The organism is Mucilaginibacter sp., from assembly GCF_041663085.1.
In the GTDB taxonomy this organism is placed as follows: Bacteria; Bacteroidota; Bacteroidia; order Sphingobacteriales; family Sphingobacteriaceae; genus Mucilaginibacter.
Genome location: NZ_JBAZRC010000010.1, coordinates 1 through 57,671 on the forward strand (window position 1 = coordinate 1; position 57,671 = coordinate 57,671).

Here is a 57,671-nt window from a genome sequence, read left to right on the forward strand (position 1 = left end):
ATCAACTACGCCAAATACAAAGTCCTGCACTTTAGGGTTTGTCAGATCGAGCACCAGTTGGTTCCTGAAATATTTTTCGGGGCGGTTAGCTTCTTTGATCACCCAATCAGGGTGCGCTTTGTACAGGTCGCTGGCCGGGTTAACCATTTCGGGCTCAATCCAGATGCCAAATTTTACGCCATTTGCCTGCGCTTCTTTTACTAGCGAGCTTATGCCGTTTGGCAATTTCCGTTTGTTTTCCTGCCAGTCGCCCAGGCCTGCATTATCGCCATTACGGGGATGGTTATTACCAAACCACCCATCATCCAGCAAAAACATATCGGCGCCCAGTTTTTTGGTGTCTTTTATCAGCTGGGCCAGTTTAGGCTCATTAAAATCAAAGTAAGTAGATTCCCAGTTATTTAATAATCTTAGCCTTGATCCGTTGCCATCAACAATCTTGTATTGTCGCGCCCAACGGTGCAGCTGCCTGCTGGCATCGCCACGGCCATGGTCAGAGTAGGTGTACACCAATGCCGGGGTAGTAAACTCCTCGCCGGGTTTCAGGCGATATTCTGACGCGGCGTTATTGATACCGGCAATCAGCCTTAAGTTATCCGCCGGGTCGTACTCAAAATCGACCCTAAAATTGCCTGACCATTCTAACGAACCCAACAGTACTTTACCCTCATCCTCGGTAGCGGGTTTACCCATGGATATCATAAAGGTTGATGGTTCGTATAAATTGGCACGGGTACCCAGTTTGGTGTCGATGGTTTTAATACCATGGGTTAGCTTGCTTTCTTCGGGTTTCATTTCTGATGCCCAGTTGCCGTGATACTGTTTCAGCCAAAAACCCTCACCTTCTTTTTTAAAGTTAAGGTTGGCAGATGCATACTTGTTCAGCGTTATCACGCCTTTTTCGTTATTGGTAATTACCGACCATTGCTCGGTAACATCCTCTTTATAAAATGTTTTATAATACAGCTTCACTTCGAACGGATAAGCCGGGTCTTTAAGCGTTACAGTTAATAAGGAAACATTGTCATCAACCTTGGTTACGGTATGATTTACATATAATAAGTCCAATGATTTATTGCCATCGGCATGGGTAACGGTCAATGCAGGTTCTGCCAGGTTAGCCGAGCCTGATGGTGTATAAGCATCATCTAATATCCCCGAATCATCATTTGGTTTGTACAGGTTTTTGATGACAGCATATTCAACAGCATTGCCCAATTTGGCGCCAAAATAAACCATCTTCAGGTTTTTCTGAGCATCTGTTTGCAGCACAAGTGCATTGTGCATCGTTTCTACCGGGATGGTTACAACTTGTGCTTTGGCAAATGAGCATACTGTAATAAGGCAAACTATCGCTAAAGATAATCGACGGGTTCTTTTAAATCTCATGATTGGGTTATAAATGTATGGCAGACAATAATACGGTAAAAAAAAAACCTTAACAAAATGCTAATGGGTAATATTATTGGGGCGGGCGCTTATAATGATTCAACAAAACAGTAAATGTATCACCTCCGGTTTTCCAAGTGCTGTTTACCTGCATTTTTGTTGGCACTGTTTCACCGCCATGCCACATAATCACTTTCGCCGGGCTGTGTGCAGTAGGTGTAAATATTTTAATTGCATAGCCAGGGCTTGCCCGCAAATTTTAGTTAGGAACTGATCATAACCTCATACCAATTATTGGCGTAGGTTTTATAAATTGCAGGATACTTTTGGAAACAAGCCTCATGAAATACCTTATTATTACCCTGCTTACTTTTATAACGCTAACCAGCCATTCGCAAGGCTATAAAAGCCGGTTAGAAACGCATCGTAAACAGTATAAAGCAGATTTCCTGACGGATAAAAACTCCCCCTTAAAAGAAGCCGACCTTAAAAACCTGCATTTTTATGACGCGGATAGTACCTACCTGATAACTGCCGACGTAGAAATTTTGCCAACTGAGCCATCATTCATGATACCCACCTTTAATGGTGCGAAGCAGGAATATGTACGTTATGCACGTGTAAAATTTGTATTGAACGGTAAACCGCTTCACTTAACTATTTACAGCAATACGCTATTGGCCAAACGCCCCGGCTTTGCCGACTACCTGTTTATGCCTTTTACAGACCAAACCAACGGTCATGAAACTTACGGCGGCGGCCGATATCTTGATCTTAAAACCACCGACATCAAAAACGGCCATTTAGAAATTGATTTTAATAAGGCTTATAACCCCTATTGCGCTTACAGCGCGGTCTACCAGTGCCCTATGCCCCCGAAAGAGAACGACCTGGAGGTAAAAGTGCAGGCCGGCGAGAAACAATACACCGGCGAAAAAAAGCATTAAATATTTAATTATGAATACGTAAGCTATTTTGTAAATTGCATTAATTAAACCTTTATAAACCCCTTATCAATGCTAAACTCAAATAGATTATGGAGGGTATTATTTGCCTTATCCATTATTGGTATTGCCTTATTGCAAATTGTATTTTTAGTGTTTATGCCTGTCATTATCCCGTGGCCGGCTGATATTGCCGTTTCGCATTTTTCGGCATGGATAGGTAGTATTGTACTGGCGGCAATATGCTTGCCTGTATTGGTGAACAGTAAAGCCCGGCCTGCTGCCATTTATTTAGGGTTGCTTTTTTTACTATTACTGATCGTTTTTCATATCCCAAACCAATTTTTAACTACTCCCGATTTTTTAGGCAGTTGGGCCAATGCGTTTAAAATATTTGCATTAAGCGGCTGCGCTTTTATAGTGGCATCATCATTACCGCAGGTGGGAGAATTTACCACCGGGTTTGAAGGGGTACTGCCTGCAGGCAAATACTTCCTGGCTTTAACTATACTCATATTTGGCATTGAGCATTTTATTTACATTGGCTTTGTACCCGGCCTTGTACCAAAATGGATCCCCTTCCCGGTTTTTTGGACGTACTTTACAGGTGTTGCCCTCATAGCAGCCGGGCTTGGCATCTTATTGAATATACAACGCCAGCTGGCGGCAAAACTACTGGGTATAATGCTGTTGATATGGGTAATTATACTTCACATTCCACGCGCCTGGGCCAACCCAAAAGGTATGCACGGTAACGAAATAGTAAGTGTATTTGAGGCACTGGCTTTTAGCAGCGCGGCTTTTATATTATCTAACGTGCCAAAAAAGGTTGTTAAAACTACGGCTAAAACCAAAGGCAAAGCAAAAAAGCGTTAGCATATGCCAACGCTTTAGGTTAAAGCTTACCTTCCAATTCTTTCGCTTTGGCGTAATTAGATGTGCCTGGTGGTACATTTTTGAGCCACTTACGGGCGTTTGCCTTATCGTTCTGTTTAACATAGCTTAAAGCCATGTAATATGCCGCATCATACTTAAATGCCGATTCGCCCTGGTAAAGCTGTTGCAAAATGCCGCGTGCTTTGGCCTCCTGTTTATCCTGTATCAAAGTGATGCCGTAATAATAAGCCGCCATACTGTTATTAGGGTTAGCTGCATACTCCTTCGCCAGTAGCTTTTCGGCTGCTATGTAATCCTTTTTATTGTAGAATGCTGCTGCCTTTTCTAAATTGGTTTGCGCACCCTCGCCCCTTTCAGATACCGACATGTTGCTTGCTGTGCTGTATTCATCATACAAACTCTTTTTCCATGGGTTAAAAACAATGAGCCCCAGTATAAGCACCGCCGCTATGCCCGAGATCCACCTTGTGTATGATTTAAATGATACTACTTTGGCTTCGGCTTTAAAATGCGTTTTGTTTAGGTTACCAAGCGTTTGTTTTAAACCATCAAGGCTGGCATCAGGCTTAAACCGGGTTTTTAACGCGATGGTTGCCTCCCGGTATTGCTCCACATATTCGCGCAATTCGGCATCGCCCTGCATTTGCAGCTCAAAATCTTTTTGCTGCTGCAAATCCATTTCTCCATCTACATAATTTGATACCTGTAGAATGCTATCGTTATTCATCGCTGTTAAATATTAAGATTGAACCATTTTTACTAAAGATGCCATACACTCCGATTTTTTTTTACGCAGATACCCATAAGTAACACCCATAGCCTCGGCCACTTTTTCCTGTGCCTCGCCCTGCATGCTCCAACGGATGATTTCCTTGCATTTTTCGCCCAGTTTTTCAAAAGCAGCCATAAACCTGTTGTTCTGTTCTATTTGGTGCTCCAACTCTTCGGCAAGTGCAAAAGTATCCTCGCTGCTATCTAATACATCGTCGGGGTTATTTGTTACCTGTATTAATGATCTTTTTTTTAATTCGTTAAACCATTTGCGTTTGCATACCAAAAAAACAAAGGCATTAAAGGGGCAGGTGAGCTGCAGATCCTTGTTTTTGGCCTGGTGATATATATCTATTAAAGCTTCCTGGAAAATATCGGCGGCATCATCCTCATTACCATTATTAAAACAGATATATGATTTTACCTGCCGGGCGCAGCTTTTATATATCTCATCAATAAGCCCTGCATCATTATTTAATAAGGCCGTTACATAACGCTGATCGGGATGGGTTGCTTTTGCCATAAAATAGGTTGTGGGAAAGTACGAAAAATAATATTTAAAAAATATTTCAAAAAAGGGGGTAACAAATTTTAAGCACCGCTGATATAGATGCAAACAACGATAAATCACGGCGTAACGCTGAAAAGCCAAAATAGAGTAAGCGATAAAAAAAATTAAAACTACAATTATGAAAAAGTTCAATTTAACCTCAGTATCAGTAGCAGCATTATTGTTATTAGCAGTATCCTGCACAAAAGACAAAAACGATATGGGCTTCGTTCCAACAAACCCAGATGGCAACGCACAGCAATTTGTAGCAAGCAACGCGCCTAAAACACAAACCATGCAAATTGATGCATCAAACCTGCCGCAAAGCGTAACGTTAAAAGGCGGCACCAAAATCACCTTCCCGGCAGGCTCATTAACTGTAGGCGGTGTAGCGGTAACCGGTACAGTAACGGTAGAAGCTGTTGAAGTATTAAAAAGAAGCGACGTACTATTTTACGGTAGCAACACTAACCACATCAGCGGCGCCCCGCTTGCATCAGATGGTTTTATATATGTAAATGTTAAAGCAAACGGTACAAGTGTAGACAATATGATGCCTGTACCTATGCAAATTTCTATTCCGGCGAAACGAAGCGGTGTTACCCAACTTTGGGAGGGGGTCGACCAGGGTGGTAACCCGCTTGTAGCCGGAGCCGCGGCACAAATGGCCTGGGCCGCACCACGCAAAGGCGCTAACGGCCAGGATGGCGGCAAAGAGGTAGCTTCGGTTAACAATACCTTCACTTTTAACTTCGGCAGTACCGGTTGGATCAATACCGACGTGTTTTACAGCTATAGCAATCCAAAAACTACCGTGAATGTTGATCTGGTTGGTAATCCCGGCACGCTATCGTCGTTCCACTCATACAGCGGCGAAACTTATGTTTACTTCTGTGCAAAAGGCAGCAATGTTGCGGCACAACTGTACACTACAACAGGCCCAAACAGTGTTAAAAGTTATGACAATGTAATGCCGGTAGGTGTTGAAGGCAAATTCCTTACCTTTTCTATAAAAGATGGCAAATACTACTACGGCGAACTGGAAAGCACTATTACAGCAAACCAGCATGTAACCTTAACCCTTACAGAAACTACCGAAGCTGCAGTACAAACAGCTATAAACAGCCTGGATAGTTACTAATTCTACCTGTATTTTTTAATTAGTTAAGCGGCCCTGAGTTTCAGGGTCGCTTATTATCATTTTAAGTTTTTATATTTAATTGTTTTTTACCTAACCAGTTGCCCCCTGTCACACCATGAGAAAGCTCTTGTTACTTACCTTCATCTGCCTTGCTACTAAACTGAGCGCGCAGGTACTTCCCCCGGCGGTAATACCAACAGATACTATCCCGGCTATTATTAATTATACTGATGACAATGGCACGGTAAAATTTACCCCGCAGTTACGCGCCCTAAGGCCAATTGCAGGTGCCCCCACCCCATTCTTTACCTACTTTTGGGAGTTTGGCGATGGCACCTTCAGCTTTGAGAAAGAACCGGTGCATACCTATTTAGATTCTGCCCTTACTTACTATAGCGCGCGGCTTTATGCCACCAATAATTATGACGATGGCAAACGCCCGCCAACCCGGCCAAAAAAGGTGATCATTAAACGGTCGAAGGCTATGCTGGCCTCGGCACCTGTGCCCAGTAATATCTTCCAGCCCGGCAGCAGTATCACCCTGAAAAATAACTGTATGCCAAAACCCGGCGATGATATGATGCTGGTATTAGGCTATCGCAACAAGGCCGGCAACCTAACCAATAACCTGGGCGGCACTATTGCCATTTTATATAACGATAAGGAATTTAGCAATAACAATTTCGACCTGACCGAAACACGCACCTATCATAACGAGAAAACCGAAGACCTGCAAAAGTTGAACGTGTTTGCCTATTCGCCCGTTAAAAAACCAAAGGATAATTTATACTATGCATCTGTTAGCCCCGGCATTTCACAAGCGCAGATAGATGAGATATTGGCAAAAGAGGCTTTAGTATTACGCGACCAGGTAAAGAACTTTAAAAGCAGCAAGGCATGGCATTTTGAGAACCTGAAAGCCGGGCAGGAAAACTTTGTTTTTATGGATTTTAAAACCACGCCCGAGATGATCAAAGACACCAACGCCATAGTGCGCCTGAGTGGTGTTTTTATCCCTGATGACCCTAAAATAGAACGCGAGATATTTAGTGTGGAGTTGCAGATAGTAGCCTCGCACGACCCCAATAAAATGTCGTTACGCAGAACGCGGATGGATTACCGATTTACCGGTAAACACCGCGAATTGACTTATAGGGTAGATTTTCAGAACACAGGCAAAGGGCCTGCAAAAAAGGTAAATGTGGGGGTTAGCTTGTCGCCGGTATTTGATGCCAGCACCATCAAGGTAAACCGCACAAAACCCGAAGTAAAAAGCTGCGACAGCGCATACGCCAACCAAAGCTGCCTGAAGGTTGTACCGGGTACCGACAGCGTGAATTTTATTTTTAACAACATTTACCTGCCCGGCACACAGCAGGAAGGTGTGCACGATGCCGACTCCACCAAGGGCTTTGTAGAATACAAGATCAAATTTAAGGAGAAACCAAAAAAGCTGCCCATCTATACCCGGGCATCTATCATATTTGACAAGAACGAACCCATTGTAACCAACAAGGCTACCGGCAGGTTTAAACCGGGCTTATCGCCGGGGATTATACTGGGTTTTGGGTTTCCGTTACAATCAAAAGGCAGCGATTACCTTACACAAAAAAACATCACGATTGGTGCAAGCATCGCGCCGTATTCGTCTTATGGCAAATATTTACAGGCTGAGATCTACCTGAGCGACTTTAAGGAAGTTTCACAAACACGGACGGTAGCAGGCAACAGGGATACCACAATAGGTAAGGTACCGTACATTATTAGCAGCCGTACCCGAACCATATCTAACAAAGTAACCACGCTGAATGTGGTGCCTGTATCCTTACGGTATAGCTTTAACGATTATATAGGCGCAGGTGTGGGCGCGTTGGTTTCCATAGACCTGAACAATACCTTTAAGAACAATATAAACTACGCATTAAAAGGTGTAAATGGCGTTGCTGATGAAAACCTTGCAGTACTGGCCGACAGGGTAAAAAAGACATTTTCGGATGCCCGGGCTTCTGTTTTTGCAGATGTTGTTGTTGGCAAGGTGCGCGTAGGACCTGCTATTGGGTTCAGGTATTTTTACGACCCAAAATCTTCAGTATCACATGCAAGCACCTATGTAACCTGGAAATTCTAACTTAAAATAACCTATTTTAGTGGCACTAACCATTACCTATGCCGCTAAAGCCTGTACGATATATTGTACTTTTTTGCCTGATGCTTTTGCATGCGGCAGCTTATGCGCAGGATGCCCCTATCAGCAAAAAACTGGCCGACCTAAAAAGCAAGAACGACCTTACCGAGTGGCTTTACCAGCGGATAGATTATGTGACTGCTAATCCGCAGCAATTACCCTTTCTACTTGCTGCACAAAGAGACGTGTGGCGACAGCCTGCCACCCTTGAGGAGCGCATTGCCTGGCTTACCTTGCTTAGCACACAAGGGTATGACCAGCTGCAAGCCGGGGATATACTCAGCTCCATTAACTACTATGAGGATGCTTACGCATACTTCTATAAGTATAAAGTAGTACAGTTTGATGTGGTAGAATATGTGTTTAAACCACTTGGCAATAACTATACCCGCCTTGGCGATTATGAGCGGGCTATATTCATCCAGCAAAAGGCAATTGAACAATTGAACGCCTTTGAAAATACCGGGGATATGGCTTCGGCTTATTGCAACATGGCCATATCATATTACACCATGGGCAATTATACCGCCGCCCTTAATTGCATAACCAAAGGCCAAAAACTCACAAAAAATTCCGGGGTAAATTTTCGGCTTCAGAACGTCCTGGCTGACATTTTAAACGACCAAAGCCGCCCTTCGAATGCCCGGAAAATACTCCAAAAGAACATTAAATCGCAAAAAAGCGACAACAGCCAAAACGCCTATAGCTTGCTTGGCGCTTATACAACTTTGGGGAATATAGAATTAAAAAGCCATCACCTGAAATTTGCCGGGAACAATTATAATTCGGCCCTTAACATCATTAACATTTGGTACCCCGGCGACCGGCTGCGCGAAAAAGCAAACCTGGTTGCACAACTTGCCAAAGTTAAACGCTTAGAGAAGCAGCCACAAAAAGCACTTTTATTAGCCGATGAAGCTTTAAGAATATTACGTATAAACACATCGCAAAATAAAACCCTGGCGCAAAACATTTATGGCGAAATTAACCTGGTTGATATCTTCTCGGAAAAAGCGCTTACCTACCAACTACTAAAACAACCCGAAGCAGCCCTGCAAAATATACGTTACGCCCTGCTGGCAACTGATAAAATAAGGAAGGAATTTGCCGATAACAAAACCAAAGAGCGCCTGCAAAACAACGGCAAGGAACTGGCCGAAACCGCCATAGAAATGGCATTGGGCTTATACCAAACATCGCACGATGAAAAATACCTGAACCTGGTACTGGAAATTGCCGAGCAAACCAAAGCCCGCACCCTTGCCGACCAGATACAGCACAACAACCAGCAATTTGCAAGCAACCGGCATGATAGCACCTTGCGCAAACGTACAGATCTTGAACGTGCCATTGCCTATAACGAACGGTTAATTATGACCGAAAAAAACGGCGCAAAATATCAGGAAAAGGTTAACGCCTTAAAATACGACCTATCGCTGCTCAACAAAAAATACCGCGAACAATCAGCCGGAACGGTTTCAGCGGCGGCGGATATGTTATCGGCTTTACCAAAAGAGCTGCATGCCATTGAGTTCTTTTTTGGTACGCGCGGCGTATATATGATAGATATAAAAAACAGCGTTGTTAAAAAAGTTACAAGAATAGCCGGCGCGGATAGTTTACGCCGGCAGCTTACCCAATTCATCAACACCTATTACCGCAACGGGCCGGATGCCATGCTTAATTCGCCAAAGGAATTTTTCATGGCATCCAATAGCATATACTCTACCCTGTTTAAAAGCACAACCTTACAAGCAAACGAGCGCCTTTGTATTATTGCGGATGATGTACTGGGCTACCTGTCGTTCGATGGCTTAATTACCGGGGATAAGTATGACCCCGCCACATCGCAATGGCCGTTCCTGCTCAAGAAGCTGACAACCACCTATGCATTCTCATTGAATGCCCTGATCAAAAACAAAGCTAAAGATACCGGCAGGACAACCTTTAGCGGGTTGTTTGTTACGCACGAGGGCAACAGCAACACGCCTATCATCGCTGTAAAAAAAGAGGCTGATGCAATTAATAAATTGGTAAAGGGCAATTATCTGTACAATGAGGAGGTCAACACCCGGTCGTTCTTTAACAGTTTTGAAAACTCGGCTACGCTGCATATCAGTACCCATGCTTATCTGTCGGGCATCAACAAAGAGCCTACACTTGATTTTGGCAAAGAGAAACTTTTCCTGTTCGAGCTATTATCTAAAGCTAATAAACCCAACCTGGTAATATTAAGCGCCTGCCGCACGGGGGATGGGATGCTGGCAAACGGCGAGGGCATCATCAGCCTGTCGCGCGGGTTTACAGCCATTGGTACACCTGCAACTATTGCCGGTTTATGGAACGTAAATGATGAAGCTGTATCGCAAATAACCGCCAACGTATACAAACACCTGCTTACCGGTAAAAGCAGCGGTACTGCACTGCATCAAGCCAAACTTGCGTGGTTAAATACTGCCCAACCATCTGATGCCATGTACCTGCCTTACTATTGGGACAGCCTGGTACTGATGGGTGCCGACGAGCCGGTACATTTACAGGCAGCCATAAATTCTATTTATTGGTATGCCATAGGCGGCCTCATAGTAATTACGCTCGGCTTGCTTTATTGGAGAAAAAAGAAACGATAATTTTTACCTGCTTGCCGCATAAATAAACCAGGCATTCAGTAAAACATAACCTGCCAGCATCACCTGCGCGCATAAAAAGTCGAACTTTTTAGCCTCCTCAACCTTATCCCTTTTCACCAGGCGCAGGGAGTAAGCAGTGCTGATAATTATTGTAAGGATAAATAACAAGGTGATGCCGTGCAGGGTATCAACTAGGGTAAACGTGGTAGATTCGGGCAAGGACGAATCTACAATATACTTGTTACCAATTACCGCGAACAGGGCACCCACACTCAATCCAAACCGCGAATCGATGCTATCCGTATGGATGTAAAAACACATATAGGCTATCAGGAAAGCTACATACATGCCCAGAAACATCTTCCAGAACAAGCCCATGGCAGCCCTGTCTATCTGTAACTTTACTTTAAAATTGCTGTATTCGGTATGTGGTTTAGGCACACTCTCGTCACCAAAGGCTGTCTCGTAAACTTTTATCCCGGTAGATACATTCAGGCTATCTATTTGCCAGCCCCTCAGGGTAAAACGCGGATCGAAGTGCTTACCAAGTGTATCGGGCGCAAAAACCAACGATTTGGAATCGAACTGTGAATTCTCGATAGAGAACCGGAGCTTTTGCTTATCAAACGGAAAGTTTTCTGTCGCCCATGAATCTTTCATCACACACTGCAGCTTCATCAGGATGTAAACCTTGTTATCGCTGGAGTCGACAGTTGAATAGGATTGCGTAACCGTTTTTGCCTGCGGCACTTCCAGGTTATGCAAAAAGTCGAATTTTTTGTTCTTGTATTTTAACCACAGCCAAAGGTTTATGCTGTATTCTTTATCCTTAAAATTTATATCGTGGATGCTGGTGATATAAATACCGCTGTAAACCGTATCCGGTTTTTCGGCCTGTGCCTTAGCCTGTGGGGATGCAAAAACGGCCAGGATAAAAGCAATGGCTAAAATAACTTGTTTACGCAGGGGTATCGCTATCATAAATTAAAACTACATGCTAAAAATAGTTATTTTGTTTTGATCAGCAGCCTATTAACAGGTGTAAATGAAATTATCTTACATCTATCAAACGTTCCTATGGAACGTAATGCTTTTATAATTGAAACTACCAACCAAACGCCCCGATGGGGCGAACCTATATATTAGAGCAACGTTCGCCCCTTCGGGCTTAACGTGTACACACCTAATCGACAAGCGTATCTTCTATGCCCTTAGGGTCATTCTCTTTCTGCATTTAAAATTTGTGGGAGCACGTCGCCCCATCGGGGCGTTTGGTTGGTAAGATAAACAGTAACACCGGCGCGTTCCATCGGAACGCTTCGTGAAATGTGAAAGTTTAATCTGCCCTTATTAACTCAGCGCATCATGAAAGATAATACCCAGGCTATGCCTGTTACCGCTGTGCAGCGGACTAACCCCATGTTTCATATTTACCCGGTGATAACCCTTTGCACCTTTAGCAGGGCGGAAGTTTGTAGTGAAGATAACCATATCGCCCCTATCGGGCACCAGCACATTGGCTTTTGATTGCGCCCGTGGTATTTGTTCTGTTATAACAAATTCGCCGCCCGTAAAATCTTCATTGGCCTGGTTAAGCACAAACACTATTTGCATAGGGAAATATACCTCGCCGTACAGATCCTGGTGCATGGTATTAAACCCGCCCGGCCCGTATTTTAAAATAAGCGCGGTTGGTTTTAGCTGGCCGTTATCATGGCTCACTTGTTTCATCTCCGCATGTGTTAGCGGGAAGTTTTTGTTTATACCCAGTTCCTGCATCCATGCATTGGCAACCGGCGCTATGTTGGGGTAAATGCTTTCGCGCAATTCGTTTATTAAATGGGGTAGCGGGTAGTCGTAATATTTATATTCGCCGCTACCATACCGGTAACGATCCATATTAACCGTTTTACGGTAATTGCCGGTATGGTAATTAGCAATCAGGCTATCGCACTCCTGTTTGTTTAAAATGGCCTTTACAATTACAAATCCTTTGTCGTGCAGTGTATGGGTAATTTGCTCCCAGTTAATTGCGGCTATCCGGTCCGATATTTCAGGTGTTTCCATAAATTTAATTTATCCAAAACTGCAATGATCACCACGTAGTTGAAACCCGTTTCTTGCGGAATTAAACCCTTGCATTTAATAAAATTGCCCAGCAGGCACCTAAATCAGGAAACACTTTTAAAAAATCAATCCATCATCCAGCGGTTACGCACACATCTGTCGCATTTATATCTTTTAAGCGGCAGCCAAAACAGTAATGTTTTCATTAAAAAAGTTCGCCGGATCCTTTGCATATCCGTTTTAAGGCCTTTGCCACAGGCACAGGGGGGTACCCTTTTTATGGGTACAGATTGAGGGGTAGATGTCATTATTAGGGGTATTTATAAATAGACGAGAAACCTATAGTACCCCGCCTATTTGTATTACAGGCAAAAATACTGGTTGTTTATTAACATAATATTAAGATGCAGGCATAATATTATACCATATTCGGTTATAAACTCCCGGCTAATTATTTTACTGCCGGCGGCTCTGTTCTATCTCTGGCTCGGCGTAATAGTATACGTCCATATGTAATCATACTGCCGTTATCTTTGCTGATAACGGCATATAGTTACCCTTTAATTATTTTTAATTCTGCGAATCCAGATACAAAGCAGCAGCGCCTATAATACCGCTGTTGTGCAGTTCTGAAATTTCTATTTTAATCTTTTCGACAGATCCCGGGAAGGCAAATGTTTTTATCTCATCCCACATGGCGGTTTTAAAATATTCAAACCCGTGGCGCGCAGAACCACCCAGCACAATAAGCTGCGGATCGTAAGTGTACATCACCATTTTTATGGCGTACCCAACATGTTTACCAAACTCCTGATACAGACTCAGCGCTTCCGCATCTCCTTTTTGGGCGTTTTGGAAAACCTGCTGCCCGTTTACACCTTTTGTAATGGTAAAAAATGAGCCGCTTGCATGGTACTCTAAAAGGTTGGCTTCATAAGGTAAAAAGCCAAATTCGCCTGCGCCGCAGTTAGCCCCCGCATACAGGTGCCGATTTATAATTACACCGGCCCCAAGGCCGGTGCCCATGGTTAAACCTATTACAGATGAGTATCCTTTGCCCTTGCCGTAGTAGTATTCACCAACGGCAAAGCAATTGGCATCATTATTTACATAAACCGGCAGGTTGTATCGCTCCTGCAGTATTTTTTTCAGGTGTACTTCTTTCCACGAGGGGATGTTCAATACATTGTAAACTATCCCCTGCTCTACATCAACTATGCTTGGTACACCTATCCCTATGGCAAGGATATCGCCATGCATTAAAAGTTTATCAACTACCAGGTATATATCTGCAAGCACTTCATCAACGGTACCGTCGCTTTTTATTTGCAGTGCCTCGATAGCCGATACCTGCCCATCCTCAACTACCGCGCCCCTAACGTTTGTTGCCCCTAAATCTATCCCTATAATTTTAGTACCTGCCATGCTTTATATTGCTATCAATTTCTTTTAAAGATCTGTAATGCTTCGTTATTTCTTGCTACTAATATATACGTTCCTTTTACTGTTTTTATCTGTTTTTATATCCCTTACCTCGCCGGTTAAAAACAAGCCTGTATTTGCAGGTGCGGTAAAGGTAAAATTACGCGTGCCCATGTACATACCCAAAATACAAATCGGATATTTTTTATCTTCATGTAAAACCAAACATTTAATTATACCAGTACATAATTAAATAATGCTATTAACTTTAAAAAAAAGCAATTGGATCAGAATTTTATTTATTAGGTTACCATTTTACCCGACATTTGTGATAGTTAACCCAACACAACCATAACTTTTGGTTATTGAACATTAGCAATAATGATAAAAACACACTTCTTTTCGCCTGTACTTTTGATCTGTCAATTATCAATAAACAGATCAAATGGAAGACCAGGAGCAACAAAAGGAACTTATCAAAACATTAGTTAAAATGTCGCGATATACTATTTATATTGCCTGTATTGCTGTAGCTTGTATTGCCATAGTTATAGTATCAATGCTCAACACCGGGCTGGCCCGTAAGGATGCCATAGCGGTTACTGCATCAAATAATATCCCGGCCCCGGTTGCCGCTACCTCAGTTGTGAATCCGTCACTCAGCATTCCTAAAGATGCCTGGAAAGCACCCGATGATAATACGATCCCCACGGGAGAAACCGGTGATGCTATCCGTTATGGCCGCGAGCTGCTGGCACATACTGCTAAATATTTTGGGCCAAAAGGCAGTATAGCTACGATAACCAATGGTATGAATTGCCAAAATTGCCACCTGGCAGCCGGAACCAGGCTACTTGGGAACAATTTCGCTGGTTTTATATCGGGCTACCCCAAACTAAGCAATCGTAGCGGGAAATTTGAACAACCGGCAGAACGTATTGCCGAGTGCTTTGAGCGGAGCCTTGCAGGTAAGGTGCCGGATATTAAAGGTAAAGAAGTGCAGGCTATACTGGCTTATATGAAATGGGTAGGGAAAGGTGTGGAAAAAGGGCAGAAATTATTTGGCAACGCCACAGAGAAGCTGCCGTTTATGGATTATGCGGCCGACCCGGCAAAGGGAAAGATAGTTTTTGCAGCTAAATGCCAGAGTTGCCACGGCGCAAATGGAGAAGGAACACTTGCGGTAGATAAAATAAGCTACATATACCCACCATTATGGGGCAAACATAGTTATAACGATGGCGCAGGCATGTACCGGTTAACCAACTTTGCCGGATTTGTTAAAAATAATATGCCGTTTGGCGCTACTTACCAAAACCCGCAATTAACTGATGAGGAAGCCTGGAATGTAGCCGCTTTTGTAAACTCACAACCCCGCCCGCATAAAGACCAGCACCATGACTGGGCTGACCTTAAGAAAAAACCGATCGATCTTCCGTTTGGCCCTTATGCTGATAATTTTAGCGAAAAGCAGCATAAGTTTGGCCCTTTTAAACCGATCAAAGACGCACAAAAAAATTAACTAATTAAAAATTATAAACAAATACAATTATGAAAAAGTACATGTTCCTATTAGTGTTCGCTTTACCGTTTTTTGTAAAACCGGCCATCGCACAGCAAACAGACCCCGCCGCTTTCACCGGTGCAATGGCCAAACTCAAACATTACAACGCCTTGTACATCCTCAACTCAAACGACGAGAAAAAGATAAAAGGCACCCTGCGTAATATTAATAACGCCTTAGAGGACCCACGGCTTAAAGGTAAACTACATGTGGAATTAGTAGCTTTTGGCGATGGTGTTGCTGTTTTTATGAAAACCGGCATTTATGAGCAAACCCTAAAGGACCTGCAAGCTAAAGGCGTGGTATTAGCGCAATGCAACAATACCATCAAAGAGCGGAAGATAGACAAGAACGAACTGTTCCCCTTTATCTCTTTTGTGCCCAGTGGTAATGGCGAGATCATCATCCGCCAGTACGAAGGTTGGGCAACTGTGCATCCATAGTTAACATTCTGTTCTGTACATCAATTAAAATAAATCATGAAGCACCTTCAAAAAATAACATTTGCCATAGCCGGGCTTATTGCCTTGAGCAGTCAGGTTAAGGCACAGGCTCACCGGTTCGACCCGCCATGGAACACCCCGCCGGAAAGTAAGGTAATGTTTACCGTACCCGGTGTAGATAATGTGCCCGACCTGTTTGGTGATATTAACGACCCGCAATTGGTGGTATTCTTCGCCGGGAACCAGTTTATGTGTATAGATGACCTGATGGTGGCTTTTAAAAAGGAACACCCGCAATATCAGCGCATTTTTGCGGAAACACTGCCTCCGGGTATTTTAGCAAAACAGATCATGGGCGGCTCTATCACTATTGGTAATATGCGCATTACACTTAAACCGGATGTGTACACCGCGGGCAAAAGCCGTACAGACCAGATGCCCGAATATTTTAGCCGGACAGTGCCTTATGCGTATAACCGGCTGGCCATTATGGTGCGCAAAGGCAACCCTAAAAATGTAAAAGGATTAAAAGACCTGGGCCGTGCTGATGTAAGGGTGAGTATGCCTAACCCCGAATGGGAAGGAATAGGTAAGCGTATTGAAGAAGCTTATGTAAAGGCCGGTACCGAAACACTGCGTAAAACTATTATGGAAACCAAGGTTAAAGACAGCACTACTTACCTTACCCAGATCCATCACCGCCAAACGCCGATGCGCATTTTGTACAACCAGGCTGACGCGGCACCCGTATGGTATACCGAAGCTTACTATCAAATGATGATCGATCATCCAACCGATGTGATAGAAATTCCGGAAGCTGAAAACATCAGTGCTACGTATGTGGCCGGCCAAATGAAGATTGCACCACACATACAGGCGGCAAAAGATTTTATGGATTTTCTGATCAGCCCGGTGGCCAAAGCGATATATAGGAAATATGGATTTACAACCAGGTAAAACATTAATTAACCACAAGTGCCATGTTAGATTTTCGTTTACAGGTTTTTTATACCGTAGCCAAAAGGCTTAATTTCACCAAGGCCTCTGCCGAGTTATATATAAGCCAGCCCGCGGTAACCAAGCACATCAAGGAATTGGAAGCGGCTTACAAAACCACCCTGTTTGAACGGAGCGGTAATAAAAAAATAGTGCTTACCACAGCAGGCGAAATATTGCTGCAATATACAGATCAACTGTTAAGTATTTATCGCGAACTGGAGTTTGATATGAACCTGCTGGTGAAACAGCATACCGGTGTTTTACGACTGGGCGCAAGTACAACTGTAGCCCAATATGTGATTTCGCCGGTGCTGGCCTTATTTCATAAAAAATTTAAAGATATTCAGGTACAGCTTATTACCGGCAATACCGGTGAAATAGAACAGGCCCTGTTAAATAAAGAAATTGAAGTCGGCATCATTGAAGGTATCTCGCGCAACCCGCAAATAAGCTATGAAGAATACTTAAAAGATGAATTGGTATTAGTAAGCGCCGTAAACAACCCAACGTTAAAGAAAGATATTATTAAACCCGAAGAGCTTAAAAACTACCCCTTGCTAATGCGCGAACCCGGTTCCGGAACGCTTGAGGTGATTGCCCATGCACTTAAACCACATCATATTAAATTAGCCGACCTGCAAATTGAAATGCAGTTAGGGAGTACCGAAAGTATAAAATCGTATTTGCTGCACAGCAATTGCCTGGCCTTTTTATCGGTTCATTCTATATTAAAAGCACTGAAAAAAAACGAATTACGCATTATTGATGTAAAGGGATTGTCTATTGATCGCCCGTTTCACTTCACCCGTCTTCACGGGCAGCCGTCGTCGTTAGCAGAATTATTTATCCGCTTTGCGAGGAATTACAAACCGAATTAACATGTAGTTAGAAGATATATTTTGTTTTTTGTTGGTATTATAGGCGGTGCCAAACTTGCTGCCGCCATCTTTATTGCAGTTGGCACCCCGGGCTTGCTCCTTACTATTATTGGCGCCAACTAATCATGGGTCGGCTTCTCGAATTTCTTATTGAGAAAGGTGATTATTGTTTTTGCTTTGATCAGTGTAAAGAGTGTCAGCAAAGAAAGAATTATCAAAGACCCAATAACAAACCAGAAGCGATAGTCGCCAGGTAATATTGGTGAATGAATACCCGGGAGATCGATATAAACAACCTGCCTTACAAAACCCGATTCGCCTTTATAGGGGTCATTATCCTCCACTGTCACAGTTGGTGCCGGTAGTTGTACTACAGCGTTTTTGCTTTCCGCCCTGATATATCCGATAATATTTTTAATGTCCTGATCGCTCAGGTTGGGGTGATCAGGCATCACGGTTTGATTAAATGCAGTGAACAGCCTTACAGCAGCGGTATCACCGCTTTTAATTACCGATTGTGAAGAATGAACAAATTTGATGATCCATGCTTCACTGTGGCGATCGAAAACATTGCGCAGCGCCGGGCCAACGATCTGGTTTTGAATAGAATGGCAGGAATTGCAGTTTTTCTGAAATATAGTCTTGCCCTGTAAAGGGTCGGGGTCGGCAGCGCTAACCGTCCCGGTAAGCGAAAGCCACATAAATGCACATAAAAGGATCTTTTTCATAACAATGTTTCTAGTAGGTTAAGGTTGCGCTTTTAATCTGCTTATATCTTTGATCAATCGGGAGATCTCATCGCTGTCCGTACCATCGTAATAACCCCGGATGTGACTTTGCCGGTCAATAAGTACGATCTTGTCGCTGTGAATAAAATCACCCTCCCCGCCATCACCATCTGTAGCCGTAATGAATAAACCATTACGCGCAAAAAGGTATAGTTCGGGCTTACTACCTGTACCCAACTGCCATTGCAGCAAGTTAATCCCTTTTTTAGCAGCATACTTTTTTAACTTGGCGGGAGTATCGTGATAGGGATCTACGGATAGCGAAACCAGGCGTACTTGTTGATCACCAGCGTAGGCTTGCTGGATTTGCCGCATGCCGGCCATCATTTTTGGACAGATAGTTGGGCAGGAAGTGAAAAAGTAATTTACCACCCAAACCTTGCCCCGAACAAAGTTGCCCTTTAACCTACTGCTGTCCGTATTTAAAAATGCAAAGTCAGGAACAGCAAAATGCTTCACGTCGCGGCTTTCGATGGAAGTTCCGTTATGATAATAGGGTAATGGCTCTATGTTGTTCTCATACCACCGCATTACAGTAAATGCCAGCAGCGGCACCGTAATTATCACGGAAAAGAATATAATGATCGCTTTATTTTTAACCGGTTTCATTTGCTATTGATTGATCGCCTGTTGTGCATGATGACTTTATTTGTGTAAATTTTGGGGACTATCCGGCTGGAACTTATTGGGTACCGCCTTGGAATATTTAAAAACACTGATCAGCGCCGGCACATAAGTGGTCATCACCAAAATAATCATCAGGATAAGCCACGGCTTCATGGTCAGCAAAAGGGGCATGTCTTTTTCCTCATGCAGTTCTTCAGATTCGGGCAAGATCAGTTGCGATTCATTCACCCGTTTTCCCATAGCTGTTGCAAAGAATACCACAAAATAAAGTATCGCGGCAACGCCCATGATTAGTCCGCCAATTAAAGTGGTGGTAGTGGTGGGCACAAAATGATGATTATATAAGGGACTGTCCGGGTTGGTGTAGGATAATCCCAGGTTAGTTCTGCGGGGTTCGCCCATCAAACCACCTGACATTAAACCATGAGACAAAAACGCTATGCCTACCATCCATACGTATGGAACCATAACTGCAAATGTTTTGAATTTTAAAGCTTTGCCGGAAACGGTGCTGTACATGTATAAACTCATACCCAGTATAACCAGGATCACCGGCCCGGCAACGGTCATATGGAAATGCCCGGGAACCCAGTCGGTATTATGCACCAGCTGGTTCAATGTGTAAGAAGCATTGACTATACCGGATAGGCCACCGAAAATAAACAGGATCAAGCCACAGATAAAGTAACCAAACAGGTAATTGTCTACCTCAAAATACGGCAGTTTCCACATCCAGCTAAAAACCCCTTTTGCACCTCGTTTCCGCGCGCCGTATTCCAGTGATGCGGCTACCGTGAAAGCAGTCATAAAACTGGGAATGGCTACCGCGTAAGTTAACAGGCTCGCCCAAAGCTTAGTGCCCGGCGTGAAAACCGGTTCGCTGAACTGGTGATGGACGCCAACCGGCATCGATAAGATGAGGAATAACAAAAAGGCAAGCCGCCCGGCATTCCCGGAGTAGAGTTTACCGCCTGCCACCTTGGGTAAAATGGTGTAATAAGCCACGTATGCGGGCAACAACCAGAAGTAAACTAACGGATGGCCGAACATCCAGAACAGCATACGGGTTAACGGCACATGGATACTATCTGTCCAGCCTAACGACCATGGCGTCAAAATAACCAGTGTTTCGTAAGCTACCGGAAGCGTACTAATCAGCCAGATGGAGAAATTAACAAAAGTACCGAGTACTGCTAAAGGCATTTTCGATTTCGGGTTCTCTTTTTTCCAGCTATACCATATTTTGATCCAGCCGAAAAAGGCGATCCAGCTGCCAACAATCAGCAAAGCGGTACCAACGTAAAAAAATGGCGAGGCTTTTAAAGGTGCATAAAAAGTATATAAAGCCTGGGCCTTTCCGGTTGCCATGGCAATCAGGTCCATTAGGGTACCGATCACCATCAGGACCATTGAAATTTGATAGGATAACCTGGGTGGCTCCCGCTTAAGATAATAGGATACGGTTACATGCCCAAAAACCACCGCGAAAAAAGTGGTCAACACGATGGCATTGATCACCCCGTGCATGGTAAGGCCCTGGTAATAATTAATGCCTGCTACCGACGATTGGTGAATAACGCCTGCCCGGTAAATGGTTTGCATAACGCCGTTATAACAGCCCAGGATAAAGAGTGTCATGGGCATTAATAACCCGGTAAGTATAACTGTCCGGTAAGTTTTGCTAATGTTCATTAGTAATATTTTTTAGGAGTGATCGTAATTTTACCCATCATATACTGATGACCGGCACCACAGTATTCATGGCAGAGAATTCTATAAACACCGGCTTGCTCAAAAGTGACTGTCGTCTTGGTGATCGCGCCGGGTACTGCCATGACGTTAACCCCCTTCTTTACAATATTAAACCCATGGACCACATCGTCTGATGTTAGATACAGGTCAACGGTACTCCCTTCCGGAAAGGTGAGGTCATCCGGCATAAAAGCCCACATCTTCGCAACACCGTAAACTTCATAGGTTGTTCTGTCCAGTTTTTTTACATGCGGCACTTTGTAAGTACCGGAGTAGGTCACGCAGGCGGGCACGTCGATGTTCCGGCTGAAATCATTGTAAAGAATGGCAAAGAAAAAAACTGATAGCAAAAGGCCCGCAAGCACAATTACCCTGATCTCGTATTTATTCATAGCTATAGATTAATAGTGCCTTTCTAACTGAAGATTGTAGAGACTGAACCAGATCAGCGCGGTAAGCGCCAATAAAAGCGTGATAAAAACAATGGTACCTACCGGCACGAAATGTTCTTCTTTTTCTTGTAAATGTTTTTCGGCCATATATTTGTTTTTAGAAGGAGAATTGGCCCGTTCCGGGGCCTATAGGTGGTAGTAAATGTTTTTGAAATAAAAACATTTTGATTATCGCAGGTCAATGATCAAAATGATCGGCGCAATAATTTGAAAAATTGATTGAATTAGTTTTCGTTAGGTTACGATATTCTGTGATAGCCTATTATTTATAAACTTTACCCAATCCAAACAATAAATACTACACAAATCAAATACCAGGTAATACTTATTAATCATACATTAATCGTCTATTCCGTTTTTTGTAATCCTACCGATCAGTTCCCTGCATCAACTTTCTTTGTGCTAATATTAAAAGGATAATACAAGGGGCAAAAGCTGATAAAACTGGTTAAAATAAATACGCCCGCTAAAACAAGCAATATAATGGCCAATGTGCCGGATAGCACACCTGTGTAGTATAATACGGCGATTCCGACAGCGGCAAAAATCCGTAAACCACGGTCAAGGCCCCCCATGTTCTTTTTCATAGCTGTTAATTTTTTTATTAAAATTAATAGTTATCTATGCCGCTGCCGGTAACATACGTCACATAAAATAGTGATCTTCGTCTCATTTTGGTCAGGAAGACCGGATCAAAGACTTCAATTGAGCGTTCAGTGTCTCGGGATGAAAGTGATTAGTACCGAAGCGCCTGTCGTTTAAATTTAAAGAGCAATATCAACCAGGTTTGATTGCATCTTAAAAAGCGTTGCATAGAAATGATCAAGATGCGTCTTATCCAGTTGCTGATTGATCATATGATTGACCTGCTCTATCGCTTCATGTATCTTGGGCACACTTTCTTTGCCTTTACTGGTCAGATAAATAAAATGAGCTCTTCTGTCGGCGGCATTTTGTTCGGTATAAACAAAGCCGTCCCTGGTCATTCCTTCGATGAGCACCGCAATGCGTGACTTATCAACCTGGAATAATTCAGCCAGTTCCTTGTGTGTTGGGGTCTGTTCCGCGGAGGCCAGTAAAAGGATGATCTCTGCGTAATGTTCAAGGCGGAGATCGGGCAGGACTTTAACGATAGCACGGCTATACAGCCTGCTTAAACGCCGCAAGCTTTTGGATAATAGGATTTGCATAATAAAATTCTTTAAGAAAAACAGGAATGAAACAAGCCCGCAACGGGCGGTTTGCCAAACAGTTAATAACTAAAAGAATCAAATACGCAGGGAGAGCCGGAAAGGTGAAAAGGGCGCAAAGTAATGCGGTATGAGGGTACGCCACATCATTTTCCGGGTAATATGGGGAATAAAAAATAAGATCAAAAAGGAACCGGCCAGTTTAACAAAAAGATCTTGCGCGTCTTTATCTTTGTTTAAAACAGACTTATCCGTACGGTGTATGATACTGAAGGCCTGAGCACTGGAGTTATCCAGTTTCCTTTTGAAGATAGAATTATAGCGTGCGTGAGATTTGGTGGAGACAATGTGATGGTTGGGCAGCAACAGGATATGGGTAAGCACGACAAATAGGTAGGCCGCGGTCAGCAGCAGTACACTTGTTTTTTTATCATTGTGCAGCCTCATAGACAAATGTAAGTATTTTGGTTTGTTTAATTCAAATGATCAGGGCCGCAAGCATCAGGGCCATTAACTGGGCCAACGTATGGATAGCTTAAATTCGAGCGCCTACAGGATACTGATTAATAATCATTAAACAATAAAAAAAATGTTATTGCAACAATACTTTTGCAAAAAAACCATTTTATTTTTTAGATGTTTGCAGTGAAATATTAAAAGGTGAAAAATAAGCAGGCTACATTGCCCCAAAATATCTTAGTGCTAGTGCTTTTAGCAGTGTATTTCTTCACTGCCTCTACTCATGTTTTTTTTATTCCGTGCTTAACCAAGGGTGCGCACCACGCGCCTCTCTCCCACAATTCTATTTTTAAAAGAAAGCAGGAATATCATGTGGGTGCAAAAAAAGAGCTGAGTTTTATTAAACGGCCTGATAAATCGATCTTCGAAGAGCGTAAAGCGGTATCTGATTCCATCAGGTCCTTTTTAAACTTTTTTACAATCCTGCTATTTATCTCGCTGGTGTGGAGACTTAAGCCCAAGTTATTTGCTGATGTGTCTGGCCATCTTTATCACCCAACTCATTCCTACTTATCCCTCTGCGTCATCAGGATCTGATCAATACCACTTCTGCAATAGCGCCATAGCAGGCCTTTTGCGCAATCTACATGCTTTTATTTAAGGTATTGCCGGTATAAACGGCACTCACTATTTATTTCATTTCCGAAAAATTAATATGCAAAGTTCAAAAAGACAGCTATTTGTCGTTATTTGCCTTTTTATTGCAGGGCATACTTACGCACAGCAAGCAAATCCGCCGGTCAAATTAAAGGACCTGTTAAATCGGGTCAATGAAAAAGCGCCCTCCCTGCTCACGGATTCTGCCGCCATTACGATCAGGCAGGCCCAGGCAGCCGAGACCCGCAGCAACTGGCTGCCTAACCTGAAACTAAATTACCAGGCCGATGTAGGCACCAATAACAACGATGCCGGCCCGTACTTTGGTTTTGGTATCATCCCGTCCAATTCGCGAGGTGTAAGAACCGAAAGTAATACGAGCGCGGTATTGACCAACCTGGGCATTGCCGCACTGGACTGGGAGGTTTACAATTTTGGAGCTTATAGTGCCCAGAATAAGGTGGCCAACTCGGATATCAATATCGAACAGAACAAGTTTGCGCAATCCAAATACCAGCTGCAGGCTTACACCATAGGCAGCTATCTGCAATTGATGCGCCTGCAGGACTATCTGGCTATTCAAAACAGGAATATACAGCGCAACCAGGAGATCCGCCGCTCCATACAGTCACTTGCCAAAAGCGGGGTCCGTCCCGGCGTAGATACAAGTATCGCCGAAGCCGAGCTGTCCAAAGCAAGGCTGACTTATATTGAACTGGATAATCAGTTGAAAAGGGTTCAGCTGCAGCTTTCAGCGATCAGCGGGCTGCCATATCAAACCATCATCCCAGATACGGCAGCAGAGACAAGGATGGTCACGGAATCAGTAACACCGGTAATGTTAACCGCCGATACTGCCAACAACCCTTTGATCAACTATTACAAGTCCATCTACCAAGGCAGCCTCTATCGCGAAGACCTGGTCAGGAAACAATATAACCCTAAGATATTACTGGAAGCCGCTGTTTGGGGCCGTGGCTCCAGTATAGATGCCAATGATAATTTCAACAGCCTTTCTACCGGCTGGGGGTTCAACCGGAACAATTACCTGGTAGGCGTGGGCATTTCCTATAACCTGTTTGATATTAGGCGCAGGCAGCTCAAACTCCGTACCCAAAAAACGGCGACCAATTACGCGCAAAAACAACTGGATGAACAAAGGAACGCCTTAACACTGAGCGTAAACCAGGCCGATGTGGAATTAAACACCGCAAAACAGCGTTTACAGGAGATCCCTAACCAGTTGAAGGCGGCCAATGCGGGTTACCGCCAAAAGCTTTCCTTATATAAAAGCGGTTTGACCGACATTATTGAACTGAACGCCGCCTTAAATATTTTGTACCGTGCGGAAACCGATTATGTCCAGGCCAAATATGCGTACACGAATGCCTTGTTCCAAAAGGCCGTGACAGGAAACCAGGTCAGTTCAGTTTTAAACCTTTTAAATTAATTAGCTATGTCAATGGTCACATCCGCACTCAAAAGGCCGATCACCGTCGTGGTGGTCACCATGAGCCTTTTAATATTTGCCGTGCTTAGTGCAATAAAAATACCGATAGATATTTTCCCGCAGTTGAACCTGCCCACCATCTATGTTATCGAATCCTACGGGGGTATGTCGCCCCAACAAATGGAGGGTTTTTTCTCCACCCGTTTGCAGGATCAGTTCCTGTATGTAAATGGTGTTAAAACTATTACCAGTAAGAATATACAGGGTTTAACCATGCTAAAGCTTAGTTTTTACGAAAACGTAAACATGGCCGAAGCCCAGGCGCAGGTAGCTTTACAGGTGAACCGCGCTATGAAGTTCTTTCCGCCGGGCGCCCTGCCGCCGCAGGTAGTGCGTTATGATGCATCGTCCCTGCCTGTCGGCCAGCTGGTCTTATCCGCTCCGGGCCGTAGTTTAAAGGAGATTTACGATATGGCGGCTACCCGTATACGGCCCATGTTCGCCTCGGTTCCGGGCCTGTCGGCCCCACCACCCTTTGGTGCCAACTCGCGTTCAATCACTGTTAGCGTTGATCCCAACAAAATGCGCAGTTACGACCTTACCCCTGACCAGGTGGTAGAGGCGCTGGCCAAATTCAACGCCATGTCGCCATCGGGTAACCTCCGTATCAACAATACCATGTTCACCACAACAATAAACTCTTTGGTAAAAAAATCGGAAGAGTTTGGTGATATCCCCATCAAAACCAAAAACGGGGTTTCCGTTTTGGTAAAAGACGTGGCCAGGGTAGCCGATGCGGCTGACGTTACAGTGGATTATGCTCTGATTAACGGTAAACGTTCGGTTTATATACCAGTGGTAAAAACCGCCGATGCTTCTACATGGTCGGTGGTGCAAAGCTTGAAAAGCAAAATCCCGGAAATGCAAAGTTTGCTGCCGGACGATGTGAAAATATCCTATGAGTTTGACCAGTCTATCTTCGTTATCAACGCAGTAAAGAGTTTAATGACCGAAGGCGGTTTGGGTGCCTTACTGACCGGGTTAATGGTGCTTTTATTCCTACGCGACTGGCGCAGCAGTTTGATCGTGGTAATTACCATCCCGGTATCCATTCTATTAGGTGTGTTCCTGTTAGGCATGTTTGGCCAAACCATCAATATCATGACCCTTAGCGGGCTGGCACTGGCCATCGGTATCCTGGTCGACCAGGCGACAGTGACGATAGAGAATATCCACCAGCATCTGGAAATGGGGAAATCGAAAAAACTGGCCATCTACGATGCCTGCGAAGAGATATCCTTCCCGCTATTACTGATTCTGCTTTGTATCCTGGCCGTATTTGCACCGTCCTTTTTGATGAACGGTGTGCCCAAAGCTATGTTCCTGCCCTTATCGATGTCCATCGGTTTGACGATGATCGTATCTTACCTGCTGGCACAAACCTTAGTACCTATATTAAGCAACTGGCTAATCAAGGCCGAGCAATATCAGCATTATGCCCATGGTGAATTGCATGCTCATGCCGGTGAAGCACTGAATAAAAAAGAAGAAACACAGGTTAATACGCATCTGAAAGAAGAACAAGATCATCCGGAAAACAATGACTTTTTTGAAAAGGTCAAAATGCGGTTCATGGGAATCATTACCCGCTGGATGCCGAATAAAAAATTCATCGTACCGATCTATATCGTAGCTGTGATCGTTCTGGCTGGTGTAGGGTTTGTTGTCATCGGTAAAGACATGATGCCAAAGCTAAACAACGGACAATTCCTGATCCGTATAAAAGCGCCGGACGGCACCCGTTTGGAACGTACGGAAGATAAATTCAAAGAGGTATTGAACATTATCGACAAGACCGTGGACCACCATATTGCCATCAGTTCGGGCTATGTTGGTATTGTACCGAGCAGTTACGGTACCAGTAACCTGTACATTTTTAATACCGGTACGCATGAGGCGGTGCTGCAGGTGAACCTCGATGAACATTACAAAGTGAACATGGATGAACTGAAGGACGCATTGCGCAAAAACATCTCGCATGAGCTGCCGGACATGCGGATCACTTTTGAGCCGATCGATATGACGGAAAAGATTATGAGCCAGGGCGCGGCTACGCCTATCGAAATCCGGGTCGCGGGTAAAGATATGACTCAAATTGAGACCTATGCCAATAAAGCGGTAGCTAAATTAAAGCAGATCAGCTACCTGCGCGATGTGCAGATCGTTCAGCCTTTGCGCATCCCTGTAGTGGCGATTACCCTTGACCGGGAAAAGGTGTCCCAATTCGGATTGAACGTGACCGATATTGCGCGTTCGGTTACGGCGAGTACCTCCTCCAGCCGCTTTACAGAAAAGAACCAATGGCTGGATGAAAAGGCTGCCTATACCTACCAGGTGCAGGTACAAATCCCGGAGTATGTTATGAACACGATGGATGAACTGAAAGAGATCCCACTTTTAAAAGGACAAAGTACGCCGACACTGGCTGATGTGGCCGATTTCAAGGTTATCTATTCCCCTGGCGAATATGACCGTTCCGGCCCCCGCCGCTTTTTAACGGTAAGCGCCAATATCTATAAAAAGGACCTGGGGACGGCAACCGCCGATGTACAAAAGGCCATGACTTCATTAGGTGCGCCGCCAAAAGGCCTTGTCGCAGAACTTAAAGGGATGTCAAGCCTGCTGACCGAAACCATGAGCAGTTTGCAAAGTGGTTTAGCCTTCGCCGTACTGGTGATCTTCTTGCTGCTGGCAGCCAATTACCAGTCGTTCAAGCTTTCATTAACAGTACTCTCTACTGTTCCGGCAGTAATATTAGGTTCACTGACCGCTTTATTGCTGACAGGTTCTACGCTTAACCTGCAATCCTATATGGGGATGATCATGTCTACCGGGGTATCAGTAGCGAACGCGATCCTGATTGTAACGAATGGTGAAAAACTGCGCCTGGAATTTAAAGACGCTACGCGCGCATCTATCACGAGCGCAGCTATCCGTTTGCGACCTATCCTTATGACCAGTTTTGCCATGATGGCGGGGATGATCCCGATGGCTTCCGGCATGGGCGAGGCGGGTGAACAGACCGCACCGCTGGGGCGGGCCGTGATCGGCGGCCTGTTTGCTTCCACACTGGCCGCATTGTTCATTTTGCCCCTGGTATTTGCCTGGGTACAAGACAAGACCACTTATGAATCACCGTCATTAATGCCGGAAGAAACCACAGCTATTCAAACATCAACGATATAAACACATGAAAACGAAAATAATCATCTTATGCGCATCGGCCTGTTTTTTAGCAGCCTGCTCCGGTAACGAAAAACCGGTTGACCTGACAGAAGCGAAAGCAAGCGGAAACAAGAAATATGAGACCGGTACCATCACTGAAAAAGCCTTGTCCAGTTATGCCAGGCTGCCGGGACAATTAAACCCTTTTAACGAGGTCAACCTGTTTCCCAAAGCAAATGGATTTGTTAAACAGATCTTCGTAGACCGCGGTTCCCAGGTCAAGAAAGGGCAGTTATTAATTATACTGGAAGCCCCCGAAATGGAATCTCAGCTACAGGCTGCCACTTCGCGCTACTTGCAGGCGCAGGAAACAGCAAATGCCAGCAAAGAAAAATATAACCGTTTAAAACAGGCTGCCGCTGAACCCGGTTCGGTATCGCCGCTGGACCTGGATAATGCTGTATCCCGGATGAAATCTGATATGGCCATTGCCAATGCGGAAAGATCCAATATGCAATCCGTAAAGACCATGCAGGGTTATCTTAGGATCTATGCCCCGTTTGACGGCACCATTGTACAGCGGAATGTATCGCCGGGAGCGTTGGTGGCGCCGGGCAAAGCCACCGACCAGCCCATGCTGGTATTACAGGATACCCGCAAACTGCGGTTAGAAGTAGCCATTCCCGAAGATTACGTTGATAAAGTGGATCTTAAGCAAGTGGTCTCTTTTACCTTCAATGCTATGCCGGGCAAGGAACATACCGCGAAGATCAGCCGATCAGCCAATGCCTTGGGCAATATGCGGTCAGAAGCGATCGAGATCGATGTCATCAATAAAGACGGCCAGCTTAAACCCGGTATGTATGCGGAGGTAAAGATACCGATGCTTTCAGGTGCCAAATCTTTGCTGGTACCCAACACAGCGATCGTGCGTTCCACCGAACGGGAATATGTGATCACCGTGAGAGACGGCAAGGCCAAACTGGTCGATATCAAAGAAGGGCTGGCAGGCAAAGACTCCACGGAAGTGTTCGGCGCTTTGGTACCGACTGATATTATCGTTACCCAAGCCGGCGACGATATTAAGGATGGTACCGTTATAAATTAAGCCTGAACCGGCATGGTTGCAAACGTAGCCATGCCGGTTTCTCTTTTAACCGGATTATTGTGATAGTGCCCCTCTTAGCGCCCTTTCACTAACGCAAACGATCTCCAATTAAATGTTGTGGTTTTTTTTGATTAATTACCGGGTTCCGGATGCATCTGTATAAGGCAGAATTTACAATCCGGGAATAAGATACATCACCAGTAAAATCCCAACGGTTAGTATAGCAAGCGTAAGGATTAAAGAAGGAAGATAAGATGGCTTGTAAGTTTTGTTTAACAATTGTTTTTCTGTGATACGGTATCGCCAATAAGCATAAAAAGCCATAAAAGCCCCAATTGCCACCAGCAGTATCCCAATTTGGGTAGAGTATCCCTTGCCCGGCAATATTGCCTGTTTGTTGGTTAATACCAGGGAAACTTCTTTTATAAAAAGAGCAAATTTCACTACCACAAATCCAAAACCCATTATCGCAATGCTCGTTCTTATCCAGGCAAGGAAAGTGCGCTCATTAGCTAAATGATCTGAGGGGCTGGCTGTGATCTTTTCGTTGTTGTCCATAGGTGCAAAGTTTATACAATACCAAAACGCCCCTGTTTGTTTGAATAACAAAACGGTATGATCATCGTAATTCCAATCAGCTATGCCAGGCCGGCTGGTAAGTGAATGATGGAAAGCATACCGAAATAGTATTATATGTTAAAACAATGATCACTACAGCGGCAATAATTTTTATAAAAGTTCCCTGGTTATTTTGTTGCAATTAGGAATCAAATGCTTTCAGCAGTTTGATCTCGTTGCGATATAAAAGAATCTTCCCGTTATTTTCCAGGATCTTCAGGAGACGGGAGATAACTACCCGGGAAGTAGCCAGCTCATCGGCGATCTGGTAGTGGGAGGCTTTGATCAGGCTGGAACCTGATAATCTTTTCTTTTCTTTCAGATAAGCGATCAGCCGGTCATCCAGTTTATGAAAAGCAATGCTTTCTATGGATTTTAACATCTCGGAGAAACGCTCGTTAAAGCTCCGCATGATATAGTTTTTCCAGCTGGGATATTTACACAGCCATTCATCCAGTTTATTATGCGGAATTGCGATAAGTTGAAGGTCACCTTCAGCGATGGCTTTAACTTCGCTCTTTTTTTCTTCCAGGCAACAGCTGTAAGCCATCGAACAGCTCTCGCTGCTGGATAAATAATACAATAATATCTCGTTACCGTTATCGTCTTTTTTAAGGACTTTTAAGGTGCCTTTTACTACAAGCGGCATCATCCGGATATATTTTCCATAATCCATAATGATATCACCGTCTTTGAATGAACGTAGTTCACCAAACTCCTCAATTTCTGCTATCAGAGCGGGTTCAAACTGAAAAGCCAGATCTGCTGATTCATCCATGGAGCTAAGTTAACAGTATTGCGCCACATTATTCCAGCTTCCGCCATTGATCACATTGGCAATGCCGTTTTTTTCCAGTATTACTTTTGCCTGCCCGCTTCTGCCACCGCTCTGGCAGCAAACAATGATGTTTTTGTGGTCTTTGAATTTTGAGAGGTGCAGCGGCAGCTGATCTAACGGGATATTGACAGAACCTTTAGCATGCCCGCTTCCGAATTCACCGGGCGTGCGAACATCTACTATAAAAGCGCCCTCTTTGATAATGCCGGCGAGGTCAGCCGATGGTCCTCCGCCAAATAGCTGTTGGAATATATTCATCTTATTTATTTTATGATTATTAATTTTCTTATCACTTTTTTAAACCACATCTTCACATTGAACATCCTTAAGTTCCCCGTTACCTGTTTTAACAGGAGTGTAACAGGCGCCAGACCCGCAGCAGCCGATATTAAAAACACCCATACCTGTAAAAGCCGTAGCGGCTATCCCGCTAATCAAATCTGCTCTGAATATAGCCTCTCCAATGATGACCATACCGATGGCTACCCGAAGTATACGGGGTAAAGTCCAATTGTTAAGAATGCGGTTTTTCATATTTATTCGTATTTTAGGGTACCTCCTGGATCAAGAGCGTTTTACATATTGGTACAAAGATAGTTTCAATGGCCTGCCTGGTTGGTAACAAAGGTTACATACGAAAAAAGCAACCAAAGGCTGCTTTTAAAAAGATCGATATTCCTGAGTGACCATTAAAGTTCAGGCGGGATTAAGTTTATATAACGGTATGATCTCCGATTATTTCACTTAGGGCCAAGCCCCACTGCGGGATCTTGCCGCCCAGGGTATAATACATTTGCTTAAAACCCATTTTAAGCGCGTAAGGGGTAATGCCCATCTCCAAGTGGCTTTCTTTACCACCCCACCATTCATTTGTCCGCATATAGAATCCTTTTATACCTCCCATATCCCCCATACACAGCAGTTCAAACTCCATGGGGTTAACTTCTCCATTTAAGGCGCCTAATTCTTTGGCCAATGTGTTGGCCAATACCTCGGCTTCCATATGGCCCAGTGATCCTATCTTGGGAACAGTAATAGCGGCAGCGTCGCCCACAGCGAAAATATTCTGGTAATCCGGATTCCGCATAAACAAGTCTGTAATGACAAAACCCATATCATCGGTAAAAGGTAATTCTTTTAAAAACGTATGTGCCTGCCAGTCCGGAAAAATGATAGATACCTCTGCTTCCTGCGAAGAGCCGTCATTGAATTCAATACCACCGTCATATATTTTTTTAATCCCATTCGTGTTGGCCTGATAGTGATACCCCATTTTTGTCATCATGGGTAATAGCTGATTCAAAATGGTTTCGCCGGCATCTTCAGCAATTACTTTTGCAGGGGTTGAAACATAAACCTTACCGGCGGTACCTTTTTGGTTCTTTTCCAGCCAGTGCGCCAACGAAAACGCCAGCTCAACCGGCGGGCCTTCACAAGCGGTCATGGCTGTAGGTAAGCCGGGCGGCAGTTTCGGGCTCTTTCCCTGATGAAATACATCCGATGTAAGCGCAATTGGCCCGCCTTTGTATTCATTGTGCAGATAGTTTCTTAGCCGGTTGCCCAAAAAGGTATCCGTTACACTATGGCCGTTCTCGCTAAACCCGTCCACCGCATCGTAAGCCAGGCGGTTGCCCAGGGCTATAACCAGGTAATCATATTTTATTTTTCTCACGGGGTGCCCCGGCCGTTCATTCGGCTGGTAAAAAACTGTATTTGTTTCCGCATCCACCGTTATTACATCTGCCTGGATAAACTCGCTCCCGTCATGCTCCAGGTAGGACATAAACTTATATTGCAGGTCAATCGCGGGGTTTATGTTCGCCAAAACCTGCATTGGAATATTCGGGACAAAGGTGAGCAATGATTTTCGGTCGATGATCGTAATGTCTGCTTTATCTTTTATAGCAGCATGGATATACCTGGCTGTAGTAAGCCCGGCAAAATTGCATCCGAGGATGAGGATATGAGGTTTTGACATAAGATTTGATTTAAGTGCCGATTATTTTAATTATTGGGGTCATGGTAACTTTTGACTTTACAGAATTGGAGATCAGGCAGGCCGCTTCTGATTTTTGCAGAACCCTCTCCGCCCTTTCCCTGTCTTTTTCATCGGCAATGGTCACCGTGGGCTCAAGGATGATCTCACTCATGATAAATTTCCCGTCCACCTGTTCCAGCTTTCCTTTTGAACTACAGTTGAAGCTTTCAAACGGGAGTTTTGAATTTTCGGCGATGGCTAAGAAAGTCGTCATCAGACAGCTACTTACGGCGGCAGTGAACAAATGCTCAGGTGACCAAATACCGGGAATCCCTTTTGGAAACTCGGGCGGTGTCGCCACTTCAATGCAGTTCCCTGCTTCTTGGTTCAACTCCGGTGAACACATCGTGCCTTTTCGGTCAGTATTCCAGTTAACATCTACGTTATAATAATGCGTTTCCATATCACTTGTCTGATTTATTTAACCAATACTTTTTCTATAGCTAATGGCTTTGTGCAGAAAAACCAATCTGCACAGGTCATTTCTTCATTATGATCCATTCTTTCTTTGGCCACCCCGCAGGAACCCGCTGTCGGCACAATCACATCATCACCCGGCTGCCAGTCTGCAGGGGTCGCAATACTGTATTTATCTGCGGTCTGCATCGCGATCAGCGCCCTTTTTATTTCACCGAAATTTCTGCCCGTAGAAAGCGGATAATAGATCATCGCGCGGATCAGCCCTTTCGGATCAATGAAGAAAACGGCTCTAACCGCCTTAGTTGAACTTTCACCAGGTTGTATCATCCCGTATTTTTTGGCTATTTCCATCGTTATATCTTCAATCAGCGGGAATTTTACTTCTATGTTTTTCATCCCTTTGAATTCGATCTTTTCTTTGATTGTTCTTAACCAGGCGATATGGCTGTATAAGCCATCGATCGACAAACCCACCAGCTGGCAGTTTAACGCGTTAAATTCCGGTTCCATTTTGGCAAAGGTCATGAACTCCGAAGTACAAACCGGCGTAAAGTCGGCGGGATGGCTAAACAGGATAACCCATTTATCTTTATAATCAGCAGGGAAATTAATATCACCCTGAGTGGTCACTGCTTTAAATTCGGGCGCTTTGTCGCCAATGCGCGGCATTGTCTGTACTTGTTCTGTTAATTCCATTTTGCAGTATTTAGAACACTAAATTACTGCGGCTTTGAAGAATAAATAATGACCTTCAACAGTTCATTTGATGATCTAAAACACAGAACCGTATTTCAACGTTAGCGCCAGTTGCCCGGCGTGATAGGCTGTGTGAGAAATAATTCTGCCCAAAGCTTCGGCTTTAGTTTTTGTGCCAAATTCCCTGGTTGTTATGGCTTGCTGCCAATCTTCATCAGTTTGCTTTTCAATAATTGCTTTCAGGTGATCAAAGGCGTACTGCTGGTGTTCTAATAGCTCTTGAAGGTTTGTCCATTCTCCAGTATCATGCTGCGCAATTACCGTTTTGGCCTGTACTTTTACTTGGGTTGAGCCGAATACATTTTTGGCGAATAATAATTCTACATCGGCTATATGCCGGATAAGAAATCCCGCAGTATTTTTGGTGTTGGCTAACTTTTTTGTCAGTCCTTCTTCCACTAAGGAAGGCAACAGATTAGAAAACCTTGTCCGGGCTTCTATCCATGTTTGCATGTAGGCTTGTGTTAGGTTCATGATGTAGAATACAAAGCTATAGAAGATTTATTTAAGTAATTTTTAAAGCAGAATGTTGAATAGATACCCTGATAATACCATAAAAAGTGAGATCGTGCCAAAGTAAATAGCAATCAATTTCATGTTCATTACTTTTTTCAGCAGCATGGCTTCAGGCAAAGACAAACCGATTACACCCATCATAAATGCTATAGCCGTGCCTAAGGGAATCCCTTTGGCTACCAGTACCTGTATCACCGGTATAACACCTGCGGCGTTGCTATACATAGGCACACCAACCAGCACCGCAAGTGGTACAGCATACCATTGCCCCTTATTTATATACTGTTCAAAAAAGCCGGTAGGTAAAAAGCCATGCATGGAAGCACCAATTGCTATACCAATGACGATGTAAAGAGAAACGCCTTTTACAATATTGAATGCTTCCTTCAGAATGGCAGGGAAACGGTGTGATAGCGGGAGTTTTTCTTCCTCCAATGCTTCCTCTGTTTCAGCATTGGATATAATGTTCTGTACCCAGGGTGTAAGGTGTCTTTCCAGCTTAAACTTACCTAACGTAAATCCGCCTAAGATGCCTAAAACAATCCCGGTAGCTACATAGATAGCGGTAACTTTAAAGCCAAAAGATGCAGCAAATACGGCAATCGCCACCTCATTTACTAACGGGGCAGTAATGAGATAAGTAAAGGTGATACCTAAGGGTATGCCGCCTTTTACAAAACCGATAAATAACGGGACAGAAGAACAGGAACAAAAAGGCGTAATGACCCCAAATGAAGACGCAAACAAATATTCCAACCCGTACATTTTATGGCGGCTTAAATAATTGCGGATTTTTTCAACAGGAAAATAGGAGTTAACTACTCCCATTAGAATGGTAATTAAAAATAGCAGGATGGCAATTTTTAAGGTGTCGTTCACAAAAAAATTCAGCACCTCACCTAAATGGGTCTTAGCCGAAATGCCAAAAACCGAATAAATCAGCCAGTCGGCAAAGTTTTGTAACCAGTCAAACATGGTTATTGAATTTATTTACAAAATGATTATCCATTTGTTAGGGCGGCATTTAGTATACCCGCTATACATTTTAATGATTATTCCGTCAATAACTTTTTGATCTCGTTAATTTCAGCAACCCTGCCTTTCACTTTTGACACTTCGTCTATCAATAACACCGGAGTGGCCAGCACATTATATTTCATCATTTCTTCAATGTCTTCTATTTTCGTAACGTCGGCTTCAATTCCGGTTTGCTTTAAAGCTTCCAATACATTACTGTAAGTGGCTTTGCATTTTGCGCAACCAGTACCTAATATTTTTATGTGTTTCATTTTTCTGAATTTTTACAATTTAGGCAATGTTGACAGTTCGTAAAATGACAAGCATCATATATAAAATGTCACATTCAATTTTTCACACCCGCCGCCTTTAAGATCATTTCCAGCGGGCAAAATTTGGTAAATGCAGATTGCAGCAAATTAGCCCCTACAAATACACCCAGCCAAAGCCAGTTGATATTGACAGTGTAAGCCAGCGCTATGCTTGTTAACACGATGGTGCCGGCAACGGCACGTACAATTCGTTCTTTCATAATTATTTGTTTTTTAAGTTTATACAGATCTTTCTACCGGCATAATAAATGCCCGGATGGGAAAATCAGCATGGATCGTTTCATTATAGTCTTTGATCAGTTCAAGGCCCTTTTCAGCATTTGCTGCGGGCGTAAAAGTGAAGATCATCATCGAATCAGCATCTTCACCACCGCTGGCAAACCAGTCCTCCAGCAGGTTAACTGTGGCACTATTCCGGTGCCCGGTGATCTCATTGGTGCTGAAAACATCAATATTTGATTGTTTAAAGATCCGGGCAACGTCTTTTAAATATTCTTTCAGGCAGGTTACGATCAATATTTTCATAATTCTGATTTTTTAGAGTTAAGGTCTGTTTTACGCATCATTTTAAAGTACAGCAGCGGTACCACAATCAGCGTTAAGAAAGTAGAGGTAACCGTACCGCCCATCAACGAGATGGCCAGGCCCTGGAAGATCGGGTCGAACAAGATGATCACGGCGCCTAAAGCCACTGCACCGGCGGTCAATAATATCGGCGTGGTACGTACGGCACCTGCTTCGATAATCGCCTGTTTAAGCGGGATACCCTCATCCAGCCTGATATTGATAAAGTCGATAAGCAATATCGAATTCCGCACCATCACCCCGGCCAGCGCAATGAAACCGATCATGGAGGTCGCGGTAAAATAGGCATGCAGCATCCAGTGGCCCAAAACAATGCCGATGAGGGATAGCGGTATCGCAGCCAGCATCACCAGTGGCACAGTAAAATTCTGGAACCAACCTACGATGAGGATATAGATCATAATGATCACCACCGCGAATGCGATCCCCAGGTCGCGGAACACCTCGAATGTGATCTGCCATTCACCGTCCCATTTCAGGCTGTAATTATCTTCCAGCTCCGGCTGATGGGTGTATTCCTCTTTCAGCGAGAAACCTTTGGGAATGCTTACCGTTTTTAAATGATCGGAAACGTCTGAGATCGCATAAGAAGGGCTTTCCAGGTCGCCCGCCATATCGCCCAGCACGTAAACTACTTCTTTCTGGTTTTTGCGGTAAATGCTTTTTGGCCTCATCTGCCGGGTTACGGTAACCAGGTCTTTTACCGGTACGGCATTACCCTGCATCCCAATCACCTTTAAATTAAGTACATCATCTATACTACTTTTATCTTCATCGCTCAACTGCAGTTTAATGGCGGTCTGGTTATAGGCGGCTGGCTGGGCTATATTGCCCACCGGCATACCAGATAAACCTGCATTAACAGTTGCGGCGACCTGCGCGGTAGCGATACCATAACGCATGGCCTTTTCTTTGTTAACTTCAATGTGATACTCCGGTTGGTCATCTTCTACCATCCAGTCCACATCTACTACATTGGATGTTTTGTTCATCAGGTTTTTCACCTGCCTGGCTACCTTGATCTGCTCGTTATAGTCGGGGCCATAAATTTCAGCCACTAAGGTTGACAGTACAGGAGGGCCGGGCGGAACTTCCACGATCTTTACGTTGGCATGGTATTTTGCAGCAATGGCTTGTATCGGGCCGCGCATTTCTTTAGCGATACCGTGGCTTTGAATGCTGCGATCTTTTTTATCCACCAGGTTAACTTGGATGTCGGCTACATTGTCTCCTCTTCTTAAATCGTAATGCCTAACCAACCCGTTAAAGCTTATTGGCGCTGATGTGCCGATATAAGTTTCATAATTTCGCACGAGCGCCTGTCCGGACACATAAGAGCCGATGTCTTTGGCTACTGCCTGAGTTTTCTCCAGCGTGGTGCCTTCCGGCATATCAATTACCACCTGGAACTCATTCTTGTTATCAAAGGGCAGCATTTTAACCGCAACCGCTTTGGTATAGAACATCGACAAGGAGGCGAACAGGATCGCCACAGTGCCCAGGATAAAGGTCCAGCGTTTCCAGCGGGTTTCCAGTAAAGGCTGTATGGAAGACCGATATATTTTATAAATGCGGGTTTCTTCCAGCAATTTGGGTTTACTTTCTTCGTGTGCGGTACCATGATTTTCTTTTTCGCGCAGAAAAATGTAACCCAGGTATGGGGTTAAAGTGAGCGCAACAATCAGCGACAAGATCATGGCTATGGATGCGCCGATCGGCATCGGGCTCATGTAAGGCCCCATCATACCGGATACAAAAGCCATAGGTAATACCGCAGCAATCACCGTAAACGTAGCCAGGATCGTTGGGTTTCCCACTTCGTTAATGGCGTAGATCGCGGCCTGTAATGGCGGCAGCTTTTTCATTTTAAAGTGCCGGTGCATGTTCTCTGCGATGATGATGGAATCATCAACTACTATACCCGTAATAAACACCAGCGCGAACAGTGTAATACGGTTTAGCGTGTAATGCATAAAGTAGTACGCAAAAAGCGTAAGCGCGAAGGTTACCGGTACGGATAAAAACACCACCAGGCCACCGCGCCAGCCCATGGCCAGCATTACAAATACCGTTACCACCACAATGGCGATAAACAGGTGGAGCAGTAATTCACCCACTTTGTCCGATGCGCTTTCGCCGTAGTTACGGGTAACGGTTAAATGCACATCATTGGGCAATAAACTGGCTTTCAGATGTTCCACCTTGGCCAGTATCTGTTCCGAAAGTTTCATCGCGTCAGCGCCTTTCTTTTTGGCTATCGAAAGGGTGATAGCCGGGTAATTGGATCTGAACACAGTTGCATTTTTAATATCGGCTTTGCCATAGCCAAAAAGCACATATTGGCTGGGGGTTTCGGCACCTTCGTCCACTTTGGCTATCTGCTTCAGGTACACAGGCTGCTGCTGGTTAATTCCCACCACCAGATTGCCTACATCGTCTGACGAGGCCAGAAAGTTGCCCGTTTCCACTGAAAATGCGGTGTCTTTTTGCAGGAGTGTACCGCCCGGCAATTGCATATTGCTGCCTTGTATTTGTTTACTTAATGATAAAAAGTCCACATGGCTTTCGGCCATTTTATTTTTATCCAGCAATACTTTTACTTCACGGTTGCGGCCACCAATGATGTTAACATCTGATACATCGTTGATCTTTTTGACCTCATTCGCCAATTCCTGGCCCATCTGTTTCAGCTGGTAATCGTCGTATTTATCGCTCCAAAGGGTTAAACCCAATACCGGCACATCGTCAATGGCCCTTGTTTTGATCAATGGCAGCGTAACGCCTTGCGGCATTTTATCCATATTCTTCATCAGTTCGCTGTACAGCTTCACTAAAGAACGCTCCACATCTTCACCCACGTTGAACTGCACGATCACCATCGCCTGGCCCTGCATTGAAGTAGAATACACGTATTCTACGCCCTTGATGTTCGAGATCATTTTTTCAATTGGTGCAGCAACTTTGGTTTCCACATCTTTTGGCGATGCGCCGGGGTATCCGATAAATATATCAGCCATCGGTACCTGTATCTGTGGTTCCTCTTCACGCGGGATCAGGAACGTGCTGTAACCGCCGATGAGTAAAAAGGCAAGCATCAACAGTATCGTTAATTTCGATTGTATAAATGCCTTCGCTATATTTCCTGCAAATCCGTTTTTCATGTCTTTATTTAATTTTAACGGGTACACCGTTGTATAATCTACCTTCTGCGCTAACAATAAATTGTTCATTTGCTGCCAGTCCGCTTAATACTTCCACCTGGTTCCCTTGCATTCTGCCCAGCCTCACCCAACGGAGCAAGGCGGTATGGCTACTGCCAATGGTATACAAACCGGTCAACTGGTCTTTATATTGAATAGCAGCTACCGGTACCATCACCTGTCCACCGGCGGCCGTTTTGATGGCCGTTGCTACCGGGATACTTACATTGGCATACATGCCGGCAAAGAGTCCTTTCTTTTCATTATCCGGGATATCTATTTTGATGAGGAATTGCCCGCCACTGTTTTGTGAAGAATTGACGATCTGCGAAATCTTACCACTAATAACTTTATGAATGGCATCGATATTTATGGAAACTGGCGCACCCTCTTTTACCAGGCTGATCTCATTTTCCGGTACCGAGGCACTTACCTGGTAGCTGCCGGCTTGTTCAATGGTCAATAGCGGCATTCCGGGATTGGCCATACTGCCGGCATCCATCATTTTCTGGGTAATCGTTCCGTCAAAAGGCGCGGTCAAGCGGGTGTAGCTGAGCATCGCGTTTACCTCGTTACGTTGCTGCTTAGCGGCTTCCAGGCCTGATCGAGCCGATTGATATTGCAGCGTAATATTGTCCAGTTCCTTGGCCGAGGCGCTTTGCTGTTTATACAATGCGGTGAAACGGTCGTAGTCTTTTTTCGCATTTCTAAAAGCGGTTTCCGCCTGTGCAATCATTGCCTCAGCTTGGGCCCGTTTTGCAAGAATATCGTCATTGCTGATCGTTGCAAGTACCTGTCCTTTACTCACCCGGTCACCCAATTTTATATTAATGCTGGTGATATAACCCATAACGCGGGTGCTGATGTTAGCGGCCCGGCCCGCCTCCACCTGGCCGCTTACGGCTAATCCCTGCTTTACGTCAGCAGCAGGCCGGCTAACCGTAACCAGTACCGCACTATCTACACCTGTTTGTGTTTCTTTTTTTTCATTTGATGAACAGGAACTGATAATCAGTAAGCCTATAATAGTAAATAGTTGCAAGGCCCTGTTTTTATGGATAGGAAAGTTCATAGCTAATCGGTTATTTAGTAGTCGTTGTTGTTAAAAATTTGATATAGGCCCTGGTTACATCGGCAGTAAACTGCGCCTGGGCGAGCGAGAATTTTAATTGAGATAACTGGGTGTCGGCGTTCAATACATCGGTGGTATTGACCAGGCCCTGCTGGTAACGGTTCTGCAAAATCCGCAGCGCTTCCGTTGCCTGATCTATCGCGGCCTGGTCCTGGCCCATTTCAAAACGGGCATCAGACAGGTCCCGGTAGGCTTTATCCAGCTCCAGCTGGCTTTGGTCTTTTTGCTGGGCTAACTGCATGGCTAATTTGTCCCGTTCCAGTTTTTGCGCGGCAATCACGTGTTTGGTTTTATTGCCATTAAATAGGTTCCAGGATAACTGGATTCCAACCAAATAAGCGTTGGCACCGAAACCGGTTAGGCGGCTGTCATTATACTGGTAATTGCCAAAGGCATTCAGTTTGGGGAGGTAACTCATCTGGCTGGATCTGATCATGAGACCGGATGCATCAATCGCCTTTTGCATGGCCATCAGGTCTGACCGGTTAGCAAATACTTTTTGTGCGCTTTCTGCATTCAAAAAGGAATACAGCGGTTCATCAGTGACCATATAAATTATGCCGGAAGGCTGTCCCATCAACAGGCTTAGGTGATCGGATGCGTTACGGATATTGCTCTGCGCTTTCGCCAGGTTACTTTCAAGGGAAGTTACGTGAACCTGCGCATTCAGCAGGTCCGACTTCTGGATCAAACCCTGTTTAAAGTGGTCGTCGGTATATTTATATACCGATCTTGCCGTATTGGCAGCTTCTGTCAAAACTTTTAGCGCCTTATAAGAAAGCTGTAATTGCAAATAACTTTTGGTGGTTTCAAAAGTCATATACTCCTGGGTGCGCTGTGTTTTGTAGCGGTAAACTTCGGTTTGCTTTTCAGCCCCTTTACGCATATAAAGCATATCGATATTGAGCAAGGGCTGTTTAACCTCCAGTTGCGCCATGTAATCGGGTGTTGCCGACGGATGATTTAATAAAGCAGGATTAAAGTCATTTTGGGTGATGGTTCCCTGCTGTAGCTTAAAACCAAAGGCGTTGAGCGGGTTATTGGTGCTCATCGCTGTGTAGGACAGGTCGGCCTGCGGCAGGAAGATAGCGTCGGTTTTCCGGTAATTAGCCGCAGCGATATTTCCATCCAGTTTGGCCAGTTGAATATCCTTATTATTGGCTAAAACTGTTGATATGGCATCGCTAAGACTTAAGCTTTTCGTATTTTCCTGCGCATGTGCTGCCGAAAACGCTGCAAGGGTTGCCATTACCGGCAACACCAATAGTTTTAAAAAATGCTTCGTGCTGTTCATTACTTTTTATTTGAAACAAAAGTAGTTTCAGCAAAAAAGTTAAACGGTAACATTTGTTACCTACAGCGGGCGTTATAAAGAGAAATGATCTCTGTCACTTATATCATTGCCGGGCATCATTACCTATTTCAATTTTTTATGAAATATTTGTATAGAACCGGGGCTGTGCCCATAGTAACAGCATAAAAAAGTAAGCATGGTATCAATTCGCGGGCAGTGCGCCGGCTTATTCGGTCAAAATGGCTGAAAGCACTAAGGCATACTGTCCGGTATCTTCCCGGAATCGTTCCTATATAACAGCTACCAGGGGCTTGATGCACCTTCATTAATTGCACATCATTAATTCTAAACTCATGGAAAAAATACTCGTTACTACCGATCAGTCCGTCAATTCAAAGGCCGCCATACGTTTTGCCATTAAACTGGCCAAAAAACGCAAAGCGCAACTGATCATTCTGCATGTTTACCACCTCTTAAAGCCCTTTAAATGGAGCGACCACGCCTTTGCGGAGTATACCGATACCTATGTAAAAAAAACAGTGGAAGAATTAACATCGTTCATTGCCGGCATCTATCACGATATCAATGAACCAGAAATTAACCATCAATTGGTACTGGTATCCAATATCGATGTAGTGGATGGGATAATGGATTACGCCAATAAGCATAATTGCTCCTATATCTGTATCAGTACCCGTGGTGCCGGTACGTTTGCAAAAATATTTGGCACACACACAGCTAAACTGATCAGCAGTTCTTCTGTGCCTGTTTTATCTATTCCGAGTTCTTACCATTTAAAAGAATTATCGCACATCCTCTATGCGTCGGATATAACCGATTACGAAAACGAATTGAAGAAGGTTGTGGACTTTGCCAGGCCCCTCAAGGCCACAGTAGCAATGATGCATATTTCCTATCCTTATGAATTCGCGTTTGACAAGGAACTGGCGGAAGCAACGCTGAAGAAAAAGACTGCTTATCAGGTAGCCCTGTTAACCCCGGAAAGGGACATTACACGTACTTTGCTTGAAGACATCGACCACGCGATAAAGTTATGCAAACCTTCTCTACTGGTATTGTTCACCCACCAGTCAAGGTCCATGTTTGAAAAGCTGCTCTTCCCGTCCACTGCCGAGGAGTATTCTTTTTACGGCAGGATTCCCTTGCTTACCTTTAATAAACAGGAAGAACAGTAAATGAAATACCCTTTAGATCACCCTTTTTCATTAACTGTAGCAGAGGTGGTTGGGCTGGCTAAAACAGACGGCCGGCAAGGAATTTCCGAACACGAGGCGGCCAATCGCAGCAAAATATATGGCCCCAATACCTTTCCAACGCAAGCGCAGAAAAGTATCTGGCTGATCGTGCTTGCACAGTTCAGGAGCCCGATCGTTTACCTGCTGCTTTTTGGCGCGGGTGTTTCACTTTATTTTAAAGATGTATTAGAGACCGTAGCTATCCTGGCTGTTATTGTGATCAACGCGTTGATCGGCTTCTTGATGGAAATGCAGGCACGCCGGTCGATGAGCGCGCTCAAAAAAATGGATGTGATCCTGGCTAAAGTTATCCGTAACCGCGAGACGAGAACCATTCCATCTGAAGCATTGGTGCCGGGCGACCTGGTATCACTGGAAGCCGGGGATATCATCCCGGCGGATGGGCGTTTAATAACTGTTAACCGCTTACAATGCGATGAGTCTTCGCTTACCGGCGAATCGCTTCCTACAGATAAAATGACCGAAACGCTCCCGGCGGATACCGTTATCGGGGACCAGCGGAACATGGTTTTTAAGGGCACTTCTGTAATTAACGGTAACGGCGAAATGGTGATTACCGGCATTGGGGCGTATACGCAACTGGGCACTATTACTTCATTGGTGGAAAACTCGGCAGATACGATCACCCCGCTGGACAAAAAACTGAACAAGCTAAGCCGCAAACTGATCTGGATCACGCTGGCCATGACCGCAATATTTGCTATAACTGGATTTATCCAGGGTAAGGCGCTCTTAACCATCATAGAAACCTCGATCGCGCTGGCCGTCGCCGCTATTCCCGAAGGTTTGCCGGTCGTAGCCACGGTGGCATTATCCTACGGCATGCTGCTCATGGCGCGGCGTAATGCGATCGTCAAGAAATTATCTGCTGTGGAAACCCTGGGTAGCACCGGGGTGATATTAACAGATAAGACAGGCACCCTTACCGAAAACAAGATCTATACAGATACTTTCGTGTTCCCGGAGGAAACGGTTAAGGTCCATATCGAAAATAACCGACTGAAATTTCCGGGTGGTGCAATCAAGGTAAGCCAGGAAAACTTCGACAACCTTTTATTAACCGGGATACTGTGCAATGATGCGAATGAAACGAGCGGAGATCCGGTAGAAGTGGCATTAATGCAGCTAGCACTTGCGGCAGGTTTGGACCCGGCAGCATTGTCAGCAACGTATGTACGTATAGCAGAAGTGCCATTTAATTCGGAAATTATGATGATGGCCACCCTGCATCAGGGGCCATACGGATACTTTGCTGCGGCCAAAGGCTCAGTTGAACACTTATTGGAAAAATGCAGCCGGGTACAAATCGGCAGGCAAATTGAAATTTTGGATGCCGAAACCAGGGAGGCTATTCTTTTAAAATCCAATAAAATGGCAGCCAGCGGGTTACGGGTGCTGGCTTTTGCCTGCCGGCAGGATGACCTGCTTGATGCGCATAGTTATTTGAATGACCTGGTTTATATCGGGATGGCCGGTTTTCTCGATCCGCCCCGAATCGACATTAAAGGGGCTATATTTACCTGCAGGCAGGCCGGTATTAAAGTGGTAATGATCACCGGCGACCATCCGCAAACCGCATTGAATATTGCCCGGAAGGTAGGCCTGATCGATGAGGACGACCAGGCGGTCATCACGGGGAAAGAACTGCCGAAAGCTGAACTAATAACAAAAGAATGGCAGCAGCGTATCCTGGATACCGCTGTTTTTGCACGCATCTCTCCTAAGCAAAAACTGGAGATCGCTGAGGTGTTCCAACAGGCCGGATCTATAGTGGCCATGACCGGTGATGGCGTAAACGACGCACCGGCCTTAAAAAAAGCAGATGTAGGCATTGCAATGGGCGTTCGTGGAACTGAGGTCGCAAAGGAAACGGCAAGCATTATATTAAAAGACGATTCTTTCATTTCGATCGCACAGGCGGTAGCGCATGGCCGGGAGATCTTTCAGAATATCCAAAAGTTTGTGGTTTACCTGGTGTCATGTAACCTGAGCGAGATATTCATTGTGACTATTTTAGGTGTAATAAGCCCCACAGCAACCTTACTGCCGCTGCAGATCCTCTTCCTGAATATGGTGACCGACATCTTCCCGGCGCTGGCGCTCGGTTTAGGCACCGGTGACAGAACCGTTATGTTGCGGCCGCCAAGGGACCCTAAAAAGAATATCATTACTAACAAGAAATGGCTGGTGATTTCACTGTATGCTGCCGCCATTACCTCATCTGTGATCATCGCGGTTGTTTATTGCAAAGAAGTGCTACATGCCGATGACCGCAGCTGTAATAATGTAGCATTTATCACCCTAACCTTTGCCCAGCTATTTCATGTATTCAATATGTCGTCGGATGGTTCAGGCTTTTGGAATAACGAGATCACAAGGAATAAATGGGTCTGGGCAGCTATTTTGATCTGCAGCGGCCTAACACTTATGGTCTTTGCTGTGCCAGGTTTGCGGTTGGTTTTAGGGCTTTCGGTACTTTCTTTTAAATTATGGGCAACCGCTTTGACCGTCAGCCTGCTGCCGCTGGTCGTTTTCCAGGTATATAAGATCGTTCAAAATAAATAGCTAAACTTTCATCTGGCTTTTTAACGGCCGGTCATCGCCCAGCAATACGCCCCATTGCTTGTAATTTTCGGTACGGTCAAACACAAGCTTTAAAATAGACAGTACAGGCATGGCCAGGAACATGCCTGAAAGGCCTGCCATCACACCTCCGGCGATAATGCCTACAATGGAAACCAGCGGGTTGATTCTGACCTGCGAACCCACGATACGCGGCATTAAAATATTATTGTCCAGGAACTGAACAACCGTGATCGTGGCCAGAACGATCAGGACATCTGCCGGGCTCTCTGACGAGGCCAGGGTCAGCAGCACGCCCAGAATATTTCCGATCAGGGCACCCAGGTAAGGGATCAGGTTCAGAAAGGCAAATATGATACCGATCAATAACGCATTTTGGATACCGAAAAGCCATAAGCCACCACCCAAAAGAATAATGATGTAGGTGATCTGTATCAGCAGCCCGACCAGATAGTTTTTGACCATGCCCTCGGTCTGCCGGATGATGTCTTCGACTTTTTGATACTGTTCTTTTTTGAACCACATCAGGATGAACCTGATAAAGAGATTCCGGTATAACATGATAAAATAGATGTAGATCGGCAGCAGGCCGAGAAAGATAATGATGCCTGATAATGACCCTGCTGCGCCGCTCAAAACACCGCCCAGAGAGCTAAATAATTTCTTGCTCTGCACATTGATAAATTTCACTTGTTCTGCCGGGGAGTAGCCGAATGACCGGCTGATCCAGATACTCAGATCATCCAGGTGTTTGGCTACAGTACGCTGGATTTGCGGAAAATCGTCAAGTAAAGCACTCACCTGACTGGTGAACAGCCAGATAAGCAGCGCCACAATAACCGTTAATAATAAAATTGGTAAAAAAACAGCGATCACTTCAGGCACCTTTAATTTCCTAAAAAAGCGAAAAACTGGTAAAAGTACCAGGCTGAAGAAGAATGCCATCAATAAAGGCATAATGATCGTATTTCCAGCTACTATGATAGTTCCTAAAACAAATAGGCCAATGATTTCTATGGCCCGTTTTACGGTCACCGGCATTTCTTTTACCATAAGGTACAGTTTTACGCTTTTTGCAGTGCGCGTTTTTTTATTACCCAATATAAACCTTTTATATCAGTTTCCCATTTAGGGATTATAATGACGAGCGCAATTTCCTCCAATAAGTCGAGGATGGTTAGGGCTGATACGCAATAAAACAAAGCATAAACAGGTTGTGGCAGCCAATAGAAAAGTACAAGGAATATCCCCTGGAAAACAGTAACAAATTTAGCCAGGTAGGTGTGGAAACTACTGATCTTATGATAACGGATCAGCGCAAAACAGATCTGGGTTATAAAAAGCAATACTTGCACAACTATCAGCACCAATTCTTTTCTCAGAAAATCCGGGTTCACTAAAGTTATACCGAAGATCGCCACCGCGATGGTCAGGTCGTCTGAAACTGAATCCAGAATGGAACCGAAGGCGCTGGTCACTTTATACCTGCGGGCCAGGTAGCCGTCGATCGCATCGGTAAGGAAACTTACCACCAGCAGCCATTTAAAAACGGCAATATGGTCATTGAATAATAAGGTCAAGAGTACGGGGGCTGCCAATAACCTGTAAAAGGTGATCGCATTAACCATATAATAGCTGGGTTTATGCATAGTGCTGTTCGGCATGCATGCTTTAATCATTATCCTTGCCATTTCCATCTTTCACCGGGGATGCCGTGTTCGTTCCAATTTCTGTATGCCTGATCTGCCCGCCTAAATAACCGGTCCTTGCGATCAGCCCGAAACCGATTAATGAGGCCGCAAGCGCAAGCAGTGCCAACGGCCTGGTTAGGGAAGTGCTTTTTAGGGTGACGAAAAGCCCGGTCACAGCAATCACGCCAATAACAATTAAGCCGATCAACGAAGTTAAGGCAGACTCCGCATGTTCTTCGATCATATTTTTGGATATGCCCTGTAAATGTTCCACCGTTTCTTCGGCGCCTTCGCCCGTTGCATAAGCTATACCGGCTCCTATAGCAGATATGATCAAAAGGTTATAGGCGGCAATCAAAGTTGAATTGCTTTTTCTCCATATCCCATGGATCAAAACAAAAGCACCCAGCGCAGCGCCTATGATTGGCAGGTGGGTGATCAGCAGGTGGATGTGCGTCTGGCTCATAACTTTTTTTATCGAAGATCAATATTTAACCATGCTGTTTAAGTAATTGTCGTCAAGCGCATTAATGATCTTTGTCATTTATTTTAAGCAGGTAAAACGCCAATTTTATGATCTAAAATAATGCCGTTATGAAAACGACCCTGATGCTTACTGATTTTTCGGAAAATGCGAACCATGCCGTAAAAACCGCCGCAAGAGTCGTCCCTCAATTGAAGGCGGATAACCAGCATATACCACTAATGGTTATTCCGTCAGAAATGAGCTGAGCAGGCCCGTAAATTCATGATTGATCTATCAAACAAATGGCAGTAAATAATTTTAACATACCCGGGCTAAGCAACAGGGATGTAATTGCAGCAAGGTCAAAGTATGGGGCAAACAGCCTGTCGTTTAAAAAAGAAAACGGATTTACTGATGCCCTTAAAGGGCTGGCAAAAGAGCCAATGGTGATCTTACTGCTGGTTACCTCTTGTATCTATTTTATTAGCGGAAAAGCCGGCGATGGTATTTTTCTGGCTTCGGCAATTGTGCTGGTTGCAGGTATTTCATTATACCAGGACTCCCGAAGCCGGAACGCACTCGAAAAATTGAAGGACTTTTCGCAACCAAAATGTAAGGTCATCAGGGACGGAGAAATTTTAGAAATAAAAAGTGAAGAGCTTGTGGTTGGCGACAGCCTGATGGTAGAAGAAGGAACTTCGATAACCGCAGACGGGATTATCGTGCATTCAAATGATTTTTCGGTTAACGAAAGTATCCTCACCGGTGAATCCCTGCCGGTATATAAAGATAAGGCGGCTGATGACAATTTAGTTTTTCATGGCACCACCGTAGCAAGCGGCCTAGCTATCGCTACCATAACCGCTATAGGCAATAAAACCCGGCTGGGAAAAATTGGAAAAAGCCTGGAATCTATTACAGAAGAGAAAACCCCGCTGGAAATACAGATCAACAATTTTGTAAAAAAGATGGTGATTGCCGGCCTTATCGTGTTCCTGATTGTGTGGGGCATTAATTATCTCCATTCGGCTAATTTTTTAGACAGCCTTATTAAAGCGCTTACCCTGGCCATGAGCATTTTGCCCGAAGAGATCCCGGTTGCATTTACCACCTTTATGGCACTGGGTGCCTGGCGGCTGATGAAAATGGGCATCGTGGTAAAGCAAATGAAAACAGTAGAGACCCTGGGCAGTGCGTCTGTGATATGTACGGATAAGACCGGCACCTTAACCGAGAATAAGATGAGCCTGGCGAAAGTATACACCCTCCAAGACAATCGAATAGCTGACGCAACGGGAAAGATAATTGACAGTACAGAGCAAGAACTGATAGCACTGGCCATGTGGGCCAGCGAACCGATCCCTTTCGATCCTATGGAAATTGCCCTGCACGATGCCTATTCAAAAACAGGCCTTGCCGATGAGCGTCCGGGTTATAAAATGATCCACGAATATCCGCTGGGGGGTAAACCGCCTATGATGACCCACCTGTTTGAAAATGCAATGGGACACCGGATTATCGCGGCTAAAGGCGCGCCGGAAGCATTGATCAATATCAGTAATTTAAAAAGTAGTGAGAAAAAGCAGATAGACGCCGCAATTGAAGCAATGGCTACGGAAGGGTACCGGGTACTGGCCGTAGGCGAAGCTGATTTTACAGGCAACAGCTTTCCGGCTACCCAGCAGGAATTTCCCTTTGTATTTAAAGGGCTTGTCGCCTTTTATGATCCGCCTAAGAAGAACATCAACGCTGTGCTGCATAGCTTTTACCAGGCCGGTATTGCGGTTAAGATCATTACCGGCGACAATGCAGAAACCACCGGCGCTATTGCCAGGCAAATTGCTTTTCAGGGAACTGATAAGTGCATTAGCGGAGATAAACTAATGAAGCTTTCAGAAAAAGAGCTTGGAGATGAGGTAGAAACAGTGAATATTTTTATCCGCATGTTCCCGGATGCCAAGCTAAAGATCATTAATGCCCTAAAAGCAAAAAATGAAATAGTAGCAATGACGGGAGATGGGGTAAACGACGGGCCCGCTTTAAAAGCCGCGCACATCGGTATTGCCATGGGAAAAAAAGGGACCGAGATTGCGAAGCAGGCGGCTTCATTGATCCTGCTGGAAGACGACCTTTCAAAAATGGTTGATGCTGTGGCGATGGGCCGGCGCATTTACACCAACCTGAAAAAGGCGATACAATATATAATTTCAATCCATATCCCTATCGTATTAACCGTGTTTATACCGCTGGCTTTGGGTTGGATCTACCCTAATATCTTTTCGCCGGTGCATATTATTTTCCTGGAATTGATCATGGGGCCGACGTGTTCGATCATTTATGAGAACGAGCCCATGGAAAAAAATACGATGCTGCAAAAACCACGTCCGTTCAGTACCACTTTCTTTAACTGGAAAGAATTAACGACCAGTATAGTACAGGGGCTCGTGATCACTATCGGAACGCTGGCATCCTACCAATATGCCGTAAACAAGGGAGCAGATGAGCAATTGACCCGTACCATGGTGTTTACCTGCCTGATAACCGCTAACATCGTACTCACCCTGGTTAACCGGTCATTTTACTATTCATTGTTTACCACCATCAGGTATAAAAATAATTTGGTTTTAATCATTATTGGGGTCACCCTGCTTATCTCGGCTTCATTGATCTATCTTAAACCGTTAGCCGGCTTCTTTGGCTTCGAACCGCTTAATATCTATCAGCTGGCGATAAGTATGGCTATCGGCTTTATCTCGGTAATATGGTTTGAGTTGTATAAATGGCGGGCACGCAAAAGTAAAGGGGCATGAAAAATCGGACCTGTTTAAATATACTGCTGGCGCTTTTAGCGTCCCTTGGCCTGGGCGCCTTAGGAGGTGGCTTTGTGCTGATGATTTCTCCTGATGGCGAATTGATGGGCATGCCGCTTTCTGTTTTAAAACCATCTCCTTTTACCAGTTTCCTAATCCCGGGAGCCATATTATTCACGGTTTTAGGTATCGGCCCTTTGCTGATCATAGGCGCGCTGATCAAAAAGCCAGCCTGTACTACCGCAGAAATGATCAACTGTTTTAAAGATATGCATTGGTCATGGACATTCACCATCTATATGGCGTTTGCCTTAATGATATGGATACAGCTCGAAATGGTGTTTATCCAGGCTGTTCATTGGTTACATACCTGCTATATTTTTCTCGCTATCATCATGGTATTTGTTGCGCTGTTGCCGCAAGTGCGACATTTGTATCAAAAAAAGCCGGTTATTAAAAAGGGATAGGTATGAAAACTTTAAAATTTAATTTCTGCCACCCAGTTAAAGTGAATGCGCACCTGATACCACTTAACGGAACCTGCACAAAGTGCTTGCACATGAGTGTTGACAGTGACGAATCGGATTTGGTAGAGATCCCGATAGACCAATGCGGCGACGGGAACTGGAGAATTGAACTGGAATGGGAGTACCATAACGAGTGGTTCCATCATAAAAAAGAGTTCGGGGTCAAACGGAATAAATTACTGTATTAAAATGGATGTAACTATATGATGACCAGCAACATGAATGGACGGATTTAACCTGGAGCGTATCGGAATCATTATGAGACCGGAACCGGGAAATGACATGGAGATTGAAGGCGTACTAAATCCGGCTGCGATACGCGGGCCTGACGGCAACCTTTATTTATTCCCACGGCTTGTGGCGAAAGGGAATTATTCCCGTATCGGCATAGCAAAAGTAATATTCGATGAAATGGGTGACCCTGTTGGTGTAAAGCGGCTTGGTGTTGTATTAGAACCCGAGGCTGAATACGAAAAAAGACCCGAGGGTGGCGGGTGCGAAGATCCCAGGATCGCTTTCTTTGAGCCAATAGGGCAATATATCATGACGTATACGGCTTTTTCCTCAAAGGGGCCGCGCATCGCACTGGCAATTTCAAAGGACCTGCTGCACTGGGAACGCCTCGGGCTTGCAGACTTTGCCGATTATAAACTGATTACTTTTAATGACGTTTATAATAAGGATGCCTGCATCTTTCCCAAATCTATGACGAGCCCGCATGGCGATACTTCCATGGTAATGCTGCATCGCCCGTTATTTCCGGGCACCACGCCGGAGGACATCATGTGTGACCCGGAAGACCGCAGGATCAGGGACCACCATGAATGTATCTGGATATCCTACAGCGATCTCATGTTAAACGGAAGCAGGGCAGAACACTTACAGGAGTTTGAATCTAACAGCCCGCTGGCACTGCCTGAAGCGGCTTGGGAAAAGATAAAGATAGGTGCGGGGACACCGCCTGTATTGTGCAAGCATGGCTGGCTATTGGTTTATCACGGGGTACACCAAACCCTGCCTGTCGGCGACGAGCCGCATCATTTGATCTATTCGGCCGGCGTCATGATATTAGATATCAATAAGCCCGATAAGATTTTGTATCGTTCGCGCTTGCCTATACTGGAGCCGATGCTTCCGGAAGAAAAGACCGGTATCGTACAAAGTGTTGTTTTCCCCACCGGCATTGACCGGCGCGATGACCTGGGCACGCCTAACCGATTTGATATTTATTACGGCATGGCCGATAATTACATCGGGGTAGCGCGATTGGACATTCCCGATGAATTGCAATTCCATTAAATTGAACAAAATGGAAATCCTAAGTTTTCGCAACGTATTAAATGACCAGGAGTTTATGATAATATGATCTATATCAAAAACGATTGCTTATTAATTGTTACTTTTGAAAAGTTTGAAAAAGTTCACAGCCATATTGCTTTTAACAGCGTACCTGTTCTCAACAACAGAACTCCACCAGTTGCTGAAATTGCCATTGGTATTTGAGCACTTTGCCGAACACCGAAAGGAAAATAAGAACATTTCATTTCTACAATTCCTTGATCTGCATTTCATGCATGGCAGCCCCAGGGATAAAGACTACAGCGAGGACATGAAATTACCTTTTAAAACGGCAGACAGCTGCACGGCAACCATATCACCCGTGCTGATGCCACAATTGGTACAGGCTTTAGGTATTCCCGTTATTATCCCTACGGAAACGAAGGTACGCATCTTAGATGCCTGGTTTAACCCTTCCTCTTATTTATCCAGCATTTGGCAGCCGCCAAAACCTTGTTAATTAGTTTTCCTTAAATTTATTAACTGTACTTAGCGTAGCTATTTCTGCCATGCGGTATTTTTTAAATTATTAATTTTTCAAGATCTTATTTTATGTTAAATCATATTATCGCTTTTTCCGTGAGGAATAAGCTGATCGTTGGGCTTTTTATGATTGCCCTGATCGGCTATGGCGGCTATCAGTTTACCAGGCTGCCCATTGATGCCGTACCCGATATCACCAATAACCAGGTACAGGTAATTACTATTGCCCCATCGTTTGGGGCTACCGACATCGAACGTTTAGTTACTTATCCGATAGAACAGGCTAATAACAATATTTCGGGCCTTAAAGAGATCCGGAGTTTTTCCCGTTTCGGACTTTCGCTCGTGACTATTGTTTTTGACGACGCAACAGATGTGTACTGGGCAAGGCAGCAGGTTGCCGAACGCCTGCAAAAAGTGCAAACTCAGATCCCGGCTGGCATCGGAACGCCCGAGCTTGGCCCCGTAAGTACCGGGCTGGGTGAGATTTACCAATATGTGGTACGCCCTAAAAAGGGGTACGCAGGTAAATACAACGAAACAGACCTGCGCACCATACAGGACTGGATCGTTCGCCGCCAGTTGCTTGGCGTTAAAGGCGTGGCCGAAGTGAGCAGCTTTGGCGGAAAGCTGAAGCAGTACTCCATCGAAGTTGATCCTAATAAACTGCTTTCGCATAATATTACCATAACCGATGTATTTAAAGCGTTGGAAAATAACAACCAAAATACCGGCGGTGCTTATATAGAAAAAGGCCCGACAGTATTATACATCCGAAGCCAGGGGTTGATCGGGAGTATAGACGATATCAATAACACGGCTATTAAAAATACGGCCGATGGATCGCCGCTTTTTATCAAAGATGTAGCCGATGTAAAAATTGGTTACGCTACCCGCTACGGCGCAATGTGCTATAACGATGAAGGTGAAGTAGCGGGTGCGGTGGTAATGATGCTGAAAGGCGCAAACAGCAGCGAGGTAATTAAAAACGTAAAGGAACGTATCGTTCAGATACAGAAGACCTTGCCCGAAGGCGTGGTGATCGAGCCGTTTCTGGACCGGACCAAAATGGTGAACAACGCTATCGGAACGGTAGAGCGTAACTTGCTGGAAGGCGCGCTGATCGTGGTATTTGTACTGGTATTATTCCTCGGAAATTTCAGGGCAGGTTTGCTGGTCGCATCCGTGATCCCGCTGGCTATGCTGTTTGCCATCATTATGATGAACCTGTTTGGGGTAAGCGGTAACCTGATGAGCCTGGGGGCCCTTGACTTTGGCCTGATCGTAGATGGGGCGGTCATTATTGTAGAAGCGGTAATGCACACGCTTAGTCATAGCAAGCATTTCACAAAGGTTGGTGTATTGAGCCAGGAAGATATGGACAAGGAGGTGAACAACTCCGCCAGCAAAATGATGAACAGCGCGGTGTTCGGCCAGATCATCATCCTGGTGGTTTATCTGCCGATCTTCACTTTACAAGGCATCGAAGGCAAAATGTTTAAGCCAATGGCGCAAACCGTTGCCTTTGCCTTATTAGGTGCCTTCATTTTATCGCTTACTTATATCCCGATGATGAGCGCCGTTTTTCTGAGTAAGAAGATCAAGCACAAGCCCAACTTTTCAGACCGGCTGATGGCTAAGGTTGAAAGAGCGTATCAGTCAGGCCTTAAGCGCGTAATTGCTTTCCCTAAAGTGGTTTTGCTAACTGTTTTCGGCCTGTTCATATTTTCGGCCTATATTTTAACGACACTGGGTGGCGAGTTTATACCCGCGCTGGAAGAAGGCGATTTTGCAGTAGATACCAGGGTATTGACAGGCAGCAGCCTCAATACAACCATCGCCAATACTCAAAAAGCAGCTCATATTTTAAAAACACAATTCCCTGAGGTAGAAAAGGTGGTCACCAAAATAGGCAGCGGCGAAGTACCGACAGACCCCATGCCGATGGATGCCAGCGACATGATGGTTATTTTAAAGCCTAAAAACGAGTGGACATCGGCTAAAACCTTTAATGAACTATCTGAAAAAATGGGGAAAGCCTTACAGGCAGTGCCCGGCGTTACCGCGGGTTTTCAGTTCCCGGTTCAGATGCGCTTTAACGAACTGATGACCGGTGCACGCCAGGATGTAGTTTGTAAAATATTTGGCGAAGACCTGGATACACTTGCGGCTTATGCGAATAAGCTGGGTAAGATCATCAATACCGTAGATGGCGCTAAAAACCTGTATGTTGAAGCCGTTTCCGGGATGCCGCAGATCATCATCAACTATAACCGCAGTGCGATAGCGCAATACAACCTCAATATCACCGACATTAATAAAGTTGTGAATACCGCTCTTGCAGGGCAAAGTACAGGAACTCTTTTTGAAGGTGAAAAGCGTTTTGAGGTAGTAGTAAGAATAAGCGGTGAACAGAAAAAAGACTTGAAAGATATACAAAATTTACTGATACCGACACCGCAGGGTACGCAGATTCCTTTATACCAGCTTGCTGACGTGCAGATCAAAGATGGCCCAAACCAGATACAGCGCGAGGATGCCAAACGCAGGATTGTTGTTGGATTTAATGTTCGTGGCAGAGACGTGCAAACTATTGTAAACGAACTACAAGCCAAGGTGGAAAAACAACTTAAATTTCCTACGGGATATTATGTAAGCTATGGTGGTGCCTTTGAAAACCTTAATGCAGCCAAGCAACGACTGATGATAGCAGTGCCGGTTTCATTGCTGCTTATCTTTTTACTGTTGTATTTCGCTTTTAACTCTATTAAGCACGGGCTACTTATTTATTCTGCAATTCCATTATCAGCTATTGGAGGTATCCTGTTCCTGGCATTGCGTGGCATGCCCTTCAGCATCAGCGCCGGGGTTGGTTTTATCGCACTATTTGGTGTGGCCGTACTTAATGGCATCGTATTAATATCTGAGTTTAATCAACTAAAAAAACAAGGTATAACCGATTTGAAAAGAATTGTTTTAATGGGTACCAAAGTAAGGCTCAGGCCCGTTTTGATGACCGCATTTGTGGCTTCACTGGGTTTCTTCCCCATGGCTATCAGTAATGGTGCAGGTGCCGAAGTACAAAGGCCTTTGGCCACGGTAGTTATAGGTGGCTTATTGATAGCAACTTTCCTTACGTTGTTTGTATTGCCTGTTTTGTATATCATGTTTGAGAAAGGTTTCAAAACCGGGCTCAGCAAAACAACAACTGCCTTGGTTTCCATCGTCTTATTGACCTTCATCAGCCAAGCCTCCAATGCACAGGCCCCCATTACACTTAAAGCAGCTATTGATACGGCTTTAAAAAATAATTTGCAGGTAAAACATGAACAGTTAAAGGCAAAATATCAGCAAATGCTGGTTGGTACTTCGGCTAATATCTCCCAGGCAACGCTTTTTGGCGAAGTTGGGCAGATCAATAGCAGTTATAGCGATACTAAATTTGGCATTTCACAGTCGTTTAGCTTCCCCACAGTGTATAACAGGCAAAAGGAATTGTTCAAAGCGGAATGGAGCAGCAGTGTTTTAAATGTTGCGGTAAACCAGGCCTTGTTAAAAAAACAGGTTACGCAAGTGTTTTATACACTAATATATTTAGAAGAGAAAAGAATGCTGTTGCAACATACTGATAGTTTATACCTCGGCTTTTATAAAAAAGCGGAACTACGGCTGGCGAAAGGAGAAACCAATATACTTGAGAAAGCCAGTGCCGAAACCTTACTGGGCCAGGTGCAAATGCAGCTAAATCAACTAAAAGAAGATGCAAGCCTCATGCAGTTACAATTCCAGCTACTGCTGAACACCACAGCGCAGTTAACGCCCGATGGTTCTGATCATCTATTAGCCCCTGCAATGGCCATAGACACGCTTAATTTAACCGAACACCCCGCAATAAAGTTTATTGCGCAGCAACAACAGGTTGCAGATGCCGCAATCCGGGTGGAAAAAAGCCGGCTTTTGCCCGATCTGTCTATAGGGTATAACAATACCAGCATTAAAGGTATTGGTGCCGATAATAAGCTGTATAATGGCTCAAACCGATTTAGTTCGGCACAATTAGGTATTGGCATCCCCATTTTTACCGGAGCGCAAAAGGCTAAAATAAACAGCGCAAAGATAAACAAACAAATAGCAGAAAGTAATTATGCGGTAGAGGTACAAA

54 protein-coding genes (1 of these 54 running past the window's edge) are annotated in these 57,671 nt (G+C 44.6%); 22 read left to right on the top strand and 32 right to left on the bottom strand.

Annotated elements, in window-relative coordinates; translation table 11 throughout:
* The coding region (locus WC615_RS04275) for an alpha-galactosidase (RefSeq protein WP_372976898.1) at window positions 1–1,389 on the bottom strand (1,389 nt) is incomplete at its 3' end.
* A 341-nt stretch (window positions 1,390–1,730) separates the two neighbouring features.
* On the opposite strand from WC615_RS04275, the gene WC615_RS04280 reads away from it, so the two are divergent.
* Both WC615_RS04280 and WC615_RS04285 read left to right on the top strand, forming a co-directional pair.
* Window positions 1,731–2,336: a DUF1684 domain-containing protein gene (locus tag WC615_RS04280; protein ID WP_372976899.1), complete on the top strand. Its 606-nt coding sequence runs from the start codon at window positions 1,731–1,733 to the stop codon at window positions 2,334–2,336.
* 69 nt (window positions 2,337–2,405) lie between these two features.
* Window positions 2,406–3,209, top strand: coding sequence for a hypothetical protein (locus WC615_RS04285; protein WP_372976900.1), 804 nt, complete (start codon window positions 2,406–2,408; stop codon window positions 3,207–3,209).
* A gap of 19 nt (window positions 3,210–3,228) precedes the next feature.
* Here the strand turns inward: WC615_RS04285 and WC615_RS04290 are convergent, their stop codons facing one another.
* Together WC615_RS04290 and WC615_RS04295 are read right to left on the bottom strand one after the other, a co-directional pair.
* A complete protein-coding gene (locus WC615_RS04290; RefSeq protein WP_372976901.1) occupies window positions 3,229–3,957 on the bottom strand; it encodes a hypothetical protein in 729 nt (242 codons plus the stop codon).
* A gap of 12 nt (window positions 3,958–3,969) precedes the next feature.
* A complete protein-coding gene (locus tag WC615_RS04295) occupies window positions 3,970–4,524 on the bottom strand; it encodes an RNA polymerase sigma factor (RefSeq protein WP_372976902.1) in 555 nt (184 codons plus the stop codon).
* Between the two features lie 166 nt (window positions 4,525–4,690).
* On the opposite strand from WC615_RS04295, the gene WC615_RS04300 reads away from it, so the two are divergent.
* From WC615_RS04300 to WC615_RS04310, 3 genes are all read left to right on the top strand, one after another.
* Entirely contained in the window at window positions 4,691–5,692 is a 1,002-nt protein-coding gene (locus WC615_RS04300) for a hypothetical protein (RefSeq protein WP_372976903.1), read from the top strand.
* A gap of 115 nt (window positions 5,693–5,807) precedes the next feature.
* Window positions 5,808–7,820 carry a hypothetical protein gene (locus tag WC615_RS04305; RefSeq protein WP_372976904.1) on the top strand — a complete coding sequence of 671 codons (2,013 nt, stop codon included), beginning with the start codon at window positions 5,808–5,810 and terminating at the stop codon, window positions 7,818–7,820.
* Window positions 7,821–7,858: 38 nt separating this feature from the next.
* Window positions 7,859–10,507, top strand: coding sequence for a CHAT domain-containing protein (locus WC615_RS04310; RefSeq protein WP_372976905.1), 2,649 nt, complete (start codon window positions 7,859–7,861; stop codon window positions 10,505–10,507).
* A gap of 3 nt (window positions 10,508–10,510) precedes the next feature.
* Here the strand turns inward: WC615_RS04310 and WC615_RS04315 are convergent, their stop codons facing one another.
* The 3 genes from WC615_RS04315 to WC615_RS04325 form a co-directional block, all read right to left on the bottom strand.
* Window positions 10,511–11,488, bottom strand: coding sequence for a hypothetical protein (locus tag WC615_RS04315; protein ID WP_372976906.1), 978 nt, complete (start codon window positions 11,486–11,488; stop codon window positions 10,511–10,513).
* Window positions 11,489–11,857: 369 nt separating this feature from the next.
* Window positions 11,858–12,574 (bottom strand): 2OG-Fe(II) oxygenase, encoded by a 717-nt coding sequence (locus tag WC615_RS04320; protein ID WP_372976907.1) that lies wholly within the window; start codon window positions 12,572–12,574, stop codon window positions 11,858–11,860.
* A gap of 570 nt (window positions 12,575–13,144) precedes the next feature.
* Window positions 13,145–13,999 (bottom strand): ROK family protein, encoded by an 855-nt coding sequence (locus tag WC615_RS04325; protein WP_372976908.1) that lies wholly within the window; start codon window positions 13,997–13,999, stop codon window positions 13,145–13,147.
* A gap of 442 nt (window positions 14,000–14,441) precedes the next feature.
* Here WC615_RS04325 and WC615_RS04330 point away from each other — a divergent pair, with 442 nt between their 5' ends.
* Genes WC615_RS04330 through WC615_RS04345 form a run of 4 tightly spaced genes read left to right on the top strand, consistent with a single transcriptional unit; the run spans window position 14,442 to window position 17,880 of the window.
* On the top strand, window positions 14,442–15,518 hold the full coding sequence (locus WC615_RS04330; RefSeq protein ID WP_372976909.1) for a c-type cytochrome: 1,077 nt from the start codon (window positions 14,442–14,444) through the stop codon (window positions 15,516–15,518).
* 29 nt (window positions 15,519–15,547) lie between these two features.
* On the top strand, window positions 15,548–16,003 hold the full coding sequence (locus tag WC615_RS04335) for a DsrE family protein (RefSeq protein ID WP_372976910.1): 456 nt from the start codon (window positions 15,548–15,550) through the stop codon (window positions 16,001–16,003).
* A gap of 36 nt (window positions 16,004–16,039) precedes the next feature.
* Window positions 16,040–16,960 (top strand): molybdate ABC transporter substrate-binding protein, encoded by a 921-nt coding sequence (locus WC615_RS04340; protein WP_372976911.1) that lies wholly within the window; start codon window positions 16,040–16,042, stop codon window positions 16,958–16,960.
* A 23-nt stretch (window positions 16,961–16,983) separates the two neighbouring features.
* Window positions 16,984–17,880 carry a LysR family transcriptional regulator gene (locus WC615_RS04345; RefSeq protein ID WP_372976912.1) on the top strand — a complete coding sequence of 299 codons (897 nt, stop codon included), beginning with the start codon at window positions 16,984–16,986 and terminating at the stop codon, window positions 17,878–17,880.
* A gap of 119 nt (window positions 17,881–17,999) precedes the next feature.
* Here WC615_RS04345 and WC615_RS04350 read toward each other — a convergent pair whose 3' ends face one another.
* The 8 genes from WC615_RS04350 to WC615_RS04385 all read right to left on the bottom strand — a co-directional run bounded on the left by WC615_RS04350 (window position 18,000) and on the right by WC615_RS04385 (window position 23,136).
* Window positions 18,000–18,608, bottom strand: coding sequence for a c-type cytochrome (locus tag WC615_RS04350; RefSeq protein ID WP_372976913.1), 609 nt, complete (start codon window positions 18,606–18,608; stop codon window positions 18,000–18,002).
* A gap of 18 nt (window positions 18,609–18,626) precedes the next feature.
* Window positions 18,627–19,277 carry an SCO family protein gene (locus WC615_RS04355; RefSeq protein WP_372976914.1) on the bottom strand — a complete coding sequence of 217 codons (651 nt, stop codon included), beginning with the start codon at window positions 19,275–19,277 and terminating at the stop codon, window positions 18,627–18,629.
* A gap of 36 nt (window positions 19,278–19,313) precedes the next feature.
* A complete protein-coding gene (locus tag WC615_RS04360) occupies window positions 19,314–20,987 on the bottom strand; it encodes a cbb3-type cytochrome c oxidase subunit I (protein ID WP_372976915.1) in 1,674 nt (557 codons plus the stop codon).
* Window positions 20,987–21,439, bottom strand: a complete 453-nt coding sequence (locus WC615_RS04365) for a hypothetical protein (protein ID WP_372976916.1) — start codon at window positions 21,437–21,439, stop codon at window positions 20,987–20,989. Before WC615_RS04365 ends, WC615_RS04360 begins: the two co-directional genes overlap by 1 nt.
* Before the next feature lie 9 nt (window positions 21,440–21,448).
* Entirely contained in the window at window positions 21,449–21,586 is a 138-nt protein-coding gene (locus tag WC615_RS04370) for a hypothetical protein (RefSeq protein WP_372976917.1), read from the bottom strand.
* 287 nt (window positions 21,587–21,873) lie between these two features.
* On the bottom strand, window positions 21,874–22,086 hold the full coding sequence (locus WC615_RS04375; protein ID WP_372976918.1) for a DUF2892 domain-containing protein: 213 nt from the start codon (window positions 22,084–22,086) through the stop codon (window positions 21,874–21,876).
* Window positions 22,087–22,263: 177 nt separating this feature from the next.
* The gene (locus tag WC615_RS04380; protein ID WP_372976919.1) at window positions 22,264–22,689 is read right to left on the bottom strand and encodes a MarR family winged helix-turn-helix transcriptional regulator; all 426 of its coding nucleotides are present in this window, start codon (window positions 22,687–22,689) and stop codon (window positions 22,264–22,266) included.
* A 78-nt stretch (window positions 22,690–22,767) separates the two neighbouring features.
* Window positions 22,768–23,136 carry a hypothetical protein gene (locus WC615_RS04385; RefSeq protein WP_372976920.1) on the bottom strand — a complete coding sequence of 123 codons (369 nt, stop codon included), beginning with the start codon at window positions 23,134–23,136 and terminating at the stop codon, window positions 22,768–22,770.
* Window positions 23,137–23,349: 213 nt separating this feature from the next.
* Here WC615_RS04385 and WC615_RS04390 point away from each other — a divergent pair, with 213 nt between their 5' ends.
* From WC615_RS04390 to WC615_RS04405, 4 genes are all read left to right on the top strand, one after another.
* Entirely contained in the window at window positions 23,350–23,745 is a 396-nt protein-coding gene (locus tag WC615_RS04390) for a hypothetical protein (protein ID WP_372976921.1), read from the top strand.
* 118 nt (window positions 23,746–23,863) lie between these two features.
* Window positions 23,864–25,255, top strand: coding sequence for a TolC family protein (locus WC615_RS04395; RefSeq protein WP_372976922.1), 1,392 nt, complete (start codon window positions 23,864–23,866; stop codon window positions 25,253–25,255).
* A gap of 12 nt (window positions 25,256–25,267) precedes the next feature.
* Window positions 25,268–28,501, top strand: a complete 3,234-nt coding sequence (locus tag WC615_RS04400; protein WP_372976923.1) for an efflux RND transporter permease subunit — start codon at window positions 25,268–25,270, stop codon at window positions 28,499–28,501.
* Window positions 28,502–28,505: 4 nt separating this feature from the next.
* Window positions 28,506–29,588, top strand: coding sequence for an efflux RND transporter periplasmic adaptor subunit (locus WC615_RS04405; protein WP_372976924.1), 1,083 nt, complete (start codon window positions 28,506–28,508; stop codon window positions 29,586–29,588).
* Between the two features lie 171 nt (window positions 29,589–29,759).
* Here the strand turns inward: WC615_RS04405 and WC615_RS04410 are convergent, their stop codons facing one another.
* From WC615_RS04410 to WC615_RS04480, 15 genes are all read right to left on the bottom strand, one after another.
* Window positions 29,760–30,146, bottom strand: a complete 387-nt coding sequence (locus WC615_RS04410) for a YidH family protein (protein WP_372976925.1) — start codon at window positions 30,144–30,146, stop codon at window positions 29,760–29,762.
* 202 nt (window positions 30,147–30,348) lie between these two features.
* On the bottom strand, window positions 30,349–30,984 hold the full coding sequence (locus tag WC615_RS04415; RefSeq protein WP_372976926.1) for a Crp/Fnr family transcriptional regulator: 636 nt from the start codon (window positions 30,982–30,984) through the stop codon (window positions 30,349–30,351).
* A 9-nt stretch (window positions 30,985–30,993) separates the two neighbouring features.
* On the bottom strand, window positions 30,994–31,302 hold the full coding sequence (locus tag WC615_RS04420) for a rhodanese-like domain-containing protein (RefSeq protein ID WP_372976927.1): 309 nt from the start codon (window positions 31,300–31,302) through the stop codon (window positions 30,994–30,996).
* Between the two features lie 39 nt (window positions 31,303–31,341).
* Window positions 31,342–31,578, bottom strand: a complete 237-nt coding sequence (locus WC615_RS04425; protein WP_372976928.1) for a hypothetical protein — start codon at window positions 31,576–31,578, stop codon at window positions 31,342–31,344.
* Between the two features lie 178 nt (window positions 31,579–31,756).
* Window positions 31,757–33,022, bottom strand: coding sequence for an NAD(P)/FAD-dependent oxidoreductase (locus tag WC615_RS04430; RefSeq protein ID WP_372976929.1), 1,266 nt, complete (start codon window positions 33,020–33,022; stop codon window positions 31,757–31,759).
* Between the two features lie 10 nt (window positions 33,023–33,032).
* Window positions 33,033–33,485 (bottom strand): OsmC family protein, encoded by a 453-nt coding sequence (locus WC615_RS04435; RefSeq protein WP_372976930.1) that lies wholly within the window; start codon window positions 33,483–33,485, stop codon window positions 33,033–33,035.
* A gap of 14 nt (window positions 33,486–33,499) precedes the next feature.
* Entirely contained in the window at window positions 33,500–34,198 is a 699-nt protein-coding gene (locus WC615_RS04440; RefSeq protein ID WP_372976931.1) for a peroxiredoxin, read from the bottom strand.
* 75 nt (window positions 34,199–34,273) lie between these two features.
* The gene (locus WC615_RS04445) at window positions 34,274–34,711 is read right to left on the bottom strand and encodes a DinB family protein (RefSeq protein WP_372976932.1); all 438 of its coding nucleotides are present in this window, start codon (window positions 34,709–34,711) and stop codon (window positions 34,274–34,276) included.
* 63 nt (window positions 34,712–34,774) lie between these two features.
* A complete protein-coding gene (locus tag WC615_RS04450) occupies window positions 34,775–35,749 on the bottom strand; it encodes a permease (RefSeq protein WP_372976933.1) in 975 nt (324 codons plus the stop codon).
* A 77-nt stretch (window positions 35,750–35,826) separates the two neighbouring features.
* The gene (locus WC615_RS04455; RefSeq protein WP_372976934.1) at window positions 35,827–36,063 is read right to left on the bottom strand and encodes a thioredoxin family protein; all 237 of its coding nucleotides are present in this window, start codon (window positions 36,061–36,063) and stop codon (window positions 35,827–35,829) included.
* 74 nt (window positions 36,064–36,137) lie between these two features.
* A complete protein-coding gene (locus tag WC615_RS04460) occupies window positions 36,138–36,323 on the bottom strand; it encodes a DUF2892 domain-containing protein (protein ID WP_372976935.1) in 186 nt (61 codons plus the stop codon).
* 19 nt (window positions 36,324–36,342) lie between these two features.
* Complete coding sequence (locus WC615_RS04465; RefSeq protein ID WP_372976936.1) at window positions 36,343–36,648, bottom strand: hypothetical protein; 306 nt, start codon at window positions 36,646–36,648, stop codon at window positions 36,343–36,345.
* On the bottom strand, window positions 36,645–39,869 hold the full coding sequence (locus WC615_RS04470; RefSeq protein ID WP_372976937.1) for an efflux RND transporter permease subunit: 3,225 nt from the start codon (window positions 39,867–39,869) through the stop codon (window positions 36,645–36,647). Before WC615_RS04470 ends, WC615_RS04465 begins: the two co-directional genes overlap by 4 nt.
* 4 nt (window positions 39,870–39,873) lie before the next feature.
* On the bottom strand, window positions 39,874–40,980 hold the full coding sequence (locus WC615_RS04475) for an efflux RND transporter periplasmic adaptor subunit (protein WP_372976938.1): 1,107 nt from the start codon (window positions 40,978–40,980) through the stop codon (window positions 39,874–39,876).
* A gap of 10 nt (window positions 40,981–40,990) precedes the next feature.
* Window positions 40,991–42,334 carry a TolC family protein gene (locus WC615_RS04480; RefSeq protein ID WP_372976939.1) on the bottom strand — a complete coding sequence of 448 codons (1,344 nt, stop codon included), beginning with the start codon at window positions 42,332–42,334 and terminating at the stop codon, window positions 40,991–40,993.
* A 353-nt stretch (window positions 42,335–42,687) separates the two neighbouring features.
* Here WC615_RS04480 and WC615_RS04485 point away from each other — a divergent pair, with 353 nt between their 5' ends.
* Window positions 42,688–43,530, top strand: coding sequence for a universal stress protein (locus WC615_RS04485; RefSeq protein WP_372976940.1), 843 nt, complete (start codon window positions 42,688–42,690; stop codon window positions 43,528–43,530).
* Window positions 43,531–46,176, top strand: a complete 2,646-nt coding sequence (locus tag WC615_RS04490; RefSeq protein WP_372976941.1) for a cation-translocating P-type ATPase — start codon at window positions 43,531–43,533, stop codon at window positions 46,174–46,176. It abuts the gene before it with no gap.
* On the opposite strand, the gene WC615_RS04495 is transcribed toward WC615_RS04490, so the two are convergent.
* Genes WC615_RS04495 through WC615_RS04505 form a run of 3 tightly spaced genes read right to left on the bottom strand, consistent with a single transcriptional unit; the run spans window position 46,177 to window position 48,351 of the window.
* On the bottom strand, window positions 46,177–47,247 hold the full coding sequence (locus tag WC615_RS04495; RefSeq protein ID WP_372976942.1) for an AI-2E family transporter: 1,071 nt from the start codon (window positions 47,245–47,247) through the stop codon (window positions 46,177–46,179).
* A gap of 11 nt (window positions 47,248–47,258) precedes the next feature.
* Window positions 47,259–47,822: a CDP-alcohol phosphatidyltransferase family protein gene (locus WC615_RS04500; RefSeq protein ID WP_372976943.1), complete on the bottom strand. Its 564-nt coding sequence runs from the start codon at window positions 47,820–47,822 to the stop codon at window positions 47,259–47,261.
* A 43-nt stretch (window positions 47,823–47,865) separates the two neighbouring features.
* Window positions 47,866–48,351: a hypothetical protein gene (locus tag WC615_RS04505; RefSeq protein ID WP_372976944.1), complete on the bottom strand. Its 486-nt coding sequence runs from the start codon at window positions 48,349–48,351 to the stop codon at window positions 47,866–47,868.
* 128 nt (window positions 48,352–48,479) lie between these two features.
* On the opposite strand from WC615_RS04505, the gene WC615_RS04510 reads away from it, so the two are divergent.
* The 7 genes from WC615_RS04510 to WC615_RS04540 form a co-directional block, all read left to right on the top strand.
* Entirely contained in the window at window positions 48,480–48,617 is a 138-nt protein-coding gene (locus tag WC615_RS04510) for a hypothetical protein (RefSeq protein WP_372976945.1), read from the top strand.
* Between the two features lie 36 nt (window positions 48,618–48,653).
* A complete protein-coding gene (locus tag WC615_RS04515; RefSeq protein ID WP_372976946.1) occupies window positions 48,654–51,161 on the top strand; it encodes a cation-translocating P-type ATPase in 2,508 nt (835 codons plus the stop codon).
* The gene (locus tag WC615_RS04520) at window positions 51,158–51,628 is read left to right on the top strand and encodes a hypothetical protein (RefSeq protein WP_372976947.1); all 471 of its coding nucleotides are present in this window, start codon (window positions 51,158–51,160) and stop codon (window positions 51,626–51,628) included. Before WC615_RS04515 ends, WC615_RS04520 begins: the two co-directional genes overlap by 4 nt.
* A 2-nt stretch (window positions 51,629–51,630) precedes the next feature.
* Complete coding sequence (locus tag WC615_RS04525) at window positions 51,631–51,876, top strand: hypothetical protein (RefSeq protein ID WP_372976948.1); 246 nt, start codon at window positions 51,631–51,633, stop codon at window positions 51,874–51,876.
* Between the two features lie 70 nt (window positions 51,877–51,946).
* Window positions 51,947–52,987: a glycosidase gene (locus WC615_RS04530; protein WP_372976949.1), complete on the top strand. Its 1,041-nt coding sequence runs from the start codon at window positions 51,947–51,949 to the stop codon at window positions 52,985–52,987.
* A 112-nt stretch (window positions 52,988–53,099) separates the two neighbouring features.
* On the top strand, window positions 53,100–53,486 hold the full coding sequence (locus WC615_RS04535) for a hypothetical protein (protein ID WP_372976950.1): 387 nt from the start codon (window positions 53,100–53,102) through the stop codon (window positions 53,484–53,486).
* A gap of 92 nt (window positions 53,487–53,578) precedes the next feature.
* Window positions 53,579–57,671, top strand: the 5' portion of a protein-coding gene (locus WC615_RS04540) for a CusA/CzcA family heavy metal efflux RND transporter (RefSeq protein ID WP_372976951.1). The gene runs 260 nt beyond the window's last position; 4,093 of the gene's 4,353 nt are visible here — the first part of the coding sequence; its start codon is at window positions 53,579–53,581; its stop codon lies off the right edge, out of view.

Bases quoted from the DNA above. Each gene is read 5' to 3' on its own strand.
- WC615_RS04280 (WP_372976899.1), top strand. From the start codon at position 1,731: ATGAAATACCTTATTATTACCCTGCTTACTTTTATAACGCTAACCAGC.
- WC615_RS04450 (WP_372976933.1), bottom strand. From the start codon at position 35,749: ATGTTTGACTGGTTACAAAACTTTGCCGACTGGCTGATTTATTCGGTT.
- WC615_RS04370 (WP_372976917.1), bottom strand. From the start codon at position 21,586: ATGGCCGAAAAACATTTACAAGAAAAAGAAGAACATTTCGTGCCGGTA.
- WC615_RS04400 (WP_372976923.1), top strand. From the start codon at position 25,268: ATGGTCACATCCGCACTCAAAAGGCCGATCACCGTCGTGGTGGTCACC.
- WC615_RS04430 (WP_372976929.1), bottom strand. From the start codon at position 33,022: ATGTCAAAACCTCATATCCTCATCCTCGGATGCAATTTTGCCGGGCTT.
- WC615_RS04490 (WP_372976941.1), top strand. From the start codon at position 43,531: ATGAAATACCCTTTAGATCACCCTTTTTCATTAACTGTAGCAGAGGTG.
- WC615_RS04350 (WP_372976913.1), bottom strand. From the start codon at position 18,608: ATGAAAAAGATCCTTTTATGTGCATTTATGTGGCTTTCGCTTACCGGG.
- WC615_RS04420 (WP_372976927.1), bottom strand. From the start codon at position 31,302: ATGAATATATTCCAACAGCTATTTGGCGGAGGACCATCGGCTGACCTC.
- WC615_RS04475 (WP_372976938.1), bottom strand. From the start codon at position 40,980: ATGAACTTTCCTATCCATAAAAACAGGGCCTTGCAACTATTTACTATT.
- WC615_RS04345 (WP_372976912.1), top strand. From the start codon at position 16,984: ATGTTAGATTTTCGTTTACAGGTTTTTTATACCGTAGCCAAAAGGCTT.
- WC615_RS04530 (WP_372976949.1), top strand. From the start codon at position 51,947: ATGAGACCGGAACCGGGAAATGACATGGAGATTGAAGGCGTACTAAAT.
- WC615_RS04320 (WP_372976907.1), bottom strand. From the start codon at position 12,574: ATGGAAACACCTGAAATATCGGACCGGATAGCCGCAATTAACTGGGAG.
- WC615_RS04335 (WP_372976910.1), top strand. From the start codon at position 15,548: ATGAAAAAGTACATGTTCCTATTAGTGTTCGCTTTACCGTTTTTTGTA.
- WC615_RS04295 (WP_372976902.1), bottom strand. From the start codon at position 4,524: ATGGCAAAAGCAACCCATCCCGATCAGCGTTATGTAACGGCCTTATTA.
- WC615_RS04365 (WP_372976916.1), bottom strand. From the start codon at position 21,439: ATGAATAAATACGAGATCAGGGTAATTGTGCTTGCGGGCCTTTTGCTA.
- WC615_RS04460 (WP_372976935.1), bottom strand. From the start codon at position 36,323: ATGAAAGAACGAATTGTACGTGCCGTTGCCGGCACCATCGTGTTAACA.
- WC615_RS04310 (WP_372976905.1), top strand. From the start codon at position 7,859: ATGCCGCTAAAGCCTGTACGATATATTGTACTTTTTTGCCTGATGCTT.
- WC615_RS04355 (WP_372976914.1), bottom strand. From the start codon at position 19,277: ATGAAACCGGTTAAAAATAAAGCGATCATTATATTCTTTTCCGTGATA.
- WC615_RS04385 (WP_372976920.1), bottom strand. From the start codon at position 23,136: ATGAGGCTGCACAATGATAAAAAAACAAGTGTACTGCTGCTGACCGCG.
- WC615_RS04465 (WP_372976936.1), bottom strand. From the start codon at position 36,648: ATGAAAATATTGATCGTAACCTGCCTGAAAGAATATTTAAAAGACGTT.
- WC615_RS04395 (WP_372976922.1), top strand. From the start codon at position 23,864: ATGCAAAGTTCAAAAAGACAGCTATTTGTCGTTATTTGCCTTTTTATT.
- WC615_RS04405 (WP_372976924.1), top strand. From the start codon at position 28,506: ATGAAAACGAAAATAATCATCTTATGCGCATCGGCCTGTTTTTTAGCA.
- WC615_RS04485 (WP_372976940.1), top strand. From the start codon at position 42,688: ATGGAAAAAATACTCGTTACTACCGATCAGTCCGTCAATTCAAAGGCC.
- WC615_RS04415 (WP_372976926.1), bottom strand. From the start codon at position 30,984: ATGGATGAATCAGCAGATCTGGCTTTTCAGTTTGAACCCGCTCTGATA.
- WC615_RS04525 (WP_372976948.1), top strand. From the start codon at position 51,631: ATGAAAACTTTAAAATTTAATTTCTGCCACCCAGTTAAAGTGAATGCG.
- WC615_RS04325 (WP_372976908.1), bottom strand. From the start codon at position 13,999: ATGGCAGGTACTAAAATTATAGGGATAGATTTAGGGGCAACAAACGTT.
- WC615_RS04520 (WP_372976947.1), top strand. From the start codon at position 51,158: ATGAAAAATCGGACCTGTTTAAATATACTGCTGGCGCTTTTAGCGTCC.
- WC615_RS04500 (WP_372976943.1), bottom strand. From the start codon at position 47,822: ATGGTTAATGCGATCACCTTTTACAGGTTATTGGCAGCCCCCGTACTC.
- WC615_RS04285 (WP_372976900.1), top strand. From the start codon at position 2,406: ATGCTAAACTCAAATAGATTATGGAGGGTATTATTTGCCTTATCCATT.
- WC615_RS04305 (WP_372976904.1), top strand. From the start codon at position 5,808: ATGAGAAAGCTCTTGTTACTTACCTTCATCTGCCTTGCTACTAAACTG.
- WC615_RS04455 (WP_372976934.1), bottom strand. From the start codon at position 36,063: ATGAAACACATAAAAATATTAGGTACTGGTTGCGCAAAATGCAAAGCC.
- WC615_RS04300 (WP_372976903.1), top strand. From the start codon at position 4,691: ATGAAAAAGTTCAATTTAACCTCAGTATCAGTAGCAGCATTATTGTTA.
- WC615_RS04375 (WP_372976918.1), bottom strand. From the start codon at position 22,086: ATGAAAAAGAACATGGGGGGCCTTGACCGTGGTTTACGGATTTTTGCC.
- WC615_RS04470 (WP_372976937.1), bottom strand. From the start codon at position 39,869: ATGAAAAACGGATTTGCAGGAAATATAGCGAAGGCATTTATACAATCG.
- WC615_RS04360 (WP_372976915.1), bottom strand. From the start codon at position 20,987: ATGAACATTAGCAAAACTTACCGGACAGTTATACTTACCGGGTTATTA.
- WC615_RS04315 (WP_372976906.1), bottom strand. From the start codon at position 11,488: ATGATAGCGATACCCCTGCGTAAACAAGTTATTTTAGCCATTGCTTTT.
- WC615_RS04435 (WP_372976930.1), bottom strand. From the start codon at position 33,485: ATGGAAACGCATTATTATAACGTAGATGTTAACTGGAATACTGACCGA.
- WC615_RS04510 (WP_372976945.1), top strand. From the start codon at position 48,480: ATGAAAACGACCCTGATGCTTACTGATTTTTCGGAAAATGCGAACCAT.
- WC615_RS04410 (WP_372976925.1), bottom strand. From the start codon at position 30,146: ATGGACAACAACGAAAAGATCACAGCCAGCCCCTCAGATCATTTAGCT.
- WC615_RS04495 (WP_372976942.1), bottom strand. From the start codon at position 47,247: ATGGTAAAAGAAATGCCGGTGACCGTAAAACGGGCCATAGAAATCATT.
- WC615_RS04440 (WP_372976931.1), bottom strand. From the start codon at position 34,198: ATGGAATTAACAGAACAAGTACAGACAATGCCGCGCATTGGCGACAAA.
- WC615_RS04380 (WP_372976919.1), bottom strand. From the start codon at position 22,689: ATGCAAATCCTATTATCCAAAAGCTTGCGGCGTTTAAGCAGGCTGTAT.
- WC615_RS04340 (WP_372976911.1), top strand. From the start codon at position 16,040: ATGAAGCACCTTCAAAAAATAACATTTGCCATAGCCGGGCTTATTGCC.
- WC615_RS04330 (WP_372976909.1), top strand. From the start codon at position 14,442: ATGGAAGACCAGGAGCAACAAAAGGAACTTATCAAAACATTAGTTAAA.
- WC615_RS04480 (WP_372976939.1), bottom strand. From the start codon at position 42,334: ATGAACAGCACGAAGCATTTTTTAAAACTATTGGTGTTGCCGGTAATG.
- WC615_RS04515 (WP_372976946.1), top strand. From the start codon at position 48,654: ATGGCAGTAAATAATTTTAACATACCCGGGCTAAGCAACAGGGATGTA.
- WC615_RS04505 (WP_372976944.1), bottom strand. From the start codon at position 48,351: ATGAGCCAGACGCACATCCACCTGCTGATCACCCACCTGCCAATCATA.
- WC615_RS04290 (WP_372976901.1), bottom strand. From the start codon at position 3,957: ATGAATAACGATAGCATTCTACAGGTATCAAATTATGTAGATGGAGAA.
- WC615_RS04425 (WP_372976928.1), bottom strand. From the start codon at position 31,578: ATGAAAAACCGCATTCTTAACAATTGGACTTTACCCCGTATACTTCGG.
- WC615_RS04445 (WP_372976932.1), bottom strand. From the start codon at position 34,711: ATGCAAACATGGATAGAAGCCCGGACAAGGTTTTCTAATCTGTTGCCT.